Origin of the sequence: Ruegeria sp. R8_1 (assembly GCF_017743815.1) — a bacterium.
Taxonomy (GTDB): domain Bacteria; phylum Pseudomonadota; class Alphaproteobacteria; order Rhodobacterales; family Rhodobacteraceae; genus Ruegeria; species Ruegeria lacuscaerulensis_A.
Map to the genome: position 1 here is coordinate 511,750 of NZ_JAGHRL010000002.1, position 56,347 is coordinate 568,096.

Here is a 56,347-nt window from a genome sequence, read left to right on the forward strand (position 1 = left end):
GCATCAGCCCCAAAGCTATTCGCTACGGCTGCGGGTTGCTTTTTGGAACGCCTTTCTCATACGCTTCAGCTAATCGTTCCAAAATGTTGGCCGTCATGAAAAAAATCTTGTTATCCACAGCTACCGTTCTGGCCCTTGCGGCCTGTGAAGACCCTTACAACCGCTCAGGTGTCGGCTTTACCGGCATTGATGGTGAGCCCCGGACAATTGCGGATGTTCCGGGTGCGGTCGCCTTCCTGCCTGAGGCAACGAACGTACCCGCAGAACTCGCCGTCTTGCCGGCGGTGCCAGTGACGACAAGCGAAACCGACCCCCAGAAAATCGCTCGGATCGCAATCGATAATGGTGGTCGCAGTGACACCAATTCGGTCGTGCTGACCGGTTCAGACACAAACCTGTTCCTTAGCACAGTCAGCGTAAACGGAACGCTGTATGGTGTGTTGCGTACCGCGAATAACTCGACCCGTATCGACAACGAAATCGGCGCAGCCTTCGGTCGTAACGCCGAACAGTTCACTGGTTGTTTGCCTGCGGGCAATGTGTTTCGTAAAGGGTCGTCGCAGCGCAGCTCGGGCTTTGCTGTTCCTCTGAACTGCAGCTGATCTTTTCTTTAAGCCGTCTATGACGAAAGGCCCTCACTGGATGGTGGGGGCCTTTTTTGGTGTACTAAATAGCTTGCGAAAAAAAAGGGCGAGCCATTGGCTCGCCCTGAATTGCGTGGTCTGAAGACCGCGTTACTCGCGGCTGCCGAACAACTGCAGGAGGAACATAAACATGTTGATAAAGTCGAGATACAGGCTCAGTGCGCCCATGATCGCCGCTTTACCCAACCATTCCTGATCACCCGAATGGGCCATTTGCAGGTAAGTGGTCTTGATGTTCTGCGTGTCGTATGCGGTCAGCCCAGCGAAGATCAGCACACCGATGACCGAGATTGCAAAGGCGATGGCCGAGGATGCAATGAAGATGTTCACGATCGATGCTACGATCAGACCAATCACGCCCATGATCAGGAACGTGCCCATCGCCGACAGATCTTTCTTGGTCGTGTAGCCATACAGCGACAGCCCCGCAAAGGCGATGGCAGTGATAAGGAAGACCTGAATGATCGACTCGCCGGTAAAGACCAAGAAGATCCAGCTGATCGAAACGCCCATAACGGCTGCGAACAGATAGAATACCGTCTGCGCAGCTGCTGCCGACATACGGTTGATCCCAGCGCTAAAGCCAAAAACAAAGGCCAGCGGCGCGAACATGATCACCCATCTCAGCGGCGATGAAAACAGGGCGGCACCTAGCGATGTCAGGTATTTGTCAGCGCTCAGTTGCGCCGCTGCCGCCGATGGGTCGGTTGTTGTTGCCAGGCCGGCAATTGCCCAAGCCGCCGCAAATGTTATCAGCATGCCGACGGACATGGTGCCGTAGACTTTGTTCATGTGGGCGCGCAGGCCCTCGTCAATCTGGGCAGCGCGCGCGCCGGCCGCTGTCCGGATCGTGTCAAATTGTGCCATAAAAGGGTCTCCCTTCGTTAATTCTAAGCGCGCCCGCGAGAGGGCGGCGTTCCCCGCAAATATCGGCAACTGCGGGCAAGCTTTCAAGGGTTTAGCGCAGGATTCCGGTTAAAACTGACAACAAAAATGGCGACCTGCTGATGCGGATCGCCATTCCAGGAAAAAAGATCAATTTAAAAATCATCTTTGCCAGAATTCCGGCGCATCCCAGATTTTGCGCGAGGCCTCTGCTTCTGCCTGTTCGCGGGTGATTCCGATGTCTTCCAACGCGCGGGCATCCAGCCGAGCCAGTGTGCAGCGCTGGCGATACAAAGACACGGCGTCCAGCAACGTTTTCAAGCCAAACCGGCGGCGCGGCGGACAGGGGTGGTGGAGTGCAACTTGGGTCATAATTTATGTCCTTTCCTCTATTTGCGATGAATATCGCCCGTCTCATCAACTTCCTTGATTTATATGGCGGGGTATGACACATTTTAAAAATGAATGTTTTTGATCTGATCCATAAGGAATCGTGAAGATGCGAAATCTCGATATTACGACGCTGCGATCCTTCGTGGCCGTAGCCGACCAAGGCGGAGTGACCCGCGCTGCCGGGTTCCTGCATCTGACGCAATCTGCCGTCTCAATGCAGCTGAAGCGTTTGGAAGAGCTTTTGGGTCTGGATCTGTTGGACCGCAGCGGTCGGACCATCGCGCTGACACCCTCGGGCGAGCAACTGTTGGCGTACGCACGGCGAATGGTCGCTTTGAATGATGAGGTGATCTCGAAGCTGACGGACCAGGCCTATGAGGGAGAAGTCGTGCTTGGTGTACCGCATGACATTGTATACCCGGCCATTCCGCGTGTTTTGAAGCAGTTCAATTCAGATTTCCCTCGGGTGCGCATCCAACTGGTGTCGTCTTTCTCGTTGCAGCTCAAGGATATGTTCAAGAAAGGCGAATGTGATTTGATCCTGACAACCGAGGGCGGGGCGGCCGATGGTGCTGAATCGATCGCAGAATTGCCTTTGCGCTGGGTCGGTGCGCCGAATGGGTCTGCTTGGCGTAAGCGTCCATTGCCCTTGGCCGAAGGGCGCCGGTGCCTTTTCCGACCCAAGGTGATCAGCGCCCTTGATGCACAGGACATTCCCTGGGAACTGACCGTCGACGCCGAAGATGATCGTACAATCGAGGCAACGGTCAGTGCCGATTTGGCTGTAAGCGCGATGCTGGAAGGGACCGAGGCCGCACATCTCGAGCTTATCGACTCCGGCGGTGCTTTGCCCGATCTGCCTGTGCAGATGATCAACCTATACGGTGGAGAGGCGGGCCGAGGTGATGTGGTCGAGGCCCTGGCTGCTTTGGTCCGTCAAAATTTCCGCATGTTGGTCGGCACGCCCTTGAAGGCGGTCGCGGGGTAGGGGGATCAGATAGTGATCACGACCTTTCCGGTCGCGGTCCGATCCCGTAGCATCTGCAAACCTCTGGCTGCTTCGGTCAGCGGAAACGTATGACTGATATGAGGTTTTATGCGCCCTTCGGTATGCCACTTGAACAGGGTTTGAAAGCTCTTCCGCACGATTTCCGGGCGGAAGTTCAGATACCCGCCGATGTAAAAACCTATAACGGTCAGGTTTTTGACCAACAGATGATTCGCTGGGATTTGCGGGACTTCGCCGCCGGCAAAGCCGATTGGCACTAATCTTCCTTCGGGGTTTGTGGCGCGAAATGCGGCTTTGAACACATCGCCGCCGATTGCATCGTAGACGACATCAGCACCGCCCAGCTCCTTGACCCGCATACGAAGGTCCTCAGAGCTATCAATCAATTGATCAGCTCCCGCCTTTCGGGCCACCTCCAGCTTTTCAGAGCCACGTGCCTGCGCGATGACTGTAGCCCCCATAAGTTTGCCGATTTCAACCGCAGTTAAGCCAACGCCTCCGGCGGCGCCGGTGACCAAAAGTGTTTCGCCCGGTTGCAGCTGCGCTCTGTGATCCAAAGCCATATGTCCTGTTCCGTAGGCAATCTGGATCGCGGCGGCGTCTTCAAAGCTCATGCTGTCTGGCATCGGGATCGCCCGCGCGGCCTCGAATACACCATACTCGGCTAGCCCACCTTGGCCTGAATAGATGGCGATGCGATCGCCCGGACTAAGGTGCGTGACGTCGGGCCCGCAGCAGTCGACAATCCCAGCGATTTCCATGCCCTGGGTGAATGGGGCCGGAGGCGTGTCCTGATACGTACCCTTTTGCATCAACAGATCGGCAAAATTCAGACCACAGGCTTTGATGGCAACGCGAATCTGTCCTGGACCGGGCTCGGGTATGTCCAGATTGCACAGCAGGGGTTCGGCCCCGGTGGTTTCGATTCTAAAAGCCTGCATCATCTTGCTCCGTGTTTGCGGCATAGATTCGGTTTGTCCGACCGTTGTCAATTCATTACCGGGCGAGACAACCTAAGGCAGCGCAGGAATTACATAATATTGCAATGCGTGTATGCGTTTATGTCTATTGCGATCGCACAACCGTAAACCATTGTTGGGTAATCTCGATTCAACCCGCTTGAAAAAATCACCAAAAGGCGCAATATTGCGCTATGGTGCTGATTTGGGGGCATGTTCCAAATTAGGGAGTGGTTAAGCGCGACTCGCTAGTGATGCGGTGGTGGTGTAGGCCGTGCGTCCCTGGAAGTTGTGTGTAGTAGAGGAGAATACCGATGACCCATCACGTCGATGTCCATGTGGGCAAGCGCGTACGGCATCGCCGTTGGCTGATTGGGATGACTCAACAGCAGCTGGCGCAGCAGGTTGGTATCAAGTTTCAGCAAATCCAGAAGTATGAAACAGGGGCCAACCGAATCAGCGCATCCCGCCTGTGGGACATTGCCGAGGCACTAGATGTTCCGGTCAGCTTTTTCTTTGAAGGTCTGGAAGAGGCCGAAAAAGAAACCGCTGGCAAGAAATCGGTTCCTGCGGATCTGATGGGGGACAAGGAAGCACTGGATCTGGTCCGCTCCTATTATGCGATTCCTGAAAACCAGCGCCGCCGTCTTTTCGAACTGGCTCGGGTTCTCAGCGACGTCGCTTGAATTAGCGGGTTGACTCTGATGCCTGTGATCCTCACGGGTGTCGCATGCAACAGATCTCGCTCAGTGACATAGAAGTAGCACAGGAAATGGCCGACGCCGCGCGCGAGGTCATTCTTCCTTTTTTCCGGAAACCGGATCTGGAAACCTCGAACAAGCTGGCTGACGGTTTTGACCCGGTCACTGTCGCGGACCGGGCGGCGGAACAGGCCATGCGTGCGGTTCTGGCGCGTCACCGTCCAGACGATGGCATTTTCGGTGAAGAATATGGGCAGGTCGAGGGGCTCAGCGGTCGCACCTGGGTGTTGGATCCGATCGACGGAACCCGAGGCTTCATCAGTGGCACTCCGACGTGGGGGGTTCTGATTGCCCTCAGCACTCAGGACGGACCCGTCATGGGGGTGATTGATCAGCCCTATATTGGCGAGCGTTTCATAGGGTCGGTGGATACTGCCGAGGTCTCAGGTCCGACTGGCACACAACCTTTGAAGACGCGCGCGACAGAAACGCTGGATCAAGCCGTTTTGTTTACCACGTTCCCCGAGGTGGGAACTTCGCAAGAACGCGCAGGTTTTGAATCCGTAGCGCAGCACGTGCGCCTGACACGTTACGGCATGGATTGTTATGCCTACGCGTTGTTGGCAGCGGGGCAGGTCGATCTGGTGATTGAATGCGGCTTGAATGCCTATGATATTCAGGCACCCATCGCAGTGATCGAGGCTGCAGGCGGTATCGTGACTGACTGGCAAGGTGGCCCGGCACATCAGGGTGGACGCGTGCTCGCTGCGGCGAATGCTGACCTGCATGCCAAGGCGCTGGCCATTCTGCACAACGTTTGAAACAGGTTGATGCGGGGGCGATGGTCGGGTAGCGTTCGCCCCGCTGGTTCTTGAGCCCGTTTTCCGCCAGCCATCGCACTCCATGCATGAAACGGGCATGTGCAAGGAGGGCGAAGTGATAGAATTCCTTATCAAAAACGCAGACTCAATCCTAACCATGGATGACGCGCGCCGTGAACTGGCGGGTGCGGATATCTTGGTCCGGGGCGGTCAGATTGCAGCGATCGGCCATGGGCTGACAACGCTGGGGGACGTGCACGATGCAGCCGGATGCGTCGTCACGCCGGGTCTGGTTAACACGCACCACCACCTCTATCAGACGCTCACGCGGGCGGTTCCCGATGGGCAGAATGCACTGCTGTTTGGGTGGTTGCAGACGCTCTACCCGATCTGGTCACGATTTGGGCCGGAAGAGATGTTTGTCTCGGCACAGATCGGGCTGGCCGAGCTTGCTTTGACGGGCTGCACCCTGAGTTCGGATCACCTGTATCTTTACCCCAACGGTGCAAGATTGGACGATACAATAGCTGCGGCGGCCGAGATTGGCCTGCGTTTTCACCCGACCAGAGGCGCGATGAGCATTGGCGAAAGCGACGGGGGCTTGCCACCGGACGCTTTGGTCGAAAAGGAACAGGCAATCCTAGACGACATGATCCGCGTTGTGGACGCCTTCCATGATCCGTCCGAAGGCGCAATGTGCCGCGTTGGGCTGGCCCCCTGTTCGCCGTTCTCGGTCAGCCGGGATTTGATGCGGGATACAGCTGTTCTGGCGCGCGACAAGGGCGTGATGCTGCACACCCATCTGGCCGAAAATGACGAGGATATCGCCTATTCTCAGGCCCAATTTGGCTGCCGTCCGGGGCAATATGCCGAGGATCTGGGCTGGACGGGTTCGGACGTCTGGCACGCCCATTGCGTTAAGCTGGACGGGGCCGAGATTGACCTGTTCGCCCGCACGCAAACCGGCGTCGCCCATTGTCCCTGTTCGAATTGCCGTCTGGGGTCGGGGATTGCCCCGGTCCGGGCGATGCGAGATCGCGGCGTTCCGGTGGGTCTGGGCGCGGACGGCTCGGCCAGCAATGACAATGGCAGCCTGATCCTTGAAGCCCGGCAAACCATGCTGCTGCAACGCGTCGCAAACGGGGCCGATGCGATGTCTTCCCGCGAGGCACTGGAAATCGCCACGCGCGGCGGGGCAGATGTGCTGAACCGACCTGATTGTGGCCGGCTAGAGCCCGGAAAACGCGCCGACATTGCCATCTGGGACACGCGTGGCATCGAAAGCGCAGGCAGTTGGGACAAGGCCGCGCTGTTGTTGTCCGGTCCGATGAAGGTCAAACACCTGTTCGTCGAAGGCCGCCAAATCGTGCGTGACGGACAGATCGCAACGCTCGACCTGCCCAGAATCATCGAAACCCAAAACCGCCTCGCCCGCGCGTTGGCGGGCTAGGCGCGGGTCCGCCCTTCATCTGTCCAAAAATATCCCCGCCGGAGGCATGGGCCGCAGGCCCATCAAGCTGAAACAGCCCGTCCCCCGATCCAAACCTCGGCAATGGCGCGGTCGTCACCCATCATGATGGTGGGGAATATCGCCTCCCACAGATCGTCCGCGCAAGCCTCGCGCTGGGCGATAGCGGGGGTTGAGGCCAAATCCAGCACAGCCAGGTCCGCCTCCATCCCAGGCGCGACATTGCCGATATGGTCGTCCAGCCGCAGCGACCGAGCTGACCCGACAGTGCCTAGCCACAACAGCTGCGCCGCGTGCAGAGGCGCACCGCGCAGCTGGCCGATCTCATAGGCCGAGGCCATCGTGTGCAACATTGAAAAGCTCGACCCGCCGCCCGTATCCGTGGCCAGCCCCACCCGGTGCCCGTCGCGCATCAACCCGGTCATGTCGAACAGGCCCGAGCCAATGAACGTATTCGAGGTCGGGCAATGGATCAGCGCCGCGTCCACCTCGCGCAGACGATCCCGTTCGCGCGCCTCCAAATGGATGACATGGCCGTAAACGCCATGAGATCCCAGCAGTCCGAATTTCTCGTAGGTATCCAGATAATCCCGCGCCTCGGGGAACAGCTCGCGGACCCATGTGATCTCATCGGTCTGTTCGCTCAGGTGGGTCTGCATCAGGCAATGCGGATGCTCGGCCCAAAGCGCACCCATCGCCTCCAGTTGCTCGGGCGTCGAGGTCGGCGAAAACCGCGGCGTGATGGCATAAGACAGACGGTCGACGCCGTGCCATTTCTCCAGCAATGCTTGCGATTGGTCATATGCGGTCTGCGCCGTGTCCCGCAGCCCCTCGGGCGCGTTGCGATCCATACAGGTTTTGCCTGCGACCACGCGCTGATTGCGGGCTTGCGCAGCAGTGAAAAACGCATCCACGCTTTCGGGGTGGATGGTGCAGAAACTGCACATGGTCGTGGTGCCGTGCGCTGCTGTCAGGTCCAGATAGCGGTTGGCGATCTCGGCGGCATAGGCCGGGTCGCCGAATTTCATCTCTTCGGGGAAGGTATAGGTGTTCAGCCAGTCGATCAGGCGTTTGCCCCAGCTGGCGATCATCGCCGTCTGGGGGTAATGCACATGCGCATCCACGAACCCGGCCATGATCACGTGCTGTCCGTGATCGACCACCGCTGCTTCAGGGTGATCTGCGCGCAGGCCGGTGGCGTCCCCAACGGCTGCAATGCGGTCGCCGTCGATCAGAACCGCCTCGCTGATCTTAACCGCATCAGTGGGGTCGCCCTCAAAGGGCGAGCCCTCAAAGCTCAGCACACGGCCTTTCAGCAGCGTTTTTTGCGCCATTTTTTGTCATCTCCGCCTGTATGGGGTGTGGAAACACCATAGGGCGGCGAAACTTGTCGGTAAATCGGCGCATTGTCATTGTTTTCCGGTAGCTGCTTCTTCTAATTAGAGGCCAATGACCAGAACACGGGGGCAGACATGACCACAGGCTTCGATGAACCCGTAACCGATGCGACCAGCGATGATGACGCCTATGCGCTGGACCGGCGGACAGTAGCGGCGATCCTCTACGCCGTTGACATAGATGACCGCGACAAGCTGGTCGAGCTGATGGAGCCGCTGCACGCCGCCGACATCGCCGACCTGCTGGAGCAGATCAACCCTTACGACCGTGCCCGCCTGATCCGGCTTTATGACAAGGAATTCGACGGTGACATTCTGTCGGAACTGGATGAGGCGATCCGCGAAGAGGTGATCGGCGTCCTGCGCCCGGACGTTCTGGCCGACGCTGTGCGCGACATGGAAAGTGACGATGTTGTCGACCTGTTGGAAGACCTGGAAGAGCCGCAGCAGGAGGCGATCCTTGACGCGCTGGAGGATTCCGAACGTGTCGCTGCCGAGCAGGCTCTGTCCTACCCAGAGAACTCGGCCGGTCGCCTCATGCAGCGCGAGGTGGTCATGGCCCCTGATCATTGGGCCGTGGGGCAGGCCATTGATTTCATGCGCGCCAACGATGATCTGCCCGAGCAGTTCTACCACGTGGTGCTGGTCGACCCGCGCCTTAAGCCGGTGGCACAAGTGACTTTGGGCAAGCTGATGGCGACGCGGCGTGAGGTTCCCCTGCATGACATCGCCGAGGAAGAGTTTCACACCATCCCCGTGGATCAGGACGAGGAAGACGTGGCTTATGCGTTCAACCAATATCACCTGATCTCGGCCCCGGTGGTGGATGGAGATGGGCGGTTGGTTGGTGTGATCACCATCGACGACGCCATGGTCGTGCTGGACGAAGAACACGAGGAAGATATCCTGCGTCTTGCCGGGGTCAGTGACGAAAGCTCGATCTCGGACAGTGTGGCGGCGACCAGCAAGCGGCGTCTGCCATGGCTGGCCGTGAACCTGTGTACGGCGATCTGTGCCTCGTTGGTGATTTCGCAGTTCGAGGCGGCGATTGATCAGCTGGTGGCGCTGGCGATCCTGATGCCGATTGTGGCCTCGATGGGCGGGAATGCGGGTACGCAATCGCTGACTGTGGCGGTGCGGGCGCTGGCCACGCGCGACCTGACGGCGGCCAACGTGATGCGGGTGATCCGGCGGGAATTGCTGGTGGGGATGCTGAACGGGCTGTGTTTTGCCGTCGTGCTGGGCACGGTGGGGATGATGTGGTTCGATTCTCCGATGCTGGGTGTCGTGATCGGGTCGGCCTTGGTCGTGAACATGATCATCGCAGGCTTTGCGGGTACGGTAGTACCGGTGGTGCTGGACCGTCTGGGCGTTGACCCTGCGCTGGCGTCGGGGACTTTTGTGACCACCACCACGGATGTCATGGGGTTCTTCATCTTTCTGGGGCTTGCCAGCGTGGTGCTACTGTGACCGATCTAACCGAAATCAAAGCCGCCGCGCGTAAGGCGGCTTTTGCGCGCCGCAAAGCCGCGTTTGACACGCGATTGCCCGGTGCGGCCGGACGTTTATCCGAAGTGCTGGCAGGGCACCGGGGCGTGCCGATCTCGGGCTATATGCCCATCCGCACCGAGATTGACCCACTGCCTGCCATGGCCGAGGCTTCGGCCTATGGCCCCGTCGGTGTGCCGGTCATTCAGGCCGCGGCGCAGCCGCTGCAGTTTTCCCGTTGGACGCCCGAAGGTGCGCTGAAAGACGGCCCGTTCGGTGCGAAAGTGCCCGAGGTCGACGACTATTTCGACCCGGAAATCCTGATCGTGCCGCTGGTGGCGTTTGATGCACAAGGCGGGCGTCTGGGCTATGGGGGCGGGTTTTATGACCGCACGCTGGAAGGGCTGCGGGCCCAACGCCCGACGCTGGCCATCGGGTTCGCCTTTGATGCTCAGGAAGCGGAAGGGCTGCCGCTGGAACCGACAGATCAACCGCTGGATATGGTGATCACCGAAAGCCGGGTTCTGACGTTTTAAGCTAGCCCATGTTTTCTGCGCGGAAGAATTCCCACGCGTCTTGTTTTGACCCGTCGGGCAGGGTGCAGGTTCCGGTCTGTCCCTCGGCACCGTCCACGATTTCATATGTGCCGCCTTTTTCGACGCAGAACGTAGCCGCAGGATTGGCCAGTCCGACTTCAGGCCCGGGGGTGGGGTCACAGGCAGCCAACGGGGTCAGTAAAGCGGCTGAGAAGATGTAGCGGGTCATGAATGTCTCCTGATGCAATATGTTTCCCTGCGTTATGGCGGCAGTTTAACCACTTGTGCTTGACCGAGGCCACACTTAGGACGGTTCGTATGAGAATATTGTTTCTGGGTGACGTTATGGGCCGTGCAGGACGCACGGCCATTCAACAACATTTGCCACGTCTGCGCGATGAATGGCGGCTGGATTTTGTTGTGGTCAATGGCGAGAACGCGTCGAACGGGATGGGGCTGACCGGCGATCACGCCAAGCTGCTGCTGGATGCAGGGGCGGATTGCCTGACGCTGGGCGATCACGCGTTCGACCAGAAAGATATGCTGCAATTCATCGAGAAAGAGCCACGCATCGTGCGCCCCGTAAACTTCGCCAAGGGGGCGCCCGGGCGGGGGCATCGTTTGTTCAACGCGCCGGGGGGGCGCAAGGTGCTGGTGGTGCAGGTGCTGGGGCAAGTCTTTATGAAGCGGCCCTTTGACGATCCGTTCTCGGGTGTTGAGCCGATCCTGAAGTCCCACCCGCGCGGCGGGCAGGCCAATGCGATCATCGTGGATATGCATTGCGAGGCGACGTCGGAAAAGATGGCGATGGGCCACTATTGCGACAAACGCGCCAGCCTTGTGGTCGGCACGCACACACATGTGCCTACAGGAGACGCGCAGATTCTGCCCGGCGGGACGGCCTATCTGACCGATGCGGGTATGTGCGGCGACTACGACTCGGTCATCGGTATGGATAAGGTCGAGCCGATGCGCCGCTTTATCACCGGGATGCCCAAGGCGCGGTTCACCCCCGCCAATGGCGAGGCCACCTTAAGCGGCGTGTTTGTCGAAACCGATGATCGCGACGGGCAGGCAAAATCTGTGCATATGGTGCGTGTTGGCGGGCGATTGCAGCATGCGGGGCCGCAGTAAGGCTTGCTCTGCCTCGCGCAATGCGTGAAACTGACCGCCGGGCCAGAGGTCGGACACACCAGGAATGCAATTCATCCAACTGACAGAGACGGGCAGCGCGATACTGGCGCTGATGGTTGTCGCGGGCATGTTCATCATGTTCCTGCGCGAGATCTACCCGACTGAAGTGGTGGCTATTGGCGGCGTGGCCGTCATGCTGCTGACCGGTATCTTGCCTTACCAAAGCGCGCTGGCCGTGCTGTCCAACCCCGCGCCGTGGACCATTGCGGCGATGTTCATCATCATGGGGGCGCTTGTGCGTACCGGCGCGCTGGATGCGTTTACCTCCACCGCGCAAAAGCAGGCGCAGGTGAACCCGCGCTTTGCTATCGGTCTTCTGATGGCTTTTGTCGTTTTGGCCTCGGCCGTGGTGTCGAATACGCCCGTGGTCGTGGTGATGATCCCGGTCTTTGTGCAGATTGCGCGGACGCTGAACGTGCCGGCCTCAAAGCTGCTGATCCCGCTCAGCTATGCGGCGATTCTGGGCGGAACGCTGACGCTGATCGGCACGTCGACCAACCTGTTGGTGGATGGTGTGGCCCGGTCGCAGGGCATGGCCCCGTTTACCATCTTCGAGGTCACGCCATTGGGCATCGCGCTGGTGATCTACGGCATGGTCTATCTGCGGTTCATTGCGCCGCGCCTGCTACCGGATCGCGACAGCATGGCTTCACTTCTAAGCGATCGCTCGAAGATGAAGTTCTTTACCGAGGCAGTTATTCCCCCAGAAAGCAACTTGATCGGGCGCGAAGTGACAGGCGTGCAGCTGTTCAAACGTCCCGGCGTGCGTCTGATCGACGTGGTTAGGGGCGATGAATCGCTGCGTCGCAACCTCAAGGGCGTTGAGCTTAAGCTGGGTGACCGCGTGGTTTTGCGCACCGAGATGACCGAGCTGCTGAGCCTTCAGAGCAACAAGGAATTGAAGCGCGTCGATCAGGTTTCGGCGGTCGAAACCAAGACGGTCGAAGTTTTGATCACTCCCGGTTGCCGAATGGTGGGCAGAACTCTGGGCGCGATGCGTCTGCGCCGGCGCTATGGTGTGTATGTGCTGGCTGTGCACCGTCGGAACCAGAATATCGGACGGCAGTTGGATGATCTGGTTGTGCGCGTAGGGGATACGTTGCTGTTGGAAGGCTCGCCTGAGGATGTTCAGAAGCTGGCCGCAGATATGGATATGGTAGACGTCTCGCAGCCTTCGGCTCGGGCTTTCCGTCGCAGTCACGCGCCTATTGCGATCGGGTCACTTGTTGGCATCGTCCTGCTTGCAGCGCTTGGCGTTGCTCCGATCCTGCTGTTGTCGATCATCGCGGTTGCGGTGGTGTTGCTGACGCGCTGCATCGACGCGGATGAGGCGTTTTCCTTTGTCGAAGGCCGTCTACTGGCGCTGATTTTCTCGATGCTGGCGATTGGCGCAGCGCTGGATAAATCTGGTGCGGTGTCCCTGATTGTCGAAGCGGTTGCCCCCGGCTTAAGCTCTCTACCGCCGTTCCTAATCATCTGGGCCGTGTACCTGCTGACCTCGGTCTTGACCGAGCTTGTGTCAAATAACGCGGTGGCCGTGGTCGTGACGCCGATTGCCATCGGTCTGGCGCAGGCGGTGGGCATTGATGCGCGCCCGCTCGTGGTGGCGGTTATGGTCGCGGCCTCGGCCTCGTTTGCGACGCCAATAGGGTATCAGACCAACATGATGGTCTACGGCCCCGGCGGGTATCGGTTCACCGATTTTCTGAAGGTGGGTGTGCCGTTGAACCTGACCGTGGGGCTGCTGGCGTCGCTGCTGATTCCGCTGATCTGGCCGCTGTAGCGACGGCACGTAATTGCCGAATAAAATGCGGGGGGCTTGTAAACGCTGATCAAGTCACGATCTTTTTATCAAATACGAATGTGAAAGGATTGGAACATGCCTATTCCGAAGCTCGGCCAGGCCATCGTCGTTGGCGCAGTTGCACTGACTATTCTGGGCGGACAAAGCCATGCAGGTACCGTTACCGGGACCGCCACATATCGCGAGCGGATCGCAGTGCTTCCAGACGCGACTCTTTTCGTCGAACTGCAGGATGTTTCTCTGGCTGATGCGCCTGCAGTGACGCTTGCGTCGCAGCGCTATGCGTTGACCAATGTCCCTGCCGACTACCAGCTGACCTATGACGACGCGCTGATTCAAGATGGCCGGACATATGCCGTCCGAGGCGCTATCTATCAGGGCAACAAACTGCTGTTCACAACAGATACGGTAAACCCTGTGCTAACGCGAGGAGCGGGGGATACGGCAGATCTTTTGTTGGTGAAGGTGCCTTCGCAACCAGCCGCAAGTCTGGATGGCACCAACTGGACAGCAATCGGCATTAACGGAGAAGTGGTGGACGCGAAACGCCCGCCTCAGATTACCTTTGCGCAGGGCGGCGCGTTCGGCGGTACCGGCGGGTGCAACAGGTTCTCGGGCCAAGCCGAAATCAGTGGTGACAGCCTGAATTTCCCTGACAACATGGCTGCGACTCTGATGGCATGCCCGCCCGAGCTTGAAGAGGTCGAAGATCAATTCCTTGCCGCGCTTCAGACTGTCACCCGCTATGCAATGGCCGGAGACAGCCTTGTCCTTCTGGACGCAGCAGGAGAGCCCGTTCTGAAATTCGTCCGCGCGCACTAATCAAGCAACAGCGCGTGAGCGTCCCGCATTGCGGCCCGAGAAGATGCAGCCGCCCAGAAACGTGCCCTCGAGCGCGTTGTATCCGTGGTATCCTCCGCCGCCAAAGCCTGCGACTTCTCCGGCCGCGAACAGGCCGGGGACGACCTGACCGTCGGCGCCGATCATCTGGCTGTCGAGGTTGGTCTGCAACCCGCCCAGCGTCTTGCGCGTCAGAACGTGCAGTTTGACCGCGATCAGCGGACCGTTGTTCGGATCAAGGAACTTATGCGGCTTGGCGGTGCGGATCAGCCGGTCGCCACGATAGTTGCGCGCGGCCAGAATGGCCGCCATCTGGGCATCTTTGGTGAAGGGGTTATCGACCTGTGAATCCCGCGCTTCGATTTGGGCGCGCAGATGGTCCTCGTCGATTGGGGCGTCGCCCATCTGGTTCATGCCACGCACCAACTCGCTGAGTGTATTGGCGACAATGAAATCCTCGCCATGCTGTTTGAACGCCTCGACCGGGGCGGTGGCTTTTGATCCGGTCAGTATCCGCTGCAACAGCACTTCGCGCCAACCGCCTTCGGTCATGTCGGGGTTCTGTTCGGACCCTGACAGGGCGAATTCCTTCTTTATCACCTTCTGGGTCAGCACGAACCAGCTGTATTCATAGCCGGTTTTCAGGATTTCCTTCAGCGTGCCCAAGGTATCAAACCCCGGCAGGCAGGGCGGTTTCATCCGGTTGCCGGTCGCGTCAAACCACATCGAGCTTGGTCCCGGCAGGATACGAATACCATGCGCTGGCCAGATCGGATCCCAGTTCTGCACGCCTTCAGTATAGTGCCACATGCGGTCGCCATTGATCACGTGGCCGCCGGCCTTCTCGCTGATGGCAATCATGCGGCCATCGACGTGAAAGGGAACACCTGCGACCATTTTTTGAGGCGGCTCGCCCAGCCGATCACGGGGCCAGTTCTTGCGCACCATCTCGAAATTGCCGCCAATGCCGCCGGAACTGACGATGACCGAAGGCGCGTAGACCTCGAACTCACCCACTTCGTCGCGGTTGGTCTTGGCCCCGTGCTGGGCGGTGTCATCGGCCAGAACCTCGCCCGAGACCCCCTTGGCGCAGCCGTTCTGCATGATGATATGGCTGACCTGATGGCGGAATTTCATCTGGATCAGCCCGTTATCCACATGTTCCTGCACGCGGCGGATGAAATGTTCCAGCACACCCGGCCCAGTGCCCCATGTGATGTGGAACCGCGGGACCGAGTTGCCGTGGCCGTCCGCATAGGACCCGCCGCGTTCAGCCCAGCCGACCACCGGAAACCAGCGCAGGCCCATATCGTGCAGCCACGGGCGCATCTCACCTGCGGCGAATTCCACATAAGCCTCGGCCCATTTGCGCGGCCATGCGTCCTCATCCCGGTGGAACTGCGCGCTGCCCATCCAGTCGCGCAGGGCCAGATCGTGACTGTCGCGGATGCCCATGCGGCGCTGTTCCGGGGTGTCGATCATGAACAGCCCGCCAAGGCTCCAGAATGCTTGCCCGCCCAGAAAATGTGCCGGTTCCTGATCGACGATGATGACCTTTTTGCCCCGGTCGCCCAGCTCGGCAGCGGCAGCCAGTCCGGCCAGCCCAGCCCCCACAACGATGGCATCTGCAGTGTTATTGGTCATGCGACGTCCTTTCGGCGGAACCATAGGAGGAAAGGCACGGCCACGACATACATCGTGATCCCGTAAACGGCCGACGGCAGGGCCAGCGGGCTAAATCCGCTTTCGGTGCCAGTGATCAGCGCAGCTAACGTGATGCCCAGAGTCGAGTTCTGAATGCCGGTTTCGATTGAGACGGTTTTGGCCTCATCCCATGACAGGTTCGCGGCTTTGGCAATCCCCAGACCGATCAGCAGTAGTGCAACGTTCAGGGTGATCAGGCCGCTGCCCATGATCCCGAGATTTTCGGTGAATGTTTGCCAATTTGCGGCCAATGCAGCCAGAACCACGAGCACGAACAAGACCGTTGCCAACTTGGATAAGCCGCTCTCGATCCGGTTTGCAAATCCAGTTGCGAAATGGCGGATGCTAATACCGATTGCGACGGGCAGGGTGGTGATCAGGAACATGGCGACAGCCAGCCCGGTGATCGAGACTTCGGGGGCGTCGGCCCCCATGAAATGCGCGATCGACCACGCGGCCAGAAACGGCACGGTCAGCATCGACAACAGGCTGATCACTGCCGTCAGGCTGACCGACAGGGCCACGTCCCCCTTGGCCAGTTTCGACAGGATGTTGCTGGTCACACCGCCGGGGCAGAAGCTGAGGATCATAAACCCAACCGCAATTTCGGACGGCAGCGCGAACAGTTTGACCGTGGCAAAGGCCGCGATTGGCAGCAGCACGACCTGACACAGCGCGCCGATAGCAAAGGGGTAGCCGCGTGTCAGGACGCGGCGGAAATCTGCAACCTCAAGGCCCACGCCCAGAGATAGCATGATAATGGCCAGCGACAGGGGCAGGCCGACAGATATGAGTAGATCCAAGAACAACTCCTCCCAAAGCCGTTCCGGTCAGCCTATGCGAGCGGTCCGCAATTGCGCAACCGCGCCGTTGGGTCAGCCATAGCGTTCCGCAAAACGGCGCAGGATCAGTGCCGGCTGGGTGACGTCGGCCGCGTGGCAGATGTCGATCAGGCGCTGGGCATCCTCTGGTGGAAAATAGCCGTGATGCTTGTAGATATTGATACGTTCCTCAAAGTCCTTTGCCTCGGCCTCGGGATGGAACTGCGTCGCATAGACGTTCTGGCCGAAACGGATCATTTGAAACGGGCAGGGGTCCGAGGCCAGCAAGTGCACGCATCCTTCGGGTAGTGCCTGAACCGCCTCTTTATGGCCGACAAACGCGTCAAAAGTTACGGGCAGCCCTGCCGTTAGCTGGTCCTGCATACCGTCCTCGGTCACGTGGCAGGTCGAAGGCCCGACGGGTTCACCGTATTTTTCTTTACTGACCGCCCCGCCAAGGTGGGCGGCCAGAATGCCTAAGCCATAGCAACACCCCATGAAGGGATGGTCCTGCGCAGTTATCTGCGGCATCAATCCCATGATCGACGCCTCGACGCGGGCATCTATGTCAGATTTCGTCGCGGGGTCATCGCTGACGCAGCCGGGGCCTCCGCCGACGATCACGCCTGCGTAATCGGTTACGTCCAGCCCCTCAGGCAGATTTTCGCAATCCAGACGGATGCGATGCGTTCGCTCGGGCGTCAGCCCGGTTTTGTCCAGGACCGAGGTGTACTCAGCATCCGAGGCGTCCGTCTCAGGGCGCAATTGCAGGATCAGAAATCGTTTCATAAGCAGCCTTTATCCGTCACAGCGGCCAGAACACAAGGATCGAGGGGACTGAAACGGCGATGATTAGAACCTCCAATGGCAGCCCCATGCGCCAGTAATCGCCAAAGCGATAGCCGCCGGGGCCAAGCACCAGCGTGTTGTTCTTGTGGCCAATGGGCGTCAGAAACGCAGCCGAGGCTGCCACGGCCACCGTCATCAGGAACGGATCGGGCGAGACCTCCAGCGTTCGCGCCATTTGGATGCCCACAGGAGCGGCAACGATGGCGGTGGCGGTGTTGTTCAGCACATCCGACAAGGTCATCGTGACCACCATCAGCACCGTTAGAATGGCCCATGCGGGCAGGCCGTTGGTCAGTTGGATCAGCGCATTTGCGATCAATTCAGTCCCGCCAGAAGTCTCCAATGCACTACCGAGTGGGATCATCGACCCCAGCAGTACCACGACGGGCCATTCGATATGGTTGTAGATCTCGCTAATAGGCATGATTTTGGTTAGCACATAGGCCACCACGACCAGACCCAGCGCAATCGGCAGGTAGATCAGCCCGATACTGGCCGCCAGCACGGCCGCCCCGAACAGGCCAATCGCCAGCCACGCCTTATCATTGGCGGTTACATTCAGGCCCCGCTCTGCCAGAGGCAGGCAACCCAGCCATTCGGTCACATCCGCGCTGCGGTCGCGGGGGCAGAGCAGCAGCAGGATATCGCCTGCTTCGACCTCGGTCTTGCGGACTTGTTCGGTGATCTGACGACCCTGGCGCGAGATGCCCATCAGCACGGTGCTTTGCCGCCATGCCAGCCCCAATCCTTGCGCGGTGCGTCCGGTGATGCGGGCGTTCTCGGTGGCGACGACCTCGATCACCTCTAGCCCGTCGCCCTCGGCGGTCAGCAACTCCTGCCGTCGCGTGTCCGAGAAATCGAGGTTCAGCGCCGCGCGGAATTCGTCCAGCGCCTCGGGGCGGGCTTCCAGCACCAGCGCGTCGCCCGCGTGCAGGGTGGCATGGGCCGACCGCCCATAGCGCCGCTTGCCGTCGCGGATCAAGCCGATGATGGCCACGTCGGATTTCTCGGCAGCTTCGTATAATTCGCTCACACGCTTGCCGATCTGAGGGGATTCCGGCGGGATGGTCAGTTCGGCGATGTATTCGGCCAGCGCTTCAGAGCTTTCGGTCTGCGGCCCGCGGTTGGGGATCAACCGCCAACCTATCAGCGCGACAAAGGCCAACCCTGTGATGGCCGCGATCCCACCGACCGGGGCGAAATCGAACATTTGGAACGGCTCGCCCAGTGTCTCGGCCCGGATCGAGGCGATGATGATGTTGGGCGGAGTCCCGATCAGCGTAGCCATGCCGCCCAGAATGGTGGCAAAACTCAGCGGCATCAGTGACAGGCCCACCGACCGCCCGGCCTTGCGCGCCGTCTGGATATCGACCGGCATCAGCAGGGCCAACGCCGCCACGTTATTCATAAAGGCCGACAGGACCGCGCCGATCCCGCCCATCAGCGCGATGTGCGCGCCAAGCCCGCGCGAGGCATCGACCAACGAGCGCGTGATCAGAAACACCGCGCCCGAGCGGACCAGCCCGGCGGATACCACCAGAACCAGCGCCACGATGATGGTTGCGGGATGGCCGAACCCGGCGAATGCGTCATCCACGGGCACGACGCCCAGCACGACGCCAATCATCAGCGCCGAAAAGGCAACCAGATCATATCGGAACCGCCCCCATAGCAGCATTCCAAAAACCGTGGCGAAAAGGGCAAAAAGAATGATTTGATCACTTGTCATGTCGCCACCATACCCGTGACGGGATATCGGGCAAGCCGCTCTCTTGATCCTGCCCCCTGCAACCGTCTATATGAGCGCCGAACACGTAATCACGATGACGAGGACGCATTATGGCAGGCCACTCCAAATGGGCCAACATCCAGCACCGCAAGGGACGTCAGGACGCCGCGCGGTCCAAACTGTTTTCCAAACTGTCGAAAGAGATCACCGTGGCCGCCAAGATGGGCGACCCCGATCCCGACAAGAACCCGCGCCTGCGTCTGGCGGTGAAAGAAGCCAAGTCGAACTCGGTCCCCAAGGACGTGATCGACCGCGCGATCAAGAAATCTGTTGCAGGCGAAGGCGACGAATACGAAGAAATCCGGTACGAGGGCTATGGCCCCAACGGCGTGGCGGTGATCGTCGAGACGATGACCGACAACCGCAACCGGACTGCCTCGACCGTGCGGTCCACGTTCTCGAAGAATGGCGGCAATCTGGGCGAGACCGGTTCGGTCGGGTTCATGTTCGACCGCAAGGGAGAGGTTGTCTATCAGGCGGACGCGGGCGACGCGGACACAATCTTTGAGGCCGCGATCGAAGCCGGTGCTGAGGATGTCGAAAGCTCGGAAGACGGTCACATCATCTGGTGCGCCGATACCGATCTGAACGACGTATCCAACGCGCTGGAAGAGGCCTTGGGCGAATCCGAATCCACCAAGCTGGTCTGGAAACCCACGACCACGACCGAACTGGGTCTGGAAGATATGCAAAAGCTGATGAAGCTGGTCGATGCGCTGGAAGACGATGACGACGTGCAGCGCGTAACGACCAACTTCGAAGCAACGGATGAGGTCATGGCGCAGCTGTGATCCTGTCGTTATTCGAATAGGAAAACCCGGCCTCTGGTCGGGTTTTTTTACGCGCCTTTTCAGTGTGCTTGGCCGGGTGCTTTAAACCGGGTAAGTTGCTTGAAAAACGCGTATGAGGGCATGGCGGACAATTCCCAAACCACCGCAAAACGAAATCTGCCGGTTCTGACCGGGCAAAGCATCCTGTCGCAAATCGCCTGGACGCTTGGCAGCCCCTCTATCGTGCTGCCGTTTCTTGCTGTCTCGCTGGACTTGCCGATGTTCATAGCAGGCGCGCTGGTCTCGGTTCGCATGGTGGGCAGCGTGATTGCGGATGTGTTCCTGGCGCGTTCGATTTCGGCACACGACCGCAAGAAACGTGGCATTGCGCTGACCGAGGTCGCGGTCGGCCTCTGCCTTCTGATCGCTCTGGGGGTTGCGACGACGGGTTATGTGCCACTGATCGCGGCGGCGTTTGTCCTTGTTTTCTTCATCATCGGGTTGGTCGATGAGACGCAGATGCTCATGTATACGGACTTACTGGGCGATCACGTTCAATCCAAATCCCGCATGATCATGCGCTACCTGCAACTAGGGGTCGGAGGGCTCGGCGCCATTGGACTGGCGCTTTTGGTGCATGAGATCGTTAAAGAAAACCCACCTTTCTCGCGTCATTCGGCAATCATCTTCGTGTCCGTGGGCTTTTTTATCCTGTCGGGCCTGGCCATTCTGGCGATGTTCGAAGGCGCGCGCGGTGGAGAAAGCACCGGCGACGCCGTGCCCGCACCGAAACGCAAGTTCATCACCTATTTTACCGACATCACCGCGATGTTCAACGAGGCGTGGTTCCGGCGTTACATGATCATGCGCTTGCCTCTGGTCGCGGCCACACTTTCAGTGCCCTTTTTCGCCCTGATCGCGGCTGAGGCGCACCATGCCTCGACCAAGGGTCTGACAGCCATGATCGTTTCCTCGGCGTCTGGATATCTGGTTTCCGCTCCGTTGTGGCAGGTGGTGAACATGAAGTCTCATAGGGCGGTCATGGTGACGGGCAACCTGATGGTCGCCATCACTGGGGCGGTGCTTTTGACTTTTCATTTCTTGCACTTGGATCATGATGTTCATCTGCACGCGATCGCGCTGTTCATCGTGACGGTGGCCGTGACCGGCATCAGCAGCGCACGAAAACTGTATTACCTGGACGTGGCCCCGAAGGATCAGCGCGTCAAGGGCGCAGCAGCGATCAAGAGCGTCAGTCGCCTGGTCGCAGTCATCCTTTCCGCCGCGCTGGCCGCGGTGGCGCATATGCACGAGGTCGCTTGGGCCATTGCCTTTATCGTCGTGGTGGCCGTATTCGCGGCCTTTGCCTGCTATCGCCTGGTTTTGCCGGTGGCAGAAAGCTCGGCTTCGGCTTGACCTATGCCGGCTGCAACGCCTTGCTTGCGCTGCGTTTCACCGCTTGGGTCAACGGGCGCAGCGCCGGGGCCAGAATGCGCCCGACTTGCCATGTCAGGGGAACATCGTAAGGCGCATCCGCAAGCAACAGGGACAGGCTGCCATCGCGCAACGCTGGCTTCACAAGACCTTCGGGGTTCATCCCCCATCCCAGCCCGGCAATCGCGGCTTCGACAAAGCCATGCGAAGAAGCCAGATAGTGAGAGGGCGGCGAAAGGCGCCGCCCGGTTTGTTGAGTGATCCAGGCCCTTTGCAGGCCGTCTTTACGGTTAAATGTCAGGTTTGGCGCCTGGCCAAGACTGTCGATGTTTACCCCTTTCGGAAACCACCTTTGCATGAAGGCCGGACTTGCTGTCGCCAAGTACCTCAACGACCCGAGCGCGATTGCATCACAGCCCGCGACAGGTTGACCTCCGATAGTGACCGCTGCGCTGACCTCTCCGCGCTTTAACCAGTCAGCGGAATAATCCTGATCGTCGATCACAAGATCAAACAGCATGTCGTCCACCTGCGCCATGGCGTCGATAAACCATGTTGCCAGCACGTCGGCAGGCACTGCGATCCGAACACGCGTAGGGTTCGTGTTTTGGTCCAGCGTCAATTCACGCGCCAATTGGGCCTCTAGCAATCCGATGTCCTCGGCGTGTTGGGCGATGCGCAGACCAGCCGGAGTGGCGGTGCAGGGTGTGCCGCGAAGGATCAATGCGGCACCGACCCGGTCCTCTAACGCTTTAATTCGCTGGGAAATAGCGGAAGGAGTGACCGATAGCTCGGACGCGGCGGCCTCAAAGCTGCCATGACGCAGAATGGCAGACAAAGCAGACAGGTGATTGGGGTCGAGCAGCATTAGTAAAACTTAATCGGGATAAACATCTTTAATTTGATAGGCAGCCTTGGGCATCGTAGTCAACTGGCCAACAGCTTAAGGAGTTCTCATGCCCACGTCTCTGATTGCCGGATTTGCGCTCGGCTTTAGCCTGATCCTTGCTATCGGGGCGCAGAATGCTTTTGTTTTGCGGCAGGGCTTGCGGCGCGAGCATGTATTTCCCCTGTGTCTAACCTGCGCGGTGTCGGATGCGATCCTGATCGCAGCGGGTGTGGCCGGTTTCGGATCGCTGGCGCAGATGGTTCCTTGGTTCGAAACCGCGATGCGGTACGGGGGCGCGATTTTTCTGACCTGGTACGGGTTGCGAAGCCTAAATTCCGCGTGGCGCGGGGGCGCAGTGATGGAGGTAGAGGGCGGTCAGCGATCTAGTTTGCGGACTGTGCTGCTGACGGTGCTGGCCTTCACCTGGCTTAACCCGCACGTTTATCTGGATACGGTTGTGCTAATCGGGTCGATTTCAGCCCAATACGAGGACCGTTTGGCTTTTGCTGTTGGTGCGATGACCGCAAGCTTTGTCTTCTTTTTCTCTCTCGGCTACGGGGCAGGGTTTTTGTCTCCTATATTCGCCCGCGCCAGAGCTTGGCAGGTCTTGGATGTGATTATCGGTGTGGTGATGTTGGCGATCGCGGCCAAGCTTGTCGTGATCTGAGGGCTTGTCCCCAAGCGGTATTCAGTGTTGAACCGTTAACATGACAACTCTCACCGCCCCCGCTCGGCCTGTTGCTGGCATGTTCTGGATGTTCTCGGCCGGGTTGTCTTTTGTGGTCATGACAGCGTTGGTCAAGTCGCTGGGGTCCAGCATGGATCCGATACAGGCTGCTTTTCTGCGGTTCGTTTTTGGGTTGGTCTTTCTCTTGCCCGCGCTGCGCTTGATCGTCTCGACACCGTTGTCGCGCAGGCACTTAACCCTGTTCGGCATACGCGGGATCGTTCACGCGGTGTCGGTGATGTTGTGGTTCTATTCCATGACCCAGATACCCTTGGCTGAAGTCACAGCGATGAACTACATGACCCCGGTCTACGTGACACTTGGTGCGGCGCTGTTTCTGGGTGAGCCACTGGCGTTTCGCCGCATCGCGGCCATTGGCGTGGCCCTGATCGGGGTTGCCATCATCCTCAGGCCCGGCTTTCGAGAGGTTTCGCCGGGCCATATGGCCATGTTGATGACCTCGCTGACGTTAGGGGCGTCATATTTGCTGGCCAAACGGCTCGTGCAGGACTTGCCGCCCTCAGTCGTAGTGGCGCATATGTCGATCTGGGTGACACTCGCGCTGATCCCCTTTGCGGTGGCCGTATGGACACCGCCTAGTCTGTATGACCTCGGCGTGTTGTTTCTGGTCGCCAGTTTTGCCACGTTGGGCCATTACTTCATGACGCTGGCACTGCAGGCGGCACCCGTAGCGGTGACGCAGCCGGTTACGTTTCTGCAGCTGATCTGGGCGACCCTCATGGGTGCGCTGGTGTTTCACGAAAGCGTCGACATCTGGGTCGTTGCCGGAGGCACTCTGATTCTGTCCGCCGTCAGCTTTATTGCCTGGCGCGAAGCCGTTCTGAACCGCGGCAGCCTGACGACACCCAGTATCGCTCCGAAACTGTAGCTGTTTCCGAAGGAACAAGGCGTTATTGATTGACGGGTCAATAAAAACCTCTTAGCGTTTTTTCATCTTGCGCAGTGGAGGGGTATCGATGCCAAAACTCGGAATGGAGCCGATCCGTCGGGATGCGATCGTCAAAGCCACGATTGCCGAATTGGGGGCGAAGAAATCCCTTGATGTCACTGTTAGCCAGATCGCCAAACGGGCCGGTATGTCCAGCGCGCTTGCGCATCACTATTTCGGGGGCAAGGATCAGATTTTCCTGGCCGCCATGCGCCGTATCCTGTCCGATTTCCGGGCAGAAGCGCTGGCCGAACTGAAAGGGGCTGCCCCAGAGGAACGGGCACAAGCGATTATCCGCGCTTGTTTTGCACCGTCCTGTTTTACACCCGATGTGATCGCGGCCTGGATGACGTTTTATGTTTTGGCGCAAACCAACACTGAGGCTCTGCGCCTGTGGAAGACGTATCAGGCGCGTATCCGGTCAAATCTGGTCGACGCTTTGCGTCCGCTGTTGAAAGATCCTGTCGAAGCTGCGGATGACATGGTGGCGCTGATCGACGGGCTGTATATCCATGCCGCGCTGAACGCACCTGAAGAGCCTCAGCTGGCGGTGAATCATGCGATGCGCATGCTGGACACGTTTCTCGAGGCTGAAAAATGACACAACCCAACATCCTGATCCTGATGGTAGATCAGCTGAACGGGACCCTCTTTCCGGACGGTCCCGCAGATTGGCTGCATGCACCTAACCTCAAGAAACTGGCGGCGCGGTCCACGCGGTTTACCAATGCCTATACGGCCTCGCCGCTCTGTGCACCGGGACGGGCCAGTTTCATGTCCGGGCAGTTGCCCTCGCGCACCGGCGTCTATGACAATGCGGCCGAGTTCCGCAGCGACATCCCCACCTATGCGCACCACCTGCGGCGGGCTGGGTACTATACCTGCTTGTCAGGCAAGATGCATTTCGTCGGTCCCGATCAGTTGCACGGGTTCGAAGACCGCCTGACCACTGACATCTACCCCGCCGATTTCGGCTGGACGCCCGACTATCGCAAGCCGGGCGAGCGGATCGACTGGTGGTATCACAACATGGGTTCGGTAACGGGCGCGGGCGTGGCCGAGATTTCCAACCAGATGGAATATGACGACGAGGTAGCATATAACGCCAAGGCCAAGCTCTATGATCTGGCGCGCGGCAAGGACGATCGCCCATGGTGCGTGACCGTCAGCTTTACTCATCCCCATGATCCTTACGTGGCGCGCAAGAAATACTGGGATCTGTACGAGGATTGTGAGCACCTGCTGCCCGAAGTTTCCGATCTTGGCTATGACAATCAGGACGCGCATTCCAAGCGGATTTTCGACGCGAATGACTGGCGTAGCTTTGACATTTCCGAGGACGATATCCGCAAGTCCCGCCGGGCCTATTTCGCCAATATCTCGTATCTGGACGATAAGATCGGCGAAATCCTCGAAGTGTTGGAAACCACGCGGCAAGAGGCAACGATCCTGTTTGTCTCGGACCACGGCGACATGCTGGGTGAGCGGGGCCTGTGGTTCAAGATGACCTTCTTCGAGGGCTCGTCGCGGGTGCCGCTGATGATCGCTTCGCCCGATTTACCAGCGGGTCGGATTGAGGCACCGGTCTCGACCATCGACGTCACGCCGACTCTTGGCGCGCTTGCAGGTGTCGACATGGCCGAAATCGCACCATGGACCGATGGCGAAGACCTCGTGCCGCTGGCTAAAGGCGCCGAGCGGACTGCGCCCGTGGCGATGGAATACGCCGCCGAAGCGTCATACGCGCCGCTGGTTTCGCTGCGGTATGGCAAGTGGAAATACAACCGTTGCGCGTTGGACCCCGACCAGTTGTTCGACCTTGAGACCGATCCGCATGAGTTGGAAAATCTCGCCGAAAAACCTGAACATGCAGGCACCTTGCAAACCCTGCGTGCCAAGTCCGAGGCGCGTTGGGATCTAAACCGGTTCGACGAAGATGTACGTGCCAGTCAAGCCCGCCGCTGGGTGGTGTATGAGGCGCTGCGGCAGGGGGGGTACTACCCTTGGGATTACCAGCCCCTGCAAAAGGCATCCGAGCGTTACATGCGCAACCACATGGACCTGAATGTCGTCGAGGAAAGCCAACGCTTTCCCCGCGGAGAATAAACACCTGATATCGAAAGATCCCTTCCGGCTTGGCCGAGATTTTTCGTCGAAAAACTTGGCGTCGGGTGGGCAACGGAGACCCGAAAATGGAAGCAGATTTCGTCATCGTCGGCGCAGGTTCCGCAGGCTGCGCGATGGCATACCGGTTAAGCGAGGCAGGGGCCTCGGTTCTGGTGATCGAGCATGGCGGAACGGATGCTGGACCGTTCATCCAGATGCCGGCCGCACTGAGCTATCCGATGAATATGTCGCGCTACGACTGGGGCTATCAGTCCGAGCCCGAGCCGCATCTGAACAACCGTCGTTTGGCGTGTCCGCGCGGCAAGGTGATCGGGGGATCGTCCTCGATCAACGGCATGGTCTATGTGCGCGGCCACGCGCGGGATTTTGACACCTGGGCCGAGATGGGGGCGGATGGGTGGTCCTATTCGGATGTGCTGCCCTATTACAAACGCATGGAGACCTGGCACGACGGTGGGCACGGGGGCGACACGGCGTGGCGCGGCACCGATGGTCCGCTGCATGTGTCGCGTGGGCCGCGCGAGAATCCGCTGTTCAAAGCGTTCGTCGATGCGGGCCAGCAGGCAGGCTACGAGATCACGGGCGACTATAACGGCGAAAAGCAGGAAGGCTTTGGCCCAATGGAGCAGACCGTCTGGAAGGGGCGGCGCTGGTCGGCGGCGAATGCGTATCTGAAGCCTGCGCTCAAGCGTGACAATTGCGATATTGTGCGGGGTCTGGCCGGGCGTGTGGTGATCGAGGATGGCCGGGCGACCGGAGTTGAACTTGTGCGCGGTGGTAAGACTGAGGTCATTCGCGCCCGGCGCGAGGTGGTGCTAGCGGCGTCGTCCATCAACTCGCCCAAACTGTTGATGTTGTCAGGGATTGGCTCCTCGGCGCATCTGGCCGAGCATGGGATTGAGGTGATCGCGGATCGCCCCGGTGTGGGCGCAAACCTGCAGGATCATCTGGAGCTTTATATCCAGCAGGCATCGCTGCAGCCGATCACGCTTTATAAACACTGGAACCTGATCAGCAAGGGCTTGATCGGCGCGCAGTGGCTGTTCACGAAAACCGGGCTGGGTGCTTCGAACCAGTTCGAAAGCGCGGCATTCATCCGCTCGCAGCCGGGTGTCGAATACCCGGATATTCAATACCACTTCCTGCCGATTGCCGTACGCTATGACGGGCAGGCGGCGGCCGAGGGGCATGGGTTCCAGGCGCATGTTGGGCCGATGCGGTCGCCGTCGCGGGGTGCTGTGACATTGCGATCCAAAAGGGCCGAGGATGCCCCTGTGATCAAGTTCAACTACATGAGCCATGAGAAGGATTGGGAAGACTTCCGCACCTGTATTCGCCTGACCCGCGAGATTTTCGGGCAGGAGGCGTTCAAACCCTACGCAGGCAAGGAAATCCAGCCCGGTGCTGACGTTCAAACAGATGATGAATTGAACGCTTTCATCGCCGAACATGCCGAGAGCGCCTATCACCCATGCGGAACCTGTCGGATGGGGCGTGCGGATGATCCAAACGCGGTTGTTGATCCTGAAGGCCGCGTGATCGGTGTGGATAGGCTGCGGGTGGCCGATAGTTCGGTTTTCCCTCAGATTACCAATGGCAACCTCAATGCGCCTTCCATCATGGTCGGAGAGAAGGTCTCGGATCATGTGTTGGGGCGCAACCCGTTGCCCAAGGCCAATGACCGGCCATGGATTCATCCCCAATGGGCGACAGCACAGCGGTGATTTGATCCGCGTCAAAGCGGGGTAGCACAGACATCTATAAACCTAAATCGCAACGACTAATCTAAGGAGCGAACAGGAATGTCCAACACCCCGCATGAACTGGCCGAAGAGTTTCCGGACAAAGTTGAGGTGATGAGCCAGCTCAAGCAATCAGACGCTCACTTTGCGCGGCTGGCAGAGGAGTACCATGAGATCAACCGCGTGGTGCACCGAGCCGAAACCAATGTCGAGCCGATGGAGGATTTGGCCGAAGGTGAATTGCGCAAGAAGCGCGCGGTTCTAAAAGATGAGATCTGGGCGATCTTGTCCAAAGCATAAGCTTAAAGGGCGGGGGCTCTGCCCCCGTCGCGGCACGCCGCGCCTCCCCCGGGGTATTTCAGGCCAGGTGAAGTTTAGGTGACTTCGTAAGGCAAGGTATTGCGGGTATGGGCGTCGATGGTCAGGCGACGTTCGAGTGGTGGAACCGAACGCTGATGGCAGTTCTGCCTTTCACAGATACGGCAGGATATTCCGATAGGTTCGTAGGCGCTGGCGTTATTGATATCCAGATTATCTGCGTAGACGAGCGCTTCGGCGTGCCGCACTTCACATCCAAGCGCGATGGCGTAGCGACGCACAGGCGCGCCGAAGGATCCGCCGGATTTCGAAACGTCCCGCGCCAACGAGATGTATTGAACGCCATCGGGGGTTTCCGCCAGTTGCCGCAGGAAATGGCCCGGTGTTTCAAAGGCGCGGTGCACGTTCCAAAGGGGGCAGGCGCCGCCAAAGCGGGCGAATTGCAGGCGTGTGGCCGAGTGGCGTTTGGTGATTGTACCGGCCTGATCGACACGGACAAAGAAAAACGGAATACCCTTGGCACCGGGACGTTGCAGTGTCGACAGGCGGTGAGCGACCTGTTCGATTGAAGCCCCGAAGCGGTTGCTGAGTAGTTCCAGATCATGGCGGTAGTCTTGCGCGGCCCCAAGGAATGCGCTGTAGGGCATCAGGGATGCGCCTGCGAAATAGTTGGCGAGGCCGATCTTGGCGATGGCGCGGGCTTCATCCGTTTGGAATTTGGCAAAGTCCAGCGTCGCTTCCAGCAGCTTGTCCTGGTTTATCAGGGCGACTTGCAATAAAAGCTGGAACACCTGCGTTTGAGGCGTGCTGCGCGAGGACAGAGACAGGGTTTTGCTGTCAGCGTCATACCGTCGGGTTTCTTTGATATCAGCAATGTGTACCCGAATATCCCTTTCTCGCAGGCTGCTGATCGCGGCATCGCGAATGCCGCCGGTTTCCTGTGCGATTGACGCGAAACGCTCGGCCGCGCGATCCACGGCGTCAATGTAGTTGTCGCAATAGTGGAAGAAATCCCGGACCTCTTCCCAGGGGCTGGCCTGAATTTGCGCATCTTCACGCCCCAATGCTTCGTCCAGCGATGCGAGCCGTTCGTGGGTCTGCCGATAAGTGCGGTGCAAAGCGATAAACGCGCGGGCCAACGCAGGCGCATTTGATGCCGCCAGTCGCAGATCGGCCAACGGGGGCATTGCATCGTCAAAAACCGGATCGGCGAGTGCTTCGCGCATGTCTGACACAAGGCGTTCGCTGTCGCCGGTGCTTAACTCGGTCACGTCCATGCCGAATTCCTGCGCCAATGCCAGAACAACCGTGGTCGAGATGGGACGGTTGTTGTTCTCCATCTGATTAAGATACGGGAGCGAAACCCCCAGCTTGGCGGCGAATTCCTTTTGGGTCAGGGTCAGGCGCGTGCGCATCTCGCGCAGTTTCGCGCCTGCATAGAGTTTCTGGGTCGCCATGGCGCGCCTTTGCAACTATTCCGTTGTGGGAAATTAACTTTGCAAATCGCGGGGCGCAAGCATTGCTAGAGTCCCAGACGACGTTCCCGCCGGATTACGGATGTGATTGCAAAGACAGCCAGCAAGGCGGTTATAAGCATCAGCCATAGCAAGGGCATCGCCCCTGTTTCGCGGGTTAGCAGCGATCCGGCCAGTGCGCTGAGGCCAGCCCCACCCGCCAGCATGATAGCGCCGCTCAGCCCCGCGGCCGTCGCTGCCAGATGTGGGCGCACTGAAAGAGCGCCCGAAGTGGCGTTCGGAATCGTCATGCCATTTCCAAGGCCGACGAATGTCATAAGCCCAAAGAAACTAAGGGGTGTGCCTAGCCCGAACAGGAACAAAAGCGCCGACAGAAAAACGCCAGCGGCATTCAGGATGCAGCCCCTCAGGACCATTCGGTTGACACCAAATCGGACGGAATACCGACCGCTTAGGAAGTTGCCGGCAAAATACCCAATCGCGGGCGCGCCGAAATATACGCCAACTTCTGCGGCTGACATTCCGAATATCTCGGTCCCGATAAAAGGGGCTCCGCCGAGGTAGGCGAAGAAGGCACCTGACGACAATGCAGAGGATAGCGAATACCCCCAAAAGCGAGGAGACGTCAGCAGCTCGGGATACTCCCGAAACTGTTGCAGCAGGGTTTTCCCGCTTTTGGCTGAGGTTTCTCCGAAGTCTTTGAAGCACAGGATCAGCGTCAATGCGCCCAAAACAAAAGGCAGCCAGAAATTAGCCTTCCATCCGAGGGATTCTTCCAGCAGCCCTCCGATGGCGGGGGCAATCATCGGAACGACCGCCATCCCCATTGTCACGTAGCCAATCATCGAGGCAGCCTGATCCTGATCGTAAAGATCCCGCACGGCAGCCCGGCTAAGCACCATGCCGACGACTATTATCGCCTGAGACATCCGAAACGCCAGAAAGACCGTGGCGTTCGGCGCGTAGATGCAGCCCAATGTCACCACCAGGAACAGGGCAAGGCCACACAGCAATACTGGCCTGCGGCCGGCCTTGTCTGCGATCGGTCCGATAAGAATCTGCAGCACCGCGCTAACCATCAGGTACAGGGCGATCGAAAGCTGCATGACCTTATAGTCTGTCTGGAAATACACAGCCATGTTTGGCAGGCTGGGAAGATAGAGATTCAGACTAAGTGCCGACAGCCCTGACAATAGCACAAGCGTGGCAATAGATGGGGGTGAGCGTCGAGTGGAAGATGACCTGAACTGCATAGTTCAATTGTATAGTCCGCGATTTTGGGATTGGCATTAGCATTGTGATCTCAGCGTTGAAATTTGCGGATTTGCATTATTCTGTTAAAAAATGTTCAAAGGTTTGCAAATTTGCCGAAAGTTGCTTTGGACTGGCAAGTATAACGTATAGTGTCCCGCCAGATTACATTAGGGGATCACTGTCATGAAAGACATCCTGACCGAGCTTGAAGGCCGCCGTAACAATGCCCGTTTGGGTGGTGGTCAAAAACGGATTGACGCTCAGCATGCGCGCGGCAAGCTGACTGCGCGGGAACGTATCGAACTGCTGTTGGATGAAGACAGCTTTGAAGAGTTCGACATGTTCGTCAGTCATCGCTGCACCGATTTTGGTATGGAAAACCAGAAACCTGCGGGCGACGGCGTAGTCACCGGCTGGGGCACGATCAACGGTCGGATGGTTTATGTGTTCAGCCAGGACTTTACCGTTTTTGGCGGGTCTCTTTCGGAAACGCATGCCCAGAAGATTTGCAAGATCATGGATATGGCGATCCAGAACGGTGCGCCAGTGATCGGCATCAACGACTCGGGCGGCGCGCGGATTCAGGAAGGCGTTGCCTCGTTGGCGGGCTATGCCGAAGTGTTCCAGCGCAACATCATGGCTTCGGGCGTGGTGCCGCAGATCAGCGTGATCATGGGGCCCTGTGCAGGTGGCGCAGTGTACAGCCCGGCGATGACGGACTTTATCTTTATGGTCAAAGACACATCCTACATGTTCGTGACCGGCCCAGATGTGGTGAAAACTGTCACCAATGAGGTTGTCACCGCCGAAGAACTGGGAGGCGCATCGACCCACACCAAGAAATCCTCGGTCGCGGATGGCGCTTTTGAAAACGACGTTGAAGCGCTGGCCGAAGTACGCCGTCTGGTGGATTTCCTGCCGCTCAACAACCAAGAGAAACCTCCGGTCCGCCCGTTCTTTGATGAACCCGACCGGATCGAGACCTCGTTGGATACGTTGATCCCGGACAATCCGAACACGCCCTACGACATGAAGGAACTCATCACCAAAGTGGCGGATGAGGGTGACTTCTACGAGATTCAGGAAGACTACGCCAAAAACATCATCACCGGTTTTATTCGCCTCGAAGGGCAGACCGTCGGTGTTGTCGCCAACCAGCCGATGGTTCTGGCCGGGTGTCTGGACATCGACAGCTCGCGCAAGGCGGCGCGGTTCGTGCGGTTCTGCGATTGCTTTGAAATTCCGATCCTGACCCTGGTGGATGTTCCGGGCTTTTTGCCGGGTACGTCGCAGGAATATGGCGGTGTCATCAAACACGGTGCAAAGCTGCTGTTTGCTTATGGTGAGGCGACCGTCCCGAAAGTCACCGTGATTACCCGCAAAGCCTATGGCGGGGCTTATGACGTTATGGCGTCGAAGCACCTGCGTGGTGATTTCAACTATGCGTGGCCGACAGCCGAGATCGCGGTGATGGGCGCCAAGGGTGCGACCGAGATCATCCACCGCGCCGATCTGGGCGATGCCGAGAAAATCGCGCAGCACACACAGGATTACGAAGACCGTTTCGCCAATCCATTCGTTGCTGCCGAACGTGGCTTCATCGACGAGGTGATCATGCCGCAATCGACGCGGCGTCGCGTTTCGCGCGCTTTCGCAAGCCTGCGCAACAAGAAGCTGAAAAACCCCTGGAAAAAGCACGACAACATCCCGTTGTAAGTGCTTGGGCGGGGTCGGTTTCTTGTCAACTCGACCCCGATTTCCTTTTGCAGTCCAAGGTAACGAAGGCCTGACGGGGACTTGAGTTTGACATTGAGGGCAAAGCTGATAAATGAGTGCTCTTACCAGATTTAGAAAAGCGCGGGCCAAAAGCCATGCGCGCGCGATCCCGGAGAGAGGAGCTCACCTTTGGTGGGTCCGGGGTCGCGCCTTTTGTCTGGGTTTTCTGACCCTGTCATCCCCTGTAGTTGCGGAAACCAATTTGGCTGTCCCTTCGGGTCAGCCCGTGCATCTGAGCGATGTTCTGTTGGACAACAACCCCGGCGAACTTTGGGTCCGTTTCCGCTTTGTTGCTCCGAAGATCGGTTCCGACGTAGGCCGTATCGGCTATGACGTCGCCTCGGTCGATATGGAGCACCTGTGCCATACGCTGGCCGTCGCCTATGTCGCTGAATACGATTTGGAACCGGCACGTGTAGTGATCTCGCTATCTGATCGGCCAACGGAATTTGGACGGGCCGCACCTGACGCCACGCAGTATTTCGAAGCCTACCGATTGGAGCAGGCGCAGTGTATCTGGGAGGGGCTCTGATCATGAGACCCGGTTTTCAGATCGTCAGAGCGTTTCTGACCAGCAATGCGGCTTTGGAGGTGCGCAAGATGACCTCATCCATCACAGGATGCGATTTCGATGTTTTTGGGAACGTTTATGTCAGCGGAGGAGCAACATGCTGAAGCACCGCGGATTTCCCGGTCGTTTGGCCGGAACAGATTTCCAATTCACGATCCGCCGGGCCAATCCCAAGGGCGTGACGCCGCTAACCAGACGTGAACGGTTCCGTGATCGCAAACCAGCCGACCGCCGGGCGGATGCGGGATTTATGGAGGCGCTCTGGCAGCATTTCGGCGACCAGCCTTTTGAGAGGGGTAATCTGGATGCCGGTCGTCTTAGCTGGTTGTTCGAGCGTGAAGTCATTCCAGCCGAGGATCCTTTTGATCCGGCCAGCTATGACGCATTGCTGGTGATTGATCCTGACGCTGCAAAGCTGTCGTTTCCGGATATTTTCGACGGACTGCGCTGATCGTGACCTGTCTGGCCGTATATCCTCACGCGGGCAACGCTCCGTGGAAAACCCTGCCCCGATGGGGGCAGGGTCGTGATATGCGATCAGAAGTTCAGCTGAGCCGCAACTTGAACGCGGCTGCCGTCAAAATCCTCACCCGAGATCACATCGTTGCGCTCGCCGTAGATGTATTCGGCGCTCAGCGTCAGAGTCTCGGTGGCCTGATAGAAGGCGTTGACGTGGATCGTTTCCAGCTCGGTAAAGGCCAGATCTCCGGTCGAGGTGGCAAGGTCATAGTCTTCGTAACCGTAGGCGATACCAACGTTCCACTTGTCGCTGACTTGCTGACGGAGTTCGACAGTGAAGCCATCGACGTCGTTAGCTTCGCCATTCACGACGGCATCGCCTACGCCAATCAGCCAGGGACCAAGCGCCTGACCGGTTACATAGTTGACCTGGAACAGACCGCCTTCCCACAACCGGGCCGACCCGGACAGGGTCACGCCCCACTGGTCGACTTCATTGATACCATCTTCGTCTTGCGCGCGACCATACAAACCGGCGACGCGGGCAACGTATCGGCCGTCATTGTATTCAGCCGACGCGGTGAAAACGGGATCATCCGAGTTGGAATCGTTAACGTTTTCCTCAATGGACAATGCAAACTCGGCGCTCTCAGACAGTACATTTGTGTACCTCACCTGGGGAACACGAGCAAAAGCGATGCCGACAGGGCCGTTGAATTCAACTGTGGTTGGATAGGTATCCAATGGTTGGAAGTTGGTCCAGAATTGGCCGATCAGCCAAGCGTCTCCTATTCGGATGTTGGCGTGCCGGATTCTCAATTCGCCGGAGGCGGCGGAACCGCCGAACAGGTCGAGTTCTATTTGGCCGCCGATATCCCCAATCGCACTGGGTGTGCTGGTCAGCAACCCTATCCGCGTTTGGCGCGCAGTTGCCCCGAAGGTGCCGCTGGTTGCATTGGCAGGCTCACCGATTGCGTTCACGAAGGCAGTGTCACCCTGTTCAAAGTCGAAATCATAAAAGAAGTCGGCTTTAACGTATCCGTAAACGTCCAGCGTCGTGCTTCCGATTTTGAAGTCACCTGGGGTGGAACCCGGTCCCTGAGATTCCAAGGCTTCGATCCGGAGGCGCAGTTCCTCCAGTTCGGCCTGCGTATTCGCATCCTGGGCATGAGCAAGCGTGCCAGTCACACTAAGCGCAGTGGCAGCGAGCAGAGATGCCGTTTTTCTCTTTGTAATCATTTGGATGTTTCCTTGTGTGCGAGTGTGCACGCGCAACGTTCCACGCCGACGATTTTCAGGGAAATCACGAGATTGGGACAATCAAACGCAAAAATCTCAAGAAAAGTTGTGCAAAAAACTGACCTGGATCACGGCAAGGTGAACAGATCGGTTAACCTTATGAACGCAGTGTTTTTTTTCGTCGCTATCGCGTGCGCAAAACGTGATGCTGCAAGTGCAAAGCTTGTTTTTCGGGTCAACGCTTGTAACGGAATTGTGACGAACATTCGCGTGAGTCCCCGTGAATATGCGCGAAACAGCGTCGGCGCAAAATTGCGCGGCTTTTCTTTGAATGGGCAGATTCCAGCCGGAAAAATTGCGACTCGTGAATCACAGTTTGCAGGTGCAACCACACCGTGCATGGTGTCCAAGCCGTGCGGCTCTACTTTGCCTGCGCCGCACATGCACCTACTATTCCGTACCCCTTCCTTCCGCGGGCAGGCTTGTGAGTTTCACAAATCCCTGCCCGCGTTTTTCTTTGCGCACACAGCGGGGATTCGACGGCATAAAGCTGCGCATATTTGGCCTAATACCTGTCTGTTATTGAATAGCGGTACCCGAACCGCGCATCTGGCTTCGACTGATTCAAACCAACAGATGAGGCAGAATTCATGCGACTCTCGAAACTTGCGCTTGCATTGGCGACCTGCGCCGGGCTTGCAGCCTGTGGCGACACAACGGGCGAACAGGCGATCCTGGGCGGTGGCGCCGGCGCAGTCGGCGCGGCGGTGCTGCAATCAGACCCGCTCTTTGGGGCCGTGGTCGGCGCGGCCGGCAACGTGCTGTATTGCAAGACGCAAAACAACTGTAGCTAACGAAGTCATCGGGGCTTACTCGGCCCCGACCGTCATCGCTGATCACGCCGTCGTGGGGTTAAGTCCTCGCGGCGGCGTGTTACGTTTTTCGAACACCAAGACAAAGGACGTTCCATGTTCAACAAGATACTGATCGCCAACCGGGGCGAAATCGCCTGTCGGGTCATCAAGACTGCGCGCAAGATGGGTATCGGCACCGTTGCCATTTATTCGGACGCGGACCGCAACGCGCTGCACGTATCGATGGCGGATGAGGCCGTTCATATCGGCCCGCCCCCTGCGAACCAGTCCTATATCGTAATCGACAAGGTCATGGACGCGATCCGTCAAAGCGGCGCGCAGGCGGTTCACCCCGGCTATGGCTTCCTGTCGGAAAACTCAAAGTTCGCCGAAGCGCTTGATGCCGAAGGCGTGGCTTTTGTCGGTCCCCCGGTCGGTGCGATCGAAAGCATGGGCGACAAGATCACCTCGAAGAAGATCGCGCAGGAGGCAGGCGTTTCGACCGTGCCCGGATACATGGGTCTGATCGAAGACGCCGACGAGGCGGTGAAAATCTCGAACGACATCGGCTATCCCGTGATGATCAAGGCCAGCGCCGGTGGCGGCGGCAAAGGCATGCGGATCGCGTGGAATGACGACGAGGCGCGCGAGGGGTTCCAGTCGTCCAAGAACGAGGCCGCGAATTCCTTTGGCGATGACCGGATCTTCATCGAGAAATTCGTGACTCAGCCGCGCCATATCGAAATTCAGGTACTGTGCGATAGCCACGGCAACGGCATTTATCTGGGTGAGCGTGAATGCTCGATCCAGCGTCGGAACCAGAAGGTTGTGGAAGAGGCCCCGTCGCCCTTCCTCGACCCCGAGACACGCAAGGCGATGGGTGAACAGGCCGTCGCGCTGGCCAAGGCTGTAAACTATGCCAGCGCCGGAACGGTCGAGTTCATCGTAGATGGGGACAAGAACTTCTACTTCCTGGAAATGAACACCCGCCTGCAGGTGGAGCACCCCGTGACCGAGCTGATCACCGGTGTCGATCTGGTGGAACAGATGATCCGTGTGGCCGCAGGTGAAGAGCTGACCATCACCCAAGATGACGTCACCCTGACCGGCTGGGCGATTGAAAACCGTCTGTATGCCGAAGACCCGTATCGCAACTTCCTGCCCTCGATTGGCCGTCTGACCCGCTATCGCCCGCCGATGGAAACGGCGGCCGGTCCGATGCTGGTGAATGGCAAATGGCAGGGTGACGCGCCCGAAGGCGAGGCGGCAGTGCGTAACGATACCGGCGTCTATGAGGGCGGCGAGATCAGCATGTATTACGACCCGATGATCGCCAAGCTCTGTACCTGGGCACCGACCCGCGAAGCCGCGATCGAGGCGATGCGCGTGGCGCTGGACAGCTTTGAGGTCGAAGGCATCGGCCACAACCTGCCGTTCCTGTCGGCAGTGATGGATCATCCCAAATTCATCAGTGGCGACATGACCACCGCTTTCATCGCCGAAGAGTATCCCGACGGTTTTGAAGGCGTCACCCTGCCAGAAGAAGACCTGCGCCGTATCGCTGCGTCTTGCGCGGCGATGTACCGGGTCGCTGAAATTCGTCGCACCCGCGTCTCGGGCCGTATGGACAACCACGAGCGCAAGGTCGGCGCGCATTGGAATGTTGCGCTGCAGGGTCAGGAGTTCGACGTCAAGATCGAAGCGGATAAAGAAGGCGCGACGGTCGCCTTCACGGATGGCACAAGCCTGCGGGTTGCCTCGGATTGGACACCGGGCGACCAACTGGCTGTTTTGGATGTCGACGGAGAAGCGCTGGTCATGAAGGTCGGCAAAATCTCGGGTGGGTTCCGTATCCGCAACCGGGGTGCAGACCTGAAAGTGCATGTGCGCCGTCCGCGTCAGGCGGAATTGGCCAAGCTAATGCCCGAGAAGCTGCCGCCCGATACCTCGAAAATGCTGCTCTGCCCGATGCCCGGCCTGATCGTGAAGATCGACGTTGAACTGGGCCAAGAGGTGCAGGAAGGTCAGGCGCTATGCACTGTCGAGGCGATGAAGATGGAAAACATCCTGCGCGCCGAGAAGAAAGGTGTGGTCGCCAAGATCAACGCAGGCCCCGGCGACAGTCTTGCCGTGGACGATGTGATCATCGAGTTCGAGTGATCATGATAGCACTTTTGTCATACCCCATAGCTCTCCCGGCGTTCTGCGCCGGGGGCTTGGGGCGTGGCGAAGGTTATCAACCGCCTTCGCGCCGTTCGCGAATCTCGCGTTCGCGCAGAGGGGTTTTGTCGATGGATCGACCGATCTCACGCACGCTCCAGGGGGACGGTTTGCGTAGTTTGACCACGCCGTCCTTGTCGACGAACACCATCTGGAAACCACGCGGGCGCAATTGCGACCGTATCGGGGATTTGGCCGCCGGGTCCGTGTCAGTGATGACAATCACATCGCGGTCACGCATCGCGGCTTCGCCTTCGATCAGCATGTCGATTTGTTGTTGGAAGCGGGGGTCTGCCGGCGTGTCGGCAAAGACGACAATGGGTCTGTTGACCCATAAAAACTCGCTCAACTCGCTATCACCTGCGGGTCGGACAAATTCATCCTCATCCGGCGCAGACCCGTCGGCAGCCATCGCGGCCAGCGGGATTAGTGCCGAGAAAACAAGGGCAAGCGTTCGTGTCATGGGGCCTCCTGTTCCATCGAATATAGCCCCTGTTCAGATGAATGCGACCAGTGAAATGCAATGCGCGCTCAATTTGTCGCGCGCAGCCCGGATTGGCCGGGCACTTCGAAACATAACTGCGTGCGGGTTCCTCTTCGCGCGTAACCCGAAATAGGAAAAGGAAATCGCCATGACCGATACCAAAGACTGGCAGGCGCTGGCCGAAAAAGAGCTGCGCGGGCGTCCGCTGGAAGATCTGACCAAAGAGACGCTGGAAGGCATCGACGTCAAGCCGCTCTATACAGCTGAGGATACTGCGGATCTGCCGCACATGGGTACGCTGCCGGGCTTCGGCCCGTTCACGCGCGGGGTGAAGGCCACGATGTATGCAGGCCGTCCATGGACGATCCGTCAATATGCGGGCTTTTCGACGGCCGAGGAATCGAACGCCTTTTACCGCCGCAATCTGGCTGCCGGTCAGCAGGGCGTGTCCGTGGCCTTCGATCTGGCCACGCATCGCGGCTATGACAGCGACCACCCGCGCGTGGTGGGCGATGTGGGCAAGGCCGGCGTGGCCATTGACTCTGTCGAGGACATGAAAATCCTGTTCGACGGCATCCCGCTGGACAAGGTTTCGGTCTCGATGACCATGAACGGCGCGGTGATCCCGATTCTGGCGAATTTCATCGTGGCGGGTGAGGAGCAGGGACATGACAAGTCCGTGCTGTCCGGCACCATTCAGAATGACATTCTGAAAGAGTTCATGGTGCGCAATACCTATATTTACCCGCCCGAGCCGTCGATGAAAATCATTTCGGACATTATCGACTATACCTCGAACGAGATGCCCAAGTTCAACTCGATCTCGATCTCGGGCTATCACATGCAGGAGGCCGGTGCGAACCTGGTGCAGGAGCTGGCCTATACGCTGGCGGACGGGCGCGAGTACGTGCGCGCTGCGACGCAGGCCGGAATGGACGTGGACAAGTTCGCGGGCCGTCTGTCGTTCTTCTTTGCGATTGGTATGAACTTCTTCATGGAGATCGCAAAACTGCGCGCCGCCCGCACCCTGTGGCACCGCGTGATGACCGATTTCGGGGCGAAATCCGAGCGGTCAAAGATGTTGCGTACTCATTGTCAGACCTCTGGCGTTTCGCTGCAGGAACAGGACCCATACAACAACGTGATCCGCACGGCGTATGAGGCGATGAGCGCGGTTCTGGGTGGCACGCAAAGCTTGCACACCAACGCGCTGGATGAGGCGATTGCCCTACCCACTGATTTCTCGGCCCGCATCGCGCGCAACACGCAGCTGGTGCTGCAGGAAGAGACCGGCGTGACCGATGTGGTCGATCCGCTGGCGGGTTCGTATTACATCGAAAGCCTGACCAATGAGCTGGTCGAAAAGGCCTGGGCCCTGATGGAAGAGGTCGAGGAGATGGGCGGGATGACCAAGGCCGTTGCCTCGGGCATGCCCAAGCTGCGCATCGAGGAAAGCGCCGCGCGTCGTCAGGCGATGATCGACCGGGGCGAAGAGGTTATCGTCGGTGTCAACAAATACCGCAAGGAACAGGAAGACCCGATCGACATTCTGGACGTCGACAACGTTGCCGTGCGCGAAGCGCAGGTCGCGCGCCTGGAACGCATCCGCGCCACCCGTGATGAGGCGGCATGTGAACGGGCGCTGGACGCCCTGACCAAAGCCGCCCAGGAGGGCGGAAACCTGCTGGCTGCTGCGGTCGAAGCCGCCCGCGCCCGCGCATCCGTAGGAGAGATCAGCATGGCAATGGAGAAAGAGTTCGGCCGCCACCGCGCCGAGGTGAAAACACTGGCCGGTGTCTATGGTGCCGCCTATGAGGGCGACGAAGGCTTTGCCGCGATCCAGAAATCCATAGACGAATTCGCCGAGGCAGAGGGCCGCCGCCCGCGCCTGTTGGTGGTCAAGATGGGGCAGGACGGGCATGACCGGGGTGCCAAGGTGATCGCGACCGCCTTTGCCGATATCGGCTTTGACGTGGATGTTGGCCCTCTGTTCCAGACACCTGCTGAGGCGGCGCAGGATGCGGTCGACAATGACGTTCATGTGGTCGGGATTTCGTCTCAGGCCGCGGGACACAAGACGTTGGCCCCGCAACTGGTCGAAGAACTGAAAAAGGCCGGTGCCGAGGATATTATCGTCATTTGCGGCGGTGTGATCCCGCAGCAGGATTATCAGTTCCTCTATGAGCACGGCGTCAAGGCGATCTTTGGACCGGGCACAAACATTCCCGAGGCTGCACAAGACATCTTGCGCCTGATCCGAGAAGCCAAAGGCTAAGGCTAAAGATTTTTCGACGAAAAATCTTGTGATCCCGGCGCTTTGGCGGAAACATGCGACCAGACCCAAAAGGTCTGGTCGCACTACGTTGGAGGCACTCATGTTACTGGATCATCTGGCCGTCTCAGGCGAAACCGTAGAGGAGGCTGCAGCCCATATCGAAGACGCGCTGGGTGTGACCCTGCAAGAGGGTGGCAAACACGAAGCCTTCGGAACACATAATCGTCTTCTAGGGTTGGCCGATGGATTGTATCTCGAAGCCATTGCAATCGACCCGACCGCGCCAAATCCCGAGCGAACACGCTGGTTCGATCTGGATCGGTTCGAGGGTCCCCCGCGTTTGACCAATTGGATTTGCCAGGTGCCGAATATTGACGCGGCGCTGGATGTGTTCCCCGATGGTGTTGGACATCCAATCGACTTGGCCCGAGGTGCGTTGCGGTGGCAGATGGCGGTCCCACCGAGTGGTCGTTTGCCTTTCGACAACCTGTTTCCGGCTCTTATTCAATGGCATGGCGATCTGCACCCGGCGCGGATGCTAACGCAAAGCGGTTGCCGATTGCGCCGCTTGGTGGTCTCGCATCCGGAAGGTCTGGACCTTGCGAAACTGTTGGGCCAGATGGAGGGCGTGGTTTTCGACAGCGGTGCTGCGGCATTGCGGGCCGAGTTTGAGACACCGCATGGACCGCGCGTGTTGGAATGAAAATTCGTCAGGCTCAGGTGGCGGATGCCAAGGCAATCGCGGACATTGCGAATGCTATCATTCGGGACACACTGATCACCTTTACGACGGCTGAACGCAACACCGACAGCATTGCGGAGGATATCCGACAACGGGACCGCGCCTATCTGGTGGTTGAAGACGCCGCTTTGGTTCAGGGATTTGCCACCTATGGCCCGTTCCGATCCGGCCCTGGATATGCCCAATGCCGCGAGCATTCTGTTCAGCTATCAGAGCAAGCACGCGGCAAAGGCGCGGGCAGGGCCCTGATGGCTGCACTGGAAGAAGTCGCGCGGCATGAGGGCGTTCATGTGTTGGTCGCCGGCATCTCATCGGCCAATCCGGGGGCCGAGGCGTTTCACGCAGCGCTTGGGTTCCAACATGTCGGGCGGATGCCCGAGGTAGGATTCAAATGGGGCAAACGGCTGGATCTTGTGCTAATGCAGAAAATTCTTGCCCCAAAGCCACTCGTCGCACCTGACACCGGCGTTTTCAAAGGCTAGGGTGCGCTCATGTCGATCTGGACTCGTATATCCGATGCGCTAAGCGCGCTTGCCAAGGGCGAAAGCCTGACTGCTGTTTTCGAAAAGCTGCGTACGCCGCCTGAACGGTCGGTGGCCTTTACGATCGCAGTGATCGCGCTGGGCGCCAAGATGGCCAAGGCCGATGGGCAAGTAACCCGCGATGAAGTCACCGCATTTCGTGATGTCTTTCAGATCGCGCGCGAAGATGAGGCCGACGCCGCCCGTGTGTTCGACATGGCCCGAACCGATGTGGCGGGGTATCAGGAATATGCCCGCAAGATCGCGGGGATGTTTGCCGATGACAGCACCACCTTTTGCGACCTGATGGAGGGGCTGTTCCACATCGCCATGGCCGATGGGTTCTACCACCCCAACGAAAACGAGTTTCTGGAAGAGGTCAGCCGCATCTTTGGCCAGACCGAGGCGCAGTTTCTGGCCTTGCGTGCGCGGTTTGTCCCGGATGCGCCAAATGATCCCTACATTGTGTTGGGTGTTCCGCGGGATATGCCGCTACTTGATATCCGAAAGGTCTGGAGGCAATTGGTGCGCGAAACCCATCCCGACGCGATGATGGCGCGTGGCGTCCCCGAAGAGGCGATTCGACTGGCCGAGAAAAAGATGATCGACATCAACCGCGCATGGGATGAGATCAACGGCGCTCGGGCCTGACCGCAATGCGGTTGGCGACCTACAATATCGAGTGGTTCGCCAATCTTTTTGATCGTCAGGACAAGCTGATTGTCGACGACAGTTGGTCCGGCAGGCACAACATCACCAAGGCGGAACAGGTTGAGGCGATTGCCAAAGTTTTGACGGCGCTAGATGCGGACGCGATACTCATTGTCGAAGCGCCTAACACCGGTAAGACCCAGAACACCGTGCGCGCGTTGCAGCGCTTTGCCGAAGCATTTGATCTGCGCACCAGTCACGCGGTAATGGGTTTTGCCAACGACACACATCAGGAACTGTCGCTGATGTATGACCCGATGGCCATGACCGTAAATCACGACCCGAAAGGGACGGGTGACAAGAGCGCCCCACGGTTTGACGGCGTGTTTCATATTGACCTCGACATCGACGCGACCGAAGACCGCGTTCGGTTTTCAAAGCCTCCGATGGAGCTTTTGGTGCGGACACCGGCGGGCGGGCGCTTTCGTCTGATCGGCGCGCATCTGAAGTCAAAAGCCCCTCATGGAGCCGAAAACCGGGATGAGGCTATACGAATCTCGATCGCCAATCGACGCAAGCAATTGGCTCAGGCGGTGTGGCTGTCGCGACGGGTAGGGGCTCATTTAGACGCGGCAGAACCCGTGATCCTGATGGGCGATCTGAACGATGGACCGGGGCTGGATGAGTTTGAAAACCTGTTCGGCCGATCCTCGGTCGAGATTTTGTTGCAAGCGGGCCTGTTCGACCCTCACGCGGTCGAGGCCTATGCGGATCAACCGGGTAGTTTGTTTTCGACGGCGCGCTTTGCACGCCCGACCGAAGGTGAGTATCTTGAGGCTCTGCTGGACTACATCATGATCAGCGAGGAATTGCGGGCGTGCAGTCCGCAATGGCGCATCTGGCATCCTTTTCATGACCCGGCCTGCCTGGCTGTGACGGACTTGCATCAAGCGCTTTTGACCGCATCCGATCATTTCCCCGTCACACTGGATATTGATCTGTGACCTTACATGACCGGCCTGATGGCTCTATATTGCCAGTATGAGACATTTCATCACGATCTGCGCGATTTCCGCAGCCTTGACCCAACCGGCCCACGCTGAAGATGACAGCGGCCCGTCGCTGATGGAGCAGGGCGCCGAACTGTTCTTGGAAGGTCTGCGAAAGGAAATGGAACCAGCGTTCGATGAATTGCTGGGGCTGGCTGATCAGTTTGGACCAGCGATGCAGTCCTTCATGGCCGAGATGGGGCCAGCGCTTGCGGATCTGGCCGCCGAGATCGAGGACTGGAGCACCTATGAGGTCCCGGAAATCCTGCCCAATGGTGATATCATTATCCGCAAAAAGCCCGAAACACCCGAAATCGAACCGGTACAGCCGCAGGACGCGCCGGAAGGTGAGATTGATATCTAAGGCTTAGCCTTTGATCACAACGCGGGTTTCCGACCTCAGTGCAGACGCCAGTGAATTCAGGCGCGCTTGGGCCACTTCGCTGAAGAGCGAGGCAGCGGTTTCAGGCAAAAACAATTCAAGCTGTCGCTTTTTGGGATAAAAGCGCAACTTACCCATAGTGGCGTCGTTCTGCATCCAAAGCATCGCGCCGAACCGCATGGCTTTGCCCAGAATCTCGGCCTGTTTCTGGCCGCTTTCATCCAACAGCTCATAAAGCGGCGCAAACCGGTTATCTTCGCGCTTGTTGCGGTACCGGTGCTGCAGGGCAAGCCCGATGAAGACCCGCTCGGAGTGTTTTAGGCCCCCCAAATTGGCGCGTGTGACATAGTCAAAGCAGGTCTCGGCCCGGTAGTCGGGATGCGCGCGCCAACTTACATCATGCAGCAGGCAAGCCGCCTTGATCAGACGCACCCGTGCCTCGGGGGCGGATTTGAACAAGGGCATCACGAAGTCAAACAAGTGTTTGCTGAACCCGGGCAAGCGGGCATCTTTCGCCTCATAAAACCGACTGGCTTCGATCAACGGATCGCGGTCGCGCAGGATTTGCGGCATTTGTTCATATAGCAAGCCTTCACGGATGCCATAGCTTGAGATCGCGATATCCTTAGGTTTGAACGTCCGCACCAACCGGGCCAGTACATCCATCGCAAAGGGCATCAACGCCATACGAGAGCCAGACACACCAGCAAGGCTTCGCAGCTTGTCCGGGTCGCCCTTTTCAATGAATTTTATAGTCTCGTGAACCTGCTTGGTGGTCATGCGGTATTCGTGCAGCACGTTCAGCGGATAGCCCCGGCGCAACATGTCCAACCGTGCAAAAGCACGCCAACTGCCACCGACCAGAAACAGCCGGTCACGCTGCGGCCCCATTTGATCGCGCAGCTCTTCCATCGTGGCTTTGATATGTGCTTTGCGTGCCCGTCGCCCACCTTTGATATCGCGCAGCTTGAGCGGACCAAGGGCCGAGGTCACGCGGCGGCCTACATCGCCGCCTCCGATCTCGGCCAGTTCCATCGAAGACCCGCCGATGTCGCAGATCAAGCCATAGGCTCCGGGCCAGCCCAACAGGACGCCTTGCGCAGACAGGCGCGCCTCTTCACCGCCGTCGATAACCGAGACGGTCAGGCCAGTTTCGGCAAACACCTCATTGCAGAAGGCAGGCCCATCTGTGGCTTCGCGCACCGCAGCCGTCGCGACAACATGCAGGCCCGGCAGCCCCAAATCCTGGGCCAGTTGCGCAAACCGTCGCAGGGCAGCCAATGCGCGTTCCCGTCCGCGTGGGTTCAGACGCCCGGTCTCGGACAGGCCTGCGCCCAGTTCGCACATAACTTTTTCGTTGTAGAAATAGGCTGGCGACCGTGCTGCACCGTCAAAGATAACCATTCGGACCGAGTTCGATCCAACGTCGACCACTCCGACACGCGATAAGGCGCGGGCCTCGGGGTTGTCGAATAGCGGTTTTCCGAAAGGCCCCCAGTCGGGGATGTCTGTGTCGACGGTCTGATCCATGTCTCTTCCAGATATTCCGTGCTTAGAATGCGAAATCGTCGGGTTTGGGTCAATCGTCAGATGCGACATCACCCACGTCCGAGTTCAGGACACGCACAGCCAGCGAGCGGGTGATGTCACGTTTTTCAGCCAAAGCCACCAAATCCAACTGGGCGACAACATTTGCGGCTGTCTCGAACCGACGATCCATGTGTTTCACAAGGTAGGATATCACCTCGGGGCCTGGGTTTAGCTGTCGGTCCAGAAACAGTTTAGCCAGAACCGCCCCCAAAAGAGCGTCGTCTGGCGGGTCCAGTGCTACGTGGTGTGCCCCCTCGATCCGGCTTTGAAGATCAGGCAGCGGAAGTTCCCAGAACTTCGGAGCCATGCGCCCTGTCATCAAAAGAGCGTTGCCTTCCGCCAGCGTCAAGTTGTGCAAATGGAACAACGTCTTTTGGAGGTCGGGATCACCGGCGATCATCGGCACGTCTTCCACAGCAATCGGCGTGCTGGCCAGTGCGGGTACATCGTCATAGCGCAGATCACGGGCCTGAATAATCCGGCCTCCGGTTTCAGCTGCCCAGACATGGGCCAGGTGAGTCTTTCCCGCGCCCGCCGGGCCGCTGAGCACCAGCTTGTTGCCGGGCCACGAGGTCGCAGAAATCATCGCCACCGCCAGCGCATTGGCAGGCGAGACAAAGAAATCCTCGCGGCCCAAGGCGGTTTTGGCCGGCAGGTCAAAGCTCAGTTGGCGGGGCATTTATTCGTCGTCCTGTTGAAGCCCTTCAAGGCCCGTATACAAGCGGCTGTCCAGATAAAGCGAAGTCATGAACCGGGCCACGACACCCAGTGCCGCCGCGACCGGAACCGCCACCAGCATCCCGACAAATCCGAACATGGCGCCAAATACCGATAATGCAAGCAAAAGCCAGACCGGGTGCAAACCTACCGAGCTGCCGACCAGTTTGGGGGTCAGGAAATTGCCCTCGGTCACTTGTCCCAGCGCGAAGATCCCGGCGACCAGCCCGATCTGCGCCCAGTCGCCCCAGAACTGAAACAGGGCCAGGCCGATTGCCAGCGATCCGCCGATCAGTGCGCCCAGATAGGGGATGAAGGTCACGAGCCCGGCGATAAAGCCCACGATCAGGCCAAACTGCAGGCCCACCGCCATCAGCGCCACGGCATAATAGGTGCCAAGGATCAGGCAGACCGTCCCCATACCGCGCACGAACGAGGCCAAAACGGCGTCAATCTCGTTGGCCAGGCGCTTTATGGTGGGGGCGTGGTCGCGGGGCAACAGCTCTCCGACACGGGCGATCATACGGTCCCAGTCCAACAGCAGATAGACAGCGACAACGGGGACGATCACCAGCAGCACCACCACATTGATCGCGGATCCCAGCGACGCCGCCACCGATTGCAGCACATCCCCGGTTTTGGATTGCAGCGTCTCGCCCAGCGAGACAAGGAATTGATGCGAGCTGGATTCGCGGTCCAGCAGCGAGGGAAATTGTTGCTCGACAAACCCGCGCAGCTGTTTGATCAGGCTGGGCATGAACTCGACAAGGTCGATCAGCTGCGTGACCAGCGCGGGCACGACCATCAGGATCATCAGGACAAAGCCCAGAACTCCGACAACGGTTATAATCGCGGTTGCCGCCATGCGTGACAGCCCCAGATTTTCCAGCCGGTCAGCAACCGGGTCAAGAAAATAGGCAATCGCACCGCCAATTACGAAAGGCAAAAGCACATCGCCCAGCGCCCACATCAGGAACACGAAGACAACAGCGGCAATGCCCCAGTATCTGAGTTGGTCCTTCACTGGCAGCGCCATGCCCGTCCCCTTGTTGCCGGTTCTTGCATATGTTCTTGGCGTATGCGGCGCGGCGATGCAAGCGGTTCATGGGGCTGTGGATTTCTGCCCCTCAATCGGCAAGCGTACCCAGTTCCGGAGTCGCGTCATCGGCATGTTCATCTGGCCAGTTGGTGCGCCATATCTCGGCCGACCAATGGCCGCAATGGACCGAAGGGCGTTCGAACCCGTCCAAAGGTTCCAGCAGCGGATGCACAACAACATCATGACGTGGTACAGCGAAATATGGGAAGGAATAGCGTTCTTGCCCTGATCGGTTGACAACCCGGTGTGGGGTGGATTTCAGGCGTCCACCGGACCAAAGCTCTAGCATGTCACCAATATTCACGACAAACCCGCCCGGCGGGCAGTCCGGCGTGATCCAGCCGCCTTCGCGGGTCTGAACCTCCAGCCCGCCGACGGGGTCGGGGGCGATGATGGTCAGGGCATCGGTATCCTTGTGCGGGTGGATACCATATCCACCCTCATCCGGTGCTTGCGGAGGATAGTGGAGCAGGGTCATGTTGGTCATCGGATCAACAAAGGCATCGCTCAGGGCGCGCGTGGGCAGGGACAGGCCGACCTCAAGCGCGCCCAGCAACTGATCTGCCACCGTGTCCAGTTGCGACCAATAGCCCAGTATCGTGTCGCGCGCGCTGTCCACGCCCTTTGGCCAGAGGTTCGGGCCATACAGCGCGCAGTCCTGCCGGATCGGTGCATCGAGGGCCACGTCATAGTGCAGCTTGTAGCCTTCGTATTTGTCGGCCTTGCCTGATCCGTCATTGGGCGTGAAGAACCCCATTGGGATATATCCACGATAGTTCTCGCGCGTGATCGCCTGATCCCATTTAGCGCTTTCTTCGACCGCAAAGATATCGCGCACGCAGGCGCGCACGGCGTCTACTTTATCGGGGGAAATGCCCGTGCCGGTGATCGATAGAAAACCGATCCCAGTGCAGGCGTCCATGATCTGCTGAACGGTGCGAGCGTAGCTCGGGTGCGCGGGGTCACGCAGAGGCGCGATGTCGATGGTCGGGATATGCTGCATCAGTGAATCCGCACACCCTGACGGTCGAGCTCCTTGTGAACGGGGGCGAGGTTCATCCTGTCTACGTCCTGATTGCTTTTCAACGATAGCGCGGCGGCGATGCCTGCGCCTTGGCCCATGACCGCACAGCAGGCCATGTTGCGCGTGGCCGCATGGGCCACTTTGTCGGCTCCGTGGGAGCGGCCCGCGACCAGCAACCCCTTGATTCCCTTGGGGAGCATGGAACGATAGGGTACCTGCATATACCGCCCCGTGGTGGGCAGGATCAGGATGCCATAGCCGTCGATGAATTCGGGGTAGATGCCGATTGTATCCTCGAATCGACCCTGATGGCGGGCGTCATCCTCGGTCATGTTGTAGACCGCGTCGATCTTGCGGGTATCGCGGATGCCGATGGTCATGCCGAAGTTCCGCAGCCGCGCGTTTTCGCATCCGGGCATGAAGCGGCGCAGCGCCTCAATGGCCAGCATCGACTGACGGCGGCCCTCGATCTCACCCAGCGTCAAGCTGTCGGGATCGGTGCCGTCAATCTCGGCCAGATGGATGAGGTTCATATAGGTCAGCTCACCCGTGTCATGCATCGCGCCCCAGGTGCCCGCGATGGTGTTCAGGTGCGGCGGGATCATCCCTGCATCAATCGCCTGTTGGAAAGGCTTGTGAACGAAGGGCGAGAACATTTCGTCCTCTTTCCCGGAGGTTTCGATATTCCACTCACCGCCGCCGCCCCAGTCCTTGTAGGTTTGCGGATCGGCCTTGACACCCTCCATAAAGGCGCGCTTGTCGACACCGGCCAGATGGAACATGACCGAGGCCGCCATCATATCCTCGCGCGCGGTCTTGTGGGTGGGGGCACCGGCGCGGTGGGCCACGTCGGCATCGCCGGTGGCGTCGATCACGACCTTGGCCAAGATCGCCTCGCGCCCGGCTTTGGATTCGGTGATGATGCCGGTGATCCGGTCGCCTTCCATGATCGGGGACACGAACTGACGGTGTAGCATCGGATGCACGCCCGCCTCTTCGACCAGTTTGTCGGCGACCAGCTTGAACCCCTCGCTGTCCAGCTCATAACTCAGCGACTGGCTTTCCGGCACCGCCGCGCCCATGTCCTTGGCGCGGGTTTCGAACTCCATGCCGATCCCACCGGCCTCGACGGTCTGTTCATGGCGATACCATGCGAACCCTTCGACCCCCACGGCGGTGATGTTGCCGCCCATGCAGCCGAACCGGTCGACCAGCGACACCTCGGCCCCGGCGCGCGCGGCGGCCAAAGCGGCGGCCAGCCCGGCGGGGCCAGAGCCCACGACCAGAACATCCGTCTGGTGAACAACAGGAATTTGACGGGCGGGTTCCGAGATTGTCTGCATCGGGGCCTCATGTTTTTACAGTCCTGTTACACTTGAGGTTCCTGACTGGCGGGTCAATAAAAAATGCGACTGACCCAAGGTCGCAAAAACGCCATTGCGTGATTGCCCCCGGCGAGGCTTTGGCATAATCACCTTGCAGCGAAATTCTCACCTTTGAAGGTCCTCCCATGCGCCTGAGCCGTTACTTTCTGCCCGTTCTCAAGGAAAACCCCTCCGAGGCTCAGATCGTCAGCCACCGGCTGATGCTGCGCGCGGGGATGATCAAGCAGGCGTCGGCCGGGATTTATTCGTGGCTGCCGATGGGCTTCAAAGTGCTGCGCAAGCTGGAAAACATCGTGCATGAAGAACAGGCCAAAGCGGGTCACATCGCGATCCAGATGCCGATCCTGCAATCGGCGGACCTGTGGCGCGAATCCGGGCGCTATGATGACTACGGTCAGGAAATGCTGCGGATGCAGGACCGTCACGGGCGCGACATGCTGTATACGCCGACGGCTGAGGAGTTGGTAACGGATATCTTCCGCGGCCACGTCAACAGCTACAAAGACCTGCCGCTGACGCTGTATCAAATCCAGTGGAAGTTCCGCGATGAAATCCGCCCGCGTTTCGGCGTGATGCGGGGGCGTGAGTTCTACATGAAGGACGGCTACAATTTCGACCTGACCAAGGAAGACGCGCTGCACGCTTACAACCGTCATCTGGTCAGCTACCTGCGCACCTATGAGCGTATGGGCCTGCAAGCCATCCCGATGCGCGCCGATTCCGGCCCCATCGGTGGTGATGACACGCATGAATTCCTTGTGTTGGCCGATACGGGTGAATCCGAGGTCTTCTATGACAGCGCCGTCACCGATCTGAGTTTTGGCGACCGTCAGATCGACTATGACGACCGCGCGCAATGTCAGGCCATTCTGGAAGAGTTCACCTCGAAATACGCGCGCACCGACGAAACCCATGACGAGGCGCTGTTCAACCAAGTGCCAGAGGAGCGCCGCCGCGTGGCGCGCGGGATCGAAGTGGGGCAGATCTTCTATTTCGGTACCAAGTATTCCGAGGCGATGGGCGCGACCGTCCAAGGGCCCGATGGCAAGCCGACCCCCGTTCACATGGGCAGCCACGGCATCGGCGTCAGCCGCCTGATCGGCGCCATCATAGAAGCCAGCCATGACGATAAGGGCATCATCTGGCCCGAAGGCGTAACCCCGTTCCATTGCGGCATCGTCAACCTGAAGCAGGGCGATGAAGAGGCAGATGCGGCCTGTGACAAGCTCTACGGTGCGCTGACTGCGCTGGGGCTGGAGCCGCTCTATGATGACCGCAACGAGCGGGCAGGTGGCAAATTCGCCACCATGGACCTGATCGGCCTGCCATGGCGCATCACCGTTGGTCCGCGCGGGTTGAAAAACGGTGTGGTTGAACTGACCTGCCGCCGCACTGGCGAGAGCGAGGAACTCAGCCCCGAGGCCGCCGTCACTAAGATCGCCGAGATCTATGAGCAAATCGGCTGACACCGACGCGCCGCTGATCTCGGTTGTCACGGCGACGCATAACCTGCTGTCTCAAGGGCGGCAGGATAGCTTTCGCGAGGTAATCGCGTGCATGGCCCGCCAGAACTGCTTGAGGGCCGAGCATATTATTCAGGACGGTGCCTCAACGGATGGCACCGTTTCGTTTCTTCAGGACGTCACTGCCAATGCAGAACGGACTCGCGTGATCAGCGAACCGGACCGCAACCTCTACGACGCGATGAACAAGGGGGCGGGGGCCGCGCGTGGTCAATACCTTTTGTTCCTGAACTCGGACGACTCGCTCGCTTTGGATGACATCCTGAACACTGCCGCTGACCGTTTGACCGCGACCCGGCCCGACTTCCTGTACGGGTCTACATTGCGCCGGTTCGAGGATGGGACAGAGAGTCGCGAAAAACGCATGTCTCTGACTGCGATCCTTCAGCGTATGCCGTTCTGTCACAACTCGGTCCTGATCCGAAGCGACGTGTTCAAGGCGCTGGGCGGCCATGATCCGCAATTTCGCGTGGCGGCTGATTATGACCTGATGCTGCGCATGATATCTGCCGGGTATCAGGGCGAACGTATGGACGAGCCGATTTCGATGTTCTGGGGGCGCGGTGCAAGCAGTGATACGGATCTGACGGCCCGGGACTATGCGCGCGTTTGGATGAAGTACTACGATAAGCTGAAGGCCGCAGATGGTTTGACCGAAGATGACTTCTGCCGGTTCTACCATCGCGGACACATGCCCGCGAAACTGGTCCTTGGGCTGATGCTGCAACCTGGCTCTTGCACCGGTATCAAAGCGGCAGCGCGCCACAGCTTGTGGAAGTGCACGCGGCGCTCAGTCCAGTTTTGGCGCAGCTTTTAGGCGTTACCCACAGAGGGGCGCGAAGCCAAAAGATCACCCGTTTCGCTGTCGCGAGCCACAACGATGGGACGCCCCATGCGCTGCACCAGGTCGCGGAACTCCAGCCCTAGGAACCTCAGCCCACACACCCGCTTTGCCGTTGCTATGTCGGTTAGGCACAGGCGTCCTTGCCGGAAGGCAAGCTGGTAGCCTTTGTCTTTCAGGATGTCTGTCAGGCCATTCCAACTGGCCGCACTGGCAAACAAAGGACGTATCGCGGCCCTCAGCAATGCCGCTGTTTCGCAATCCAGTTCTGTCGATGCCTGCCGGGCCGAAATCGCGCCCGCTTTTTCTTTGTTTAGTCGAATACTCATGAGCGACCCCCGCTCTAAAAATTGTATTCCCCCAAAGTCAGGGTGACAAAGTTTCGAAAAATAATCAAAAAGCGAAATATTATTCCAACGAAAATGTTGCATTTTAAGTTCAGTCAATCACGCGAACCCTGCATTGACTACATAGCTGAAACAGTCGCCGCTGGTCTGTGAACGGTATCACAACCTTTGGTTTTGAGAGGTTCGACTAAATCATCCTTACCTCGAATAGCGGTTTGCCGGAACCGGCGACTGATTCGTGGTGTGGTTCGCTTGGACAGGTCGGCAAATGCTGCTAGATGGGCGGAAAATCGCAAAAAGGTCCGGGTGGTGCTGAGTTTCGCAACGGTTGTATATTCCAGGGACTTTCCTTTGCTGGAACTTCAGGCCCTTTCCTTCGCCCGGTTTGTTGATCCGGCGCAGGTTGGGTCGATCCATGTGATCATGAACGACGTTGATGAAGGTACGTTGCGGCAGCAGATCGAGCCGATTCTCCCTGCCTACGGAGCACTGCAAGACAAGGTGCGCGTCCTCAGTGGGGACGATGTTCTACTGGGGGCCGGTCATTGTGCGCGACGCCCGGCGCTGGATCGTGTGCTGATCGAGAACCGCTTTCGCATTCCGCTGATCCGCAAGGGCGGATGGCGTGGCAACAATGGCTACCGCAATCAACAGATTCTGAAACTGGGCGCGGCGCGGGTCGCGGTGTCCGAGAACATGGTCATTCTGGACACCAAGAACCTGTTTCTGCGCCAGTTTGATGAGGCTGAGTTTTTTACGCCCGATGGCGCGGCGCGCATCCCGTTCATTGACATTGAAAGTGATTTCCATCGCAACTGGCTGCTGGAAAGTTTGGATGCCTTAGGTGCGCCACGGCCTGATCCGGGGCAGATCAAGACGACAACCTTTGCAACGCCGTACCCGGTGCGGAGGTCGCTTGTCCTGTCGCTGCTGGATGAAATCAACGCGCGCTACGGCTCGGTTCAGGCCTTGTTCGCGTCGCGCAGGCGGCCATCTGAGTTCATGCTGATGAACGCGTTTTGCCTGAAATCCCACGACGGTTACGCCCCATGGTTCGAAGAAGCGGAGTCTACAGCCATCGGGCTCTGGCCCACCTATTCGACCGAGGTGCTGACGCAGTTGCTGGAACGGCTGGATGACCCGCGCACATTGACGCTTGGGTTGCACAACCGGGCCATCGCGAACCTGCCACAGGATCTGCGCGACCGTGTTTTTCAAGAGCTTGACGCACGCGGCATTTGCGACCGGAACCGGGCTGAGGCCGTATTGCAGCAAACCGCTGCTTTGTCGGGATAACGCGCGGCTTGACCATTCGGCCAAATGCCGAAAGGGTCACGTCCAACAAAAACACCGGAGCAGGCATGGCCAAGACACCCCCGCCCTTTGCACCTTTTGAATGGAAAATCGCCTGGCGATACCTACGCGCGCGCCGCGCCGAGGGGGGCGTCAGCGTGATGACCTGGATCTCGCTGATCGGGATCACCTTGGCCGTGTTCGCTCTGATCGCAACGTTGGCTGTTCGATCGGGGTTCCGTGCCGAGTTTGTCGGCACCATTCTGGGGGCCAACGCGCATGTGACGGTTTATTCGGCTGGGAATTTTGATGCGCAGGGGCGCGTAGATCGGACCATTGAAAACTACGATCAGGTGGCTGACAGGATCGGGCAGGTGCCGGGCGTTCAACGGGCGGCCCCTTTGGTCAAGGGGCAAGTGCTGATCACCAACCGCGACCGCAGCAGCGGTGTCGAAGTTTTTGGGATACAGCCGGACGACCTGCTGGATTTGCCGGGCATCGCTGAAAGCGATCAGGCGGTGGGCGATCTGTCAGAATTCCAGAACGAGGAATTCGTTATTGCGATCGGTTCGGGCGTGGCGCGCAGTATCGGCGCGACAGTAGGGGATACGGTCAAGCTGACCTCGCCTAACGGGGTAAAGACGGCTTTTGGCACCTCGCCGCGCGTCAGCGCCTATCGGGTGGTTTATGTGTTTTCGGCCGGGCGCTATGACATCGACCGCACCCGCGTCTACATGCCGTTCGAACAGGCGCAGACCTTCTTTAACCGAGAAGGCGTGGCCGATGAGATCGAGGTTATGGTGGATGAGCCTGAAAATCTGACACCCATTCTGATCCCCATCCTGGAAGCAGCAGGCGAACGCAGTCAGATATGGACATGGCAGGACGCCTCGGGCGGGTTCCTGCGCGCGCTTGAGGTCGAAGACAATGTGATGTTCATCATCCTGTCGATCCTCGTACTGATTGCGGCGATGAACATCGTCTCGGGGCTGATCATGTTGGTCAAGAACAAGGGGCGCGATATCGGCATTCTGCGCACCATTGGCCTCAGCGAGGGGTCTGTCCTGCGCGTGTTCTTCATTTGCGGGTCATTTACAGGCATTATCGGCACCACGATGGGGGTTGTGCTGGGGTGCCTGTTTGCGATCTATATCGACCCGATCTTCAGCTTTGTGAATTTTGTCATGGGCGGCGGGGTCTGGGACCCGTCGATCCGAGGCATCTATGCGCTGCCCGCTGAATTGCACCTGTCCGATGTGCTCAAAGCCGTGGGGCTGTCGCTGGGCCTGTCCTTCTTTGTCACTTATTTCCCGGCCCGCCGCGCGGCGCGGCTGAACCCGGTCGAGGCGCTGCGCTATGAGTGATGTGACATTGCGGCTGAACGGCCTGACCAAAACTTACTTGAAGGGCACACCGGGCGAGGTGCAGGTGCTGCGCGGCGTTGATCTGGACCTGCGCGCGGGCGAGGCGGTTGCACTGGTTGCGCCCTCGGGGGCGGGCAAGTCTACGCTGCTGCATATTGCCGGGCTGCTGGACACGCCCGACGGCGGCACGGTCGAGATCGCGGGGCAGAGCATCGCAGGCAAAGGCGACCGTACCCGCACGGCGCTAAGGCGGCAGGATGTGGGCTTTGTCTATCAGTTCCACCACCTGCTGCCCGAGTTCACGGCGCTGGAGAACATCACCCTGCCGCAACTGGCCAATGGTGTCTCCGAGAAAGCCGCACAGGACAGGGCGATGGCGCTGCTGGACCGTGTGGGTGTTGCAGCGCGCGCGGATCACCGCCCGGCGGCTCTGTCTGGCGGCGAGCAACAGCGGGTCGCTTTTTGCCGCGCGCTGGCCAACGCGCCGCGCGTATTGTTGGCGGATGAACCGACGGGCAATCTGGACCCCGAGACCTCGGATCAGGTGTTCGATGCGCTGATGGCATTGGTGCGGGACGAGGGGCTGTCGGCCCTGATCGCCACGCATAATATGGATCTGGCCGCGCGGATGGATCGCAAGCTGCGGTTGGACGGGGGCGTTCTTAAGCCAGTTGAGTGATCGCCACCCCGGCGGCCATCACAGCAATACCGCCCGCGCGTATCCATGTCAGCGGCGTGACCTGCGCACCGAACAGGCCGAAATGGTCTATGGCAGCGGCGCTGATCAACTGCCCGATCAACACGAAGAACACCGCGTTGCCCACACCGAAATGCGGGGCGACGTGGGTGATAGACAGAACGTAGAAGGCGATAAGCACACCCGCAAGCAGCAGGTGTCTTGGTGCCCCGGCGATTTTCGATAAGGCTCCGAACCCCGGAAATAGCACCATGACG

The 56,347-nt window shown here is 58.9% G+C and carries 56 protein-coding genes (1 of these 56 cut by a window edge); 35 read left to right on the forward strand and 21 right to left on the reverse strand.

Going from position 1 to position 56,347, the window contains the following annotated elements; translation table 11 throughout:
* The first annotated feature begins 95 nt into the window (after positions 1-95).
* Positions 96-602 (forward strand): hypothetical protein, encoded by a 507-nt coding sequence (locus J7380_RS06615; RefSeq protein ID WP_170753213.1) that lies wholly within the window; start codon positions 96-98, stop codon positions 600-602.
* A gap of 132 nt (positions 603-734) precedes the next feature.
* On the opposite strand, the gene J7380_RS06620 is transcribed toward J7380_RS06615, so the two are convergent.
* Entirely contained in the window at positions 735-1,511 is a 777-nt protein-coding gene (locus tag J7380_RS06620; RefSeq protein WP_209195017.1) for a Bax inhibitor-1/YccA family protein, read from the reverse strand.
* A 180-nt stretch (positions 1,512-1,691) separates the two neighbouring features.
* Entirely contained in the window at positions 1,692-1,901 is a 210-nt protein-coding gene (locus J7380_RS06625; protein WP_209195018.1) for a DUF1127 domain-containing protein, read from the reverse strand.
* 127 nt (positions 1,902-2,028) lie between these two features.
* Between J7380_RS06625 and J7380_RS06630 the strand changes: the two genes are divergently transcribed.
* Complete coding sequence (locus J7380_RS06630) at positions 2,029-2,910, forward strand: LysR family transcriptional regulator (RefSeq protein WP_209195019.1); 882 nt, start codon at positions 2,029-2,031, stop codon at positions 2,908-2,910.
* 5 nt (positions 2,911-2,915) lie between these two features.
* Here J7380_RS06630 and J7380_RS06635 read toward each other — a convergent pair whose 3' ends face one another.
* Positions 2,916-3,872 (reverse strand): NADPH:quinone oxidoreductase family protein, encoded by a 957-nt coding sequence (locus J7380_RS06635; protein ID WP_209195020.1) that lies wholly within the window; start codon positions 3,870-3,872, stop codon positions 2,916-2,918.
* Between the two features lie 332 nt (positions 3,873-4,204).
* On the opposite strand from J7380_RS06635, the gene J7380_RS06640 reads away from it, so the two are divergent.
* The 3 genes from J7380_RS06640 (at position 4,205) to J7380_RS06650 (ending at position 6,862) form a co-directional block, all read left to right on the forward strand.
* On the forward strand, positions 4,205-4,576 hold the full coding sequence (locus J7380_RS06640) for a helix-turn-helix transcriptional regulator (protein ID WP_170352458.1): 372 nt from the start codon (positions 4,205-4,207) through the stop codon (positions 4,574-4,576).
* 44 nt (positions 4,577-4,620) lie between these two features.
* The gene (gene hisN, locus J7380_RS06645) at positions 4,621-5,412 is read left to right on the forward strand and encodes a histidinol-phosphatase (protein WP_209195021.1); all 792 of its coding nucleotides are present in this window, start codon (positions 4,621-4,623) and stop codon (positions 5,410-5,412) included.
* Between the two features lie 115 nt (positions 5,413-5,527).
* Positions 5,528-6,862: an 8-oxoguanine deaminase gene (locus J7380_RS06650; RefSeq protein ID WP_209195022.1), complete on the forward strand. Its 1,335-nt coding sequence runs from the start codon at positions 5,528-5,530 to the stop codon at positions 6,860-6,862.
* A gap of 62 nt (positions 6,863-6,924) precedes the next feature.
* Here J7380_RS06650 and guaD read toward each other — a convergent pair whose 3' ends face one another.
* The gene (gene guaD, locus J7380_RS06655; protein ID WP_209195023.1) at positions 6,925-8,214 is read right to left on the reverse strand and encodes a guanine deaminase; all 1,290 of its coding nucleotides are present in this window, start codon (positions 8,212-8,214) and stop codon (positions 6,925-6,927) included.
* A 138-nt stretch (positions 8,215-8,352) separates the two neighbouring features.
* On the opposite strand from guaD, the gene mgtE reads away from it, so the two are divergent.
* Both mgtE and J7380_RS06665 read left to right on the forward strand, forming a co-directional pair.
* Positions 8,353-9,747 (forward strand): magnesium transporter, encoded by a 1,395-nt coding sequence (mgtE, locus tag J7380_RS06660; RefSeq protein WP_209195024.1) that lies wholly within the window; start codon positions 8,353-8,355, stop codon positions 9,745-9,747.
* Positions 9,744-10,301 (forward strand): 5-formyltetrahydrofolate cyclo-ligase, encoded by a 558-nt coding sequence (locus J7380_RS06665; protein WP_209195025.1) that lies wholly within the window; start codon positions 9,744-9,746, stop codon positions 10,299-10,301. Before mgtE ends, J7380_RS06665 begins: the two co-directional genes overlap by 4 nt.
* Before the next feature lies 1 nt (position 10,302).
* Here J7380_RS06665 and J7380_RS06670 read toward each other — a convergent pair whose 3' ends face one another.
* Entirely contained in the window at positions 10,303-10,530 is a 228-nt protein-coding gene (locus tag J7380_RS06670) for a DUF333 domain-containing protein (protein WP_209195026.1), read from the reverse strand.
* Between the two features lie 89 nt (positions 10,531-10,619).
* Here J7380_RS06670 and J7380_RS06675 point away from each other — a divergent pair, with 89 nt between their 5' ends.
* From J7380_RS06675 to J7380_RS06685, 3 genes are all read left to right on the forward strand, one after another.
* Complete coding sequence (locus tag J7380_RS06675; RefSeq protein ID WP_209195027.1) at positions 10,620-11,435, forward strand: TIGR00282 family metallophosphoesterase; 816 nt, start codon at positions 10,620-10,622, stop codon at positions 11,433-11,435.
* Between the two features lie 64 nt (positions 11,436-11,499).
* Positions 11,500-13,278, forward strand: coding sequence for an SLC13 family permease (locus tag J7380_RS06680; RefSeq protein ID WP_209195028.1), 1,779 nt, complete (start codon positions 11,500-11,502; stop codon positions 13,276-13,278).
* Positions 13,279-13,374: 96 nt separating this feature from the next.
* The gene (locus J7380_RS06685; RefSeq protein ID WP_209195029.1) at positions 13,375-14,121 is read left to right on the forward strand and encodes a YbaY family lipoprotein; all 747 of its coding nucleotides are present in this window, start codon (positions 13,375-13,377) and stop codon (positions 14,119-14,121) included.
* On the opposite strand, the gene J7380_RS06690 is transcribed toward J7380_RS06685, so the two are convergent.
* The 4 genes from J7380_RS06690 to J7380_RS06705 form a co-directional block, all read right to left on the reverse strand.
* A complete protein-coding gene (locus tag J7380_RS06690) occupies positions 14,122-15,783 on the reverse strand; it encodes an FAD-binding dehydrogenase (RefSeq protein WP_209195030.1) in 1,662 nt (553 codons plus the stop codon).
* Positions 15,780-16,646 carry a bile acid:sodium symporter family protein gene (locus J7380_RS06695; protein WP_209195031.1) on the reverse strand — a complete coding sequence of 289 codons (867 nt, stop codon included), beginning with the start codon at positions 16,644-16,646 and terminating at the stop codon, positions 15,780-15,782. Before J7380_RS06695 ends, J7380_RS06690 begins: the two co-directional genes overlap by 4 nt.
* A 72-nt stretch (positions 16,647-16,718) precedes the next feature.
* Entirely contained in the window at positions 16,719-17,453 is a 735-nt protein-coding gene (locus J7380_RS06700) for a glutamine amidotransferase (RefSeq protein WP_209195032.1), read from the reverse strand.
* Between the two features lie 16 nt (positions 17,454-17,469).
* A complete protein-coding gene (locus J7380_RS06705; RefSeq protein ID WP_209195033.1) occupies positions 17,470-19,242 on the reverse strand; it encodes an SLC13 family permease in 1,773 nt (590 codons plus the stop codon).
* Between the two features lie 110 nt (positions 19,243-19,352).
* On the opposite strand from J7380_RS06705, the gene J7380_RS06710 reads away from it, so the two are divergent.
* Positions 19,353-20,093, forward strand: coding sequence for a YebC/PmpR family DNA-binding transcriptional regulator (locus tag J7380_RS06710; protein WP_170352472.1), 741 nt, complete (start codon positions 19,353-19,355; stop codon positions 20,091-20,093).
* A 99-nt stretch (positions 20,094-20,192) separates the two neighbouring features.
* Positions 20,193-21,488: an MFS transporter gene (locus J7380_RS06715; protein ID WP_247742426.1), complete on the forward strand. Its 1,296-nt coding sequence runs from the start codon at positions 20,193-20,195 to the stop codon at positions 21,486-21,488.
* A gap of 1 nt (position 21,489) precedes the next feature.
* Here J7380_RS06715 and J7380_RS06720 read toward each other — a convergent pair whose 3' ends face one another.
* A complete protein-coding gene (locus J7380_RS06720; protein WP_209195034.1) occupies positions 21,490-22,374 on the reverse strand; it encodes a LysR family transcriptional regulator ArgP in 885 nt (294 codons plus the stop codon).
* 88 nt (positions 22,375-22,462) lie between these two features.
* On the opposite strand from J7380_RS06720, the gene J7380_RS06725 reads away from it, so the two are divergent.
* From J7380_RS06725 to J7380_RS06750, 6 genes are all read left to right on the forward strand, one after another.
* Complete coding sequence (locus J7380_RS06725; protein ID WP_209195035.1) at positions 22,463-23,062, forward strand: LysE/ArgO family amino acid transporter; 600 nt, start codon at positions 22,463-22,465, stop codon at positions 23,060-23,062.
* A 40-nt stretch (positions 23,063-23,102) separates the two neighbouring features.
* Positions 23,103-24,011: a DMT family transporter gene (locus J7380_RS06730; protein ID WP_209195036.1), complete on the forward strand. Its 909-nt coding sequence runs from the start codon at positions 23,103-23,105 to the stop codon at positions 24,009-24,011.
* Between the two features lie 88 nt (positions 24,012-24,099).
* Positions 24,100-24,672: a transcriptional regulator BetI gene (betI, locus tag J7380_RS06735; protein WP_209195037.1), complete on the forward strand. Its 573-nt coding sequence runs from the start codon at positions 24,100-24,102 to the stop codon at positions 24,670-24,672.
* Complete coding sequence (betC, locus tag J7380_RS06740; RefSeq protein WP_209195038.1) at positions 24,669-26,177, forward strand: choline-sulfatase; 1,509 nt, start codon at positions 24,669-24,671, stop codon at positions 26,175-26,177. The genes betI and betC overlap by 4 nt, the downstream gene beginning before the upstream one ends.
* A gap of 86 nt (positions 26,178-26,263) precedes the next feature.
* Entirely contained in the window at positions 26,264-27,922 is a 1,659-nt protein-coding gene (gene betA / locus J7380_RS06745; RefSeq protein WP_209195039.1) for a choline dehydrogenase, read from the forward strand.
* Positions 27,923-28,000: 78 nt separating this feature from the next.
* Positions 28,001-28,240 carry a YdcH family protein gene (locus tag J7380_RS06750; protein WP_170352480.1) on the forward strand — a complete coding sequence of 80 codons (240 nt, stop codon included), beginning with the start codon at positions 28,001-28,003 and terminating at the stop codon, positions 28,238-28,240.
* A 74-nt stretch (positions 28,241-28,314) separates the two neighbouring features.
* Here J7380_RS06750 and J7380_RS06755 read toward each other — a convergent pair whose 3' ends face one another.
* Positions 28,315-29,715, reverse strand: coding sequence for a helix-turn-helix transcriptional regulator (locus J7380_RS06755; protein ID WP_209195040.1), 1,401 nt, complete (start codon positions 29,713-29,715; stop codon positions 28,315-28,317).
* Between the two features lie 65 nt (positions 29,716-29,780).
* The gene (locus tag J7380_RS06760; protein ID WP_209195041.1) at positions 29,781-30,986 is read right to left on the reverse strand and encodes a multidrug effflux MFS transporter; all 1,206 of its coding nucleotides are present in this window, start codon (positions 30,984-30,986) and stop codon (positions 29,781-29,783) included.
* A 184-nt stretch (positions 30,987-31,170) separates the two neighbouring features.
* Here J7380_RS06760 and J7380_RS06765 point away from each other — a divergent pair, with 184 nt between their 5' ends.
* From J7380_RS06765 to J7380_RS06780, 4 genes are all read left to right on the forward strand, one after another.
* Positions 31,171-32,703 (forward strand): acyl-CoA carboxylase subunit beta, encoded by a 1,533-nt coding sequence (locus tag J7380_RS06765; protein WP_209195042.1) that lies wholly within the window; start codon positions 31,171-31,173, stop codon positions 32,701-32,703.
* Positions 32,704-32,965: 262 nt separating this feature from the next.
* Complete coding sequence (locus J7380_RS06770) at positions 32,966-33,295, forward strand: DUF6497 family protein (protein WP_209195043.1); 330 nt, start codon at positions 32,966-32,968, stop codon at positions 33,293-33,295.
* 2 nt (positions 33,296-33,297) lie between these two features.
* The gene (locus J7380_RS06775) at positions 33,298-33,438 is read left to right on the forward strand and encodes a hypothetical protein (protein WP_209195044.1); all 141 of its coding nucleotides are present in this window, start codon (positions 33,298-33,300) and stop codon (positions 33,436-33,438) included.
* Positions 33,432-33,785, forward strand: coding sequence for a hypothetical protein (locus tag J7380_RS06780; protein ID WP_170753162.1), 354 nt, complete (start codon positions 33,432-33,434; stop codon positions 33,783-33,785). Before J7380_RS06775 ends, J7380_RS06780 begins: the two co-directional genes overlap by 7 nt.
* 86 nt (positions 33,786-33,871) lie before the next feature.
* Here J7380_RS06780 and J7380_RS06785 read toward each other — a convergent pair whose 3' ends face one another.
* On the reverse strand, positions 33,872-35,032 hold the full coding sequence (locus J7380_RS06785; RefSeq protein ID WP_209195045.1) for a DcaP family trimeric outer membrane transporter: 1,161 nt from the start codon (positions 35,030-35,032) through the stop codon (positions 33,872-33,874).
* Between the two features lie 650 nt (positions 35,033-35,682).
* Between J7380_RS06785 and J7380_RS06790 the strand changes: the two genes are divergently transcribed.
* Both J7380_RS06790 and J7380_RS06795 read left to right on the forward strand, forming a co-directional pair.
* Positions 35,683-35,886, forward strand: coding sequence for a hypothetical protein (locus J7380_RS06790; protein ID WP_170753160.1), 204 nt, complete (start codon positions 35,683-35,685; stop codon positions 35,884-35,886).
* Between the two features lie 114 nt (positions 35,887-36,000).
* Positions 36,001-38,046, forward strand: a complete 2,046-nt coding sequence (locus J7380_RS06795) for an acetyl/propionyl/methylcrotonyl-CoA carboxylase subunit alpha (protein WP_209195046.1) — start codon at positions 36,001-36,003, stop codon at positions 38,044-38,046.
* Between the two features lie 76 nt (positions 38,047-38,122).
* On the opposite strand, the gene J7380_RS06800 is transcribed toward J7380_RS06795, so the two are convergent.
* The gene (locus tag J7380_RS06800; protein ID WP_170352489.1) at positions 38,123-38,569 is read right to left on the reverse strand and encodes a DUF4174 domain-containing protein; all 447 of its coding nucleotides are present in this window, start codon (positions 38,567-38,569) and stop codon (positions 38,123-38,125) included.
* Positions 38,570-38,738: 169 nt separating this feature from the next.
* Between J7380_RS06800 and scpA the strand changes: the two genes are divergently transcribed.
* From scpA to J7380_RS06830, 6 genes are all read left to right on the forward strand, one after another.
* Positions 38,739-40,865 carry a methylmalonyl-CoA mutase gene (gene scpA, locus J7380_RS06805; protein WP_209195047.1) on the forward strand — a complete coding sequence of 709 codons (2,127 nt, stop codon included), beginning with the start codon at positions 38,739-38,741 and terminating at the stop codon, positions 40,863-40,865.
* A gap of 100 nt (positions 40,866-40,965) precedes the next feature.
* A complete protein-coding gene (locus J7380_RS06810) occupies positions 40,966-41,568 on the forward strand; it encodes a VOC family protein (protein ID WP_209195048.1) in 603 nt (200 codons plus the stop codon).
* Positions 41,565-42,089, forward strand: coding sequence for a GNAT family N-acetyltransferase (locus tag J7380_RS06815; RefSeq protein ID WP_170352492.1), 525 nt, complete (start codon positions 41,565-41,567; stop codon positions 42,087-42,089). Before J7380_RS06810 ends, J7380_RS06815 begins: the two co-directional genes overlap by 4 nt.
* A 9-nt stretch (positions 42,090-42,098) precedes the next feature.
* A complete protein-coding gene (locus J7380_RS06820) occupies positions 42,099-42,779 on the forward strand; it encodes a molecular chaperone DjiA (protein WP_170352493.1) in 681 nt (226 codons plus the stop codon).
* A gap of 5 nt (positions 42,780-42,784) precedes the next feature.
* The gene (locus J7380_RS06825; RefSeq protein WP_209195049.1) at positions 42,785-43,783 is read left to right on the forward strand and encodes an endonuclease/exonuclease/phosphatase family protein; all 999 of its coding nucleotides are present in this window, start codon (positions 42,785-42,787) and stop codon (positions 43,781-43,783) included.
* 37 nt (positions 43,784-43,820) lie between these two features.
* On the forward strand, positions 43,821-44,192 hold the full coding sequence (locus J7380_RS06830; RefSeq protein WP_209195050.1) for a hypothetical protein: 372 nt from the start codon (positions 43,821-43,823) through the stop codon (positions 44,190-44,192).
* Between the two features lie 3 nt (positions 44,193-44,195).
* Here the strand turns inward: J7380_RS06830 and J7380_RS06835 are convergent, their stop codons facing one another.
* The 5 genes from J7380_RS06835 to J7380_RS06855 form a co-directional block, all read right to left on the reverse strand.
* A complete protein-coding gene (locus J7380_RS06835; RefSeq protein WP_209195051.1) occupies positions 44,196-45,740 on the reverse strand; it encodes a Ppx/GppA family phosphatase in 1,545 nt (514 codons plus the stop codon).
* A 49-nt stretch (positions 45,741-45,789) separates the two neighbouring features.
* Complete coding sequence (locus tag J7380_RS06840; protein ID WP_209195052.1) at positions 45,790-46,479, reverse strand: DnaA/Hda family protein; 690 nt, start codon at positions 46,477-46,479, stop codon at positions 45,790-45,792.
* Positions 46,480-47,553, reverse strand: coding sequence for an AI-2E family transporter (locus J7380_RS06845; RefSeq protein ID WP_209195053.1), 1,074 nt, complete (start codon positions 47,551-47,553; stop codon positions 46,480-46,482).
* A 91-nt stretch (positions 47,554-47,644) separates the two neighbouring features.
* On the reverse strand, positions 47,645-48,619 hold the full coding sequence (locus J7380_RS06850; RefSeq protein ID WP_209195054.1) for a 2OG-Fe(II) oxygenase family protein: 975 nt from the start codon (positions 48,617-48,619) through the stop codon (positions 47,645-47,647).
* Positions 48,619-49,983 carry an FAD-dependent oxidoreductase gene (locus J7380_RS06855; RefSeq protein ID WP_209195055.1) on the reverse strand — a complete coding sequence of 455 codons (1,365 nt, stop codon included), beginning with the start codon at positions 49,981-49,983 and terminating at the stop codon, positions 48,619-48,621. Before J7380_RS06855 ends, J7380_RS06850 begins: the two co-directional genes overlap by 1 nt.
* Positions 49,984-50,150: 167 nt before the next feature.
* Between J7380_RS06855 and proS the strand changes: the two genes are divergently transcribed.
* The gene (proS, locus tag J7380_RS06860) at positions 50,151-51,491 is read left to right on the forward strand and encodes a proline--tRNA ligase (protein ID WP_209195056.1); all 1,341 of its coding nucleotides are present in this window, start codon (positions 50,151-50,153) and stop codon (positions 51,489-51,491) included.
* Positions 51,475-52,365: a glycosyltransferase family 2 protein gene (locus tag J7380_RS06865; protein WP_209195057.1), complete on the forward strand. Its 891-nt coding sequence runs from the start codon at positions 51,475-51,477 to the stop codon at positions 52,363-52,365. Before proS ends, J7380_RS06865 begins: the two co-directional genes overlap by 17 nt.
* On the opposite strand, the gene J7380_RS06870 is transcribed toward J7380_RS06865, so the two are convergent.
* Positions 52,362-52,718, reverse strand: a complete 357-nt coding sequence (locus J7380_RS06870) for a hypothetical protein (protein ID WP_209195058.1) — start codon at positions 52,716-52,718, stop codon at positions 52,362-52,364. The two genes, J7380_RS06865 and J7380_RS06870, sit on opposite strands and share 4 nt — an antisense overlap.
* 324 nt (positions 52,719-53,042) lie before the next feature.
* Between J7380_RS06870 and J7380_RS06875 the strand changes: the two genes are divergently transcribed.
* From J7380_RS06875 to J7380_RS06885, 3 genes are all read left to right on the forward strand, one after another.
* Entirely contained in the window at positions 53,043-54,032 is a 990-nt protein-coding gene (locus J7380_RS06875) for a DUF6492 family protein (RefSeq protein ID WP_348539082.1), read from the forward strand.
* Positions 54,033-54,097: 65 nt separating this feature from the next.
* Entirely contained in the window at positions 54,098-55,393 is a 1,296-nt protein-coding gene (locus J7380_RS06880) for a lipoprotein-releasing ABC transporter permease subunit (RefSeq protein ID WP_170352505.1), read from the forward strand.
* A complete protein-coding gene (locus J7380_RS06885; protein WP_209195060.1) occupies positions 55,386-56,072 on the forward strand; it encodes an ABC transporter ATP-binding protein in 687 nt (228 codons plus the stop codon). The genes J7380_RS06880 and J7380_RS06885 overlap by 8 nt, the downstream gene beginning before the upstream one ends.
* Here J7380_RS06885 and J7380_RS06890 read toward each other — a convergent pair.
* On the reverse strand, positions 56,056-56,347 hold the 3' portion of the coding sequence (locus J7380_RS06890) for a DMT family transporter (RefSeq protein ID WP_170352507.1). 146 nt of this gene lie beyond the right edge of the window; the window shows 292 of its 438 coding nt (coding positions 147-438); its start codon lies off the right edge, out of view; its stop codon occupies positions 56,056-56,058. The genes J7380_RS06885 and J7380_RS06890 overlap by 17 nt on opposite strands.

Excerpts from the sequence above, each read along its gene's own strand:
- J7380_RS06760 (WP_209195041.1), bottom strand. The coding sequence starts at position 30,986 with ATGCAGTTCAGGTCATCTTCCACTCGACGCTCACCCCCATCTATTGCC.
- J7380_RS06835 (WP_209195051.1), bottom strand. The coding sequence starts at position 45,740 with ATGGATCAGACCGTCGACACAGACATCCCCGACTGGGGGCCTTTCGGA.
- guaD (WP_209195023.1), bottom strand. The coding sequence starts at position 8,214 with ATGGCGCAAAAAACGCTGCTGAAAGGCCGTGTGCTGAGCTTTGAGGGC.
- J7380_RS06670 (WP_209195026.1), bottom strand. The coding sequence starts at position 10,530 with ATGACCCGCTACATCTTCTCAGCCGCTTTACTGACCCCGTTGGCTGCC.
- J7380_RS06685 (WP_209195029.1), top strand. The coding sequence starts at position 13,375 with ATGCCTATTCCGAAGCTCGGCCAGGCCATCGTCGTTGGCGCAGTTGCA.
- J7380_RS06615 (WP_170753213.1), top strand. The coding sequence starts at position 96 with ATGAAAAAAATCTTGTTATCCACAGCTACCGTTCTGGCCCTTGCGGCC.
- J7380_RS06680 (WP_209195028.1), top strand. The coding sequence starts at position 11,500 with ATGCAATTCATCCAACTGACAGAGACGGGCAGCGCGATACTGGCGCTG.
- J7380_RS06625 (WP_209195018.1), bottom strand. The coding sequence starts at position 1,901 with ATGACCCAAGTTGCACTCCACCACCCCTGTCCGCCGCGCCGCCGGTTT.
- J7380_RS06840 (WP_209195052.1), bottom strand. The coding sequence starts at position 46,479 with ATGCCCCGCCAACTGAGCTTTGACCTGCCGGCCAAAACCGCCTTGGGC.
- J7380_RS06635 (WP_209195020.1), bottom strand. The coding sequence starts at position 3,872 with ATGCAGGCTTTTAGAATCGAAACCACCGGGGCCGAACCCCTGCTGTGC.
- betI (WP_209195037.1), top strand. The coding sequence starts at position 24,100 with ATGCCAAAACTCGGAATGGAGCCGATCCGTCGGGATGCGATCGTCAAA.
- J7380_RS06830 (WP_209195050.1), top strand. The coding sequence starts at position 43,821 with ATGAGACATTTCATCACGATCTGCGCGATTTCCGCAGCCTTGACCCAA.
- J7380_RS06815 (WP_170352492.1), top strand. The coding sequence starts at position 41,565 with ATGAAAATTCGTCAGGCTCAGGTGGCGGATGCCAAGGCAATCGCGGAC.
- J7380_RS06795 (WP_209195046.1), top strand. The coding sequence starts at position 36,001 with ATGTTCAACAAGATACTGATCGCCAACCGGGGCGAAATCGCCTGTCGG.
- J7380_RS06775 (WP_209195044.1), top strand. The coding sequence starts at position 33,298 with ATGAGACCCGGTTTTCAGATCGTCAGAGCGTTTCTGACCAGCAATGCG.
- J7380_RS06620 (WP_209195017.1), bottom strand. The coding sequence starts at position 1,511 with ATGGCACAATTTGACACGATCCGGACAGCGGCCGGCGCGCGCGCTGCC.
- J7380_RS06640 (WP_170352458.1), top strand. The coding sequence starts at position 4,205 with ATGACCCATCACGTCGATGTCCATGTGGGCAAGCGCGTACGGCATCGC.
- J7380_RS06870 (WP_209195058.1), bottom strand. The coding sequence starts at position 52,718 with ATGAGTATTCGACTAAACAAAGAAAAAGCGGGCGCGATTTCGGCCCGG.
- J7380_RS06810 (WP_209195048.1), top strand. The coding sequence starts at position 40,966 with ATGTTACTGGATCATCTGGCCGTCTCAGGCGAAACCGTAGAGGAGGCT.
- J7380_RS06750 (WP_170352480.1), top strand. The coding sequence starts at position 28,001 with ATGTCCAACACCCCGCATGAACTGGCCGAAGAGTTTCCGGACAAAGTT.
- J7380_RS06700 (WP_209195032.1), bottom strand. The coding sequence starts at position 17,453 with ATGAAACGATTTCTGATCCTGCAATTGCGCCCTGAGACGGACGCCTCG.
- J7380_RS06705 (WP_209195033.1), bottom strand. The coding sequence starts at position 19,242 with ATGACAAGTGATCAAATCATTCTTTTTGCCCTTTTCGCCACGGTTTTT.
- J7380_RS06730 (WP_209195036.1), top strand. The coding sequence starts at position 23,103 with ATGACAACTCTCACCGCCCCCGCTCGGCCTGTTGCTGGCATGTTCTGG.
- J7380_RS06725 (WP_209195035.1), top strand. The coding sequence starts at position 22,463 with ATGCCCACGTCTCTGATTGCCGGATTTGCGCTCGGCTTTAGCCTGATC.
- J7380_RS06800 (WP_170352489.1), bottom strand. The coding sequence starts at position 38,569 with ATGACACGAACGCTTGCCCTTGTTTTCTCGGCACTAATCCCGCTGGCC.
- J7380_RS06820 (WP_170352493.1), top strand. The coding sequence starts at position 42,099 with ATGTCGATCTGGACTCGTATATCCGATGCGCTAAGCGCGCTTGCCAAG.
- J7380_RS06850 (WP_209195054.1), bottom strand. The coding sequence starts at position 48,619 with ATGCAGCATATCCCGACCATCGACATCGCGCCTCTGCGTGACCCCGCG.
- J7380_RS06790 (WP_170753160.1), top strand. The coding sequence starts at position 35,683 with ATGCGACTCTCGAAACTTGCGCTTGCATTGGCGACCTGCGCCGGGCTT.
- J7380_RS06880 (WP_170352505.1), top strand. The coding sequence starts at position 54,098 with ATGGCCAAGACACCCCCGCCCTTTGCACCTTTTGAATGGAAAATCGCC.
- betA (WP_209195039.1), top strand. The coding sequence starts at position 26,264 with ATGGAAGCAGATTTCGTCATCGTCGGCGCAGGTTCCGCAGGCTGCGCG.
- J7380_RS06785 (WP_209195045.1), bottom strand. The coding sequence starts at position 35,032 with ATGATTACAAAGAGAAAAACGGCATCTCTGCTCGCTGCCACTGCGCTT.
- mgtE (WP_209195024.1), top strand. The coding sequence starts at position 8,353 with ATGACCACAGGCTTCGATGAACCCGTAACCGATGCGACCAGCGATGAT.
- J7380_RS06845 (WP_209195053.1), bottom strand. The coding sequence starts at position 47,553 with ATGGCGCTGCCAGTGAAGGACCAACTCAGATACTGGGGCATTGCCGCT.
- betC (WP_209195038.1), top strand. The coding sequence starts at position 24,669 with ATGACACAACCCAACATCCTGATCCTGATGGTAGATCAGCTGAACGGG.
- J7380_RS06765 (WP_209195042.1), top strand. The coding sequence starts at position 31,171 with ATGAAAGACATCCTGACCGAGCTTGAAGGCCGCCGTAACAATGCCCGT.
- J7380_RS06755 (WP_209195040.1), bottom strand. The coding sequence starts at position 29,715 with ATGGCGACCCAGAAACTCTATGCAGGCGCGAAACTGCGCGAGATGCGC.
- proS (WP_209195056.1), top strand. The coding sequence starts at position 50,151 with ATGCGCCTGAGCCGTTACTTTCTGCCCGTTCTCAAGGAAAACCCCTCC.
- J7380_RS06710 (WP_170352472.1), top strand. The coding sequence starts at position 19,353 with ATGGCAGGCCACTCCAAATGGGCCAACATCCAGCACCGCAAGGGACGT.
- J7380_RS06825 (WP_209195049.1), top strand. The coding sequence starts at position 42,785 with ATGCGGTTGGCGACCTACAATATCGAGTGGTTCGCCAATCTTTTTGAT.
- J7380_RS06780 (WP_170753162.1), top strand. The coding sequence starts at position 33,432 with ATGCTGAAGCACCGCGGATTTCCCGGTCGTTTGGCCGGAACAGATTTC.
- J7380_RS06690 (WP_209195030.1), bottom strand. The coding sequence starts at position 15,783 with ATGACCAATAACACTGCAGATGCCATCGTTGTGGGGGCTGGGCTGGCC.
- J7380_RS06885 (WP_209195060.1), top strand. The coding sequence starts at position 55,386 with ATGAGTGATGTGACATTGCGGCTGAACGGCCTGACCAAAACTTACTTG.
- J7380_RS06675 (WP_209195027.1), top strand. The coding sequence starts at position 10,620 with ATGAGAATATTGTTTCTGGGTGACGTTATGGGCCGTGCAGGACGCACG.
- hisN (WP_209195021.1), top strand. The coding sequence starts at position 4,621 with ATGCAACAGATCTCGCTCAGTGACATAGAAGTAGCACAGGAAATGGCC.
- J7380_RS06630 (WP_209195019.1), top strand. The coding sequence starts at position 2,029 with ATGCGAAATCTCGATATTACGACGCTGCGATCCTTCGTGGCCGTAGCC.
- scpA (WP_209195047.1), top strand. The coding sequence starts at position 38,739 with ATGACCGATACCAAAGACTGGCAGGCGCTGGCCGAAAAAGAGCTGCGC.
- J7380_RS06855 (WP_209195055.1), bottom strand. The coding sequence starts at position 49,983 with ATGCAGACAATCTCGGAACCCGCCCGTCAAATTCCTGTTGTTCACCAG.
- J7380_RS06720 (WP_209195034.1), bottom strand. The coding sequence starts at position 22,374 with ATGCTGCTCGACCCCAATCACCTGTCTGCTTTGTCTGCCATTCTGCGT.
- J7380_RS06865 (WP_209195057.1), top strand. The coding sequence starts at position 51,475 with ATGAGCAAATCGGCTGACACCGACGCGCCGCTGATCTCGGTTGTCACG.